Origin of the sequence: Streptomyces xylophagus (genome assembly GCF_000716435.1) — a bacterium.
Taxonomy (GTDB): domain Bacteria; phylum Actinomycetota; class Actinomycetes; order Streptomycetales; family Streptomycetaceae; genus Streptomyces; species Streptomyces xylophagus.
In genome coordinates this window covers 455,653-513,323 of the sequence record NZ_JNWO01000007.1, presented here as the reverse complement: position 1 = coordinate 513,323, position 57,671 = coordinate 455,653, and the positions used below count along the sequence as shown (strand labels likewise).

The following is a 57,671-nucleotide window of genomic DNA, read 5'->3' as shown; positions in this document are numbered from 1 at the left end:
GACGTCCGGGTGCTCCAGGATGCGGTCGACGGCCACCTTGTCGCCCTGTACGACGTTCAGGACACCCTGGGGCAGGCCCGCCTCGGAGGCGAGTTCGGCCAGGCGGAACGACGCCGACGGGTCCTTCTCGCTCGGCTTCAGCACGAACGTGTTGCCGGTCGCGATGGCCAGCGGGAACATCCACATCGGCACCATGGCCGGGAAGTTGAAGGGCGTGATGCCCGCAACCACGCCCAGCGGCTGGCGGATCGAGGCCACGTCCACGCGGTTGGAGACCTGCGTCGACAGCTCGCCCTTCAGCTGCACGCTGATGCCACAGGCCAGTTCGACGATCTCCATGCCGCGCGCGACCTCACCGAGCGCGTCCGAGTGCACCTTGCCGTGCTCGGCGGTGATCAGCTCGGCGATCTCGTCGCGGTGCGCGTCCAGCAGCTCGCGGTACTTGAACAGGATCGCGGTGCGCTTGGCGAGTGAGGCGACGCCCCAGCTCTCGAACGCGGCCTTCGCGGAGGCGACGGCGGCGTCCACCTCGTCGACGGTCGCGAAACCGACCTGCTTCTCCTGCGCGCCGGTCGCCGGGTTGTATACGGGACCGAAACGGCCGGACGTGCTCTCGACGGGCTTGCCGTCGATCCAGTGGGTGATCGTCTTCATGGTGCAAGTGCCTTTCGGGGGAGGGGGGTTCAGAGGTGGCGACGACGGTCGGCGACCTGGCGGTCGTACTCCTCGCGGGCCTGTACGGCCGACTCGCGCGAGGCGGTCTCGGCGACCGGCACGTCCCACCAGGCCTCGGCCGGGGGAGCGGTCGGGGTGGCGGTGTCGGTCTCGACGTAGACGCAGGTCGGCCGGTCGGAGGCGCGGGCCGTGGCCAGTGCCTCCCGCAGTTCGCGGACCGTCTTGGCGCGCAGGACGTCCATGCCGAGGCTGGCCGCGTTGGCGGCGAGGTCGACCGGGAGCGGGGCGCCGGAGAAGGTGCCGTCGGCCGCTCGGTAGCGGTAGGCCGTGCCGAAGCGCTCGCCGCCTACGGACTCGGAGAGGCCGCCGATGGAGGCGTAGCCGTGGTTCTGGATCAGGACCAGGTTGATGGGCAGGCCCTCCTGGACCGCCGTGACGATCTCCGTCGGCATCATCAGGTAGGTGCCGTCGCCGACCAGCGACCACACGGGCGTGTCGGGGGCGGCCTGCTGGACGCCGATGCCGGCCGGGATCTCGTAGCCCATGCAGGAGTAGCCGTATTCGAGGTGGTACTGGCGGGGGCTGCGGGCCCGCCAGAGCTTGTGCAGGTCGCCGGGGAGCGAACCGGCCGCGTTGATCACCACGTCGTCGTCGCCGACGACCGCGTCGAGGGCGCCGAGGAGTTGGGTTTGGGTCGGTACGGCGTTCTCGTCGGGGGCGGTGAACGCGGTGTCAACAACCTGCTCCCACCGCTCCTTGCCCGCGCGGTACTCGGCCTCGTAAACCGAGTTCACACGGTGACCGGCGAGTGCCTCCGTCAACGCGGTGAGCCCCGCCCGCGCGTCGCACACCAGGGTGCGGGCGGCCAGCTTGTGGGCGTCGAACGCGGTGATGTTGAGGTTCACGAAGCGGACGGCCGGGTTCTGGAACAGGGTGTTGGAGGCCGTCGTGAAGTCCGTGTACCGGGTGCCGACGCCGATCACCAGGTCCGTGGTGCGCGCGATGTCGTCGCTGACCGCCGTGCCGGTGTGGCCGATGCCGCCCAGGTCGGCCGGGTGGTCGTAGCGCAGCGAGCCCTTGCCGGCCTGGGTGGAGGCGACAGGGATGCCGGTGGCGTCCACCAGGGCCTTCAGCGCGTCCTCGGCCTGGCTGTGGTGGATACCGCCGCCCGCGACGATCACCGGGCGCTCGGCGGACCGGATCGCCTCGACGGCCTCCGCCAGCTCGAAGACGTCCGGCGCCGGACGCCGTACGTGCCACACGCGGTCGGCGAAGAACTCCTCCGGCCAGTCGTACGCCTCGGCCTGAACGTCCTGCGGCAGAGCGAGAGTTACCGCGCCCGTCTCCACCGGGTCGGCGAGGACCCGCATCGCGTTCAGCGCGGCCGGGATCAGCGCCTCGGGGCGGGAGATCCGGTCGAAGTAGCGGGAGACCGGGCGCAGTGTGTCGTTGACCGAGAGGTCGGCCTCGACCGGGTGCTCCAGCTGCTGGAGCAGCGGGTCGGCGGCGCGGGTCGCGAAGTAGTCGCCGGGGAGGAGAAGGACCGGCAGCCGGTTGATGGTGGCCAGGGCGGCGCCCGTGACGAGGTTGGTGGCGCCCGGCCCGATCGACGTCGTGACCGCCTGCGCGGAGAGCCGGTCGAGCTGGCGGGCGTAGCCAACTGCCGCGTGCACCATGGCCTGTTCGTTGCGGCCCTGGTGGAACGGCATCGTGTCCTCGCCGGCCTCCAGGAGCGCCTGGCCGAGGCCCGCGACATTGCCGTGGCCGAAGATGCCCCAGGTGCCGGCGATCAGCCGGTGCCGTACGCCGTCGCGCTCGGTGTACTGGGCCGACAGGAACTGCACCAGGGCCTGGGCGACGGTCAGGCGGCGGGTGGGGGTGCTCATCAGGACTTCTCCGGTGCCGTGTAGAGGGGGAGGCGGGGGTCGACGGGCTGCTCGGGCCAGGTGCCGCGGACCCAGGCGTGATCGGGGTGGTCGCAGATCAGCCAGGAGCGGTCGTCCTCGGGACCCGCCATGACGTTGAGGTAGTACATGTGGTGACCGGGCACCGCCATCGAGGGCCCGTGCCAGCCGTCGGGGATCAACACGACGTCTCCGCCCCGGACTTCGGCCAGGACGTCGGTGTTACGGCCCTGTCCGGACGGGGAGACGCGCTGGTAGCCGAGTCCGGGGGTGCCCTCGTGGTCGGCGAACTCGAAGTAGTAGACCTCTTCGAGGACGGACTCCTCGCCGGGCCGGTGCTCGTCGTGCTTGTGCGGCGGGAAGGAGGACCAGTTCCCGCCGGGCGTGATCACCTCGACGGCGATGAGCTTGTCGCACTCGAAGACGCCGGCCGCGCCGAAGTTGTTGACCTGGCGGCTGCTGTTGCCGGTGCCGCGCAGCTCCACCGGCACCGAGGAGGCCGGGCCGTAGCGGGCGGGCAGTCGGCGGGTGCAGCGGGCGCCGGTCAGCGCGAAGCGACCGCCGCCGGCCGACGAGATCGTCGTACGGGAATCCCGTGGGACGTATGCGAAGTCGCTCACGGCGGTGAACACGCTCTCGCGGCCCTGGAGTTCGAAGGTGTCGTGGCCGAAGTCGTCGGCGGCGGAGACCGTGCAGGCGCCGGCGAGCGGGACGACGATCCACTCGCTGTCGTCGGTGTCGAAGGTGTGGGCGCCGCCGGGCGGGAGTTCCAGGACCCGCAGGCTGGAGTAGCCCCACGCGGCCGACTCGGGGGTGACGTCCACGACGTAGGGGCCGCCCAGGGCCTTTCCGGCGGGAAGGTGATACGCGCTCGTCATCGTGTGCCTCCGGTTCACAACAGGCCTACAGCGGTGTCCACCGCCGTCTCCACGCCACCATCGGCGGGGTACAGCAGGGAGCGGCCCACGACCAGGCCCTGGACGGTGGGCAGGCTCAGTGCCTTGCGCCACTTCTCGTAGGCGCCCTCCTGGTCGTCCCCGACCTCGCCGCCGAGCAGGACGGCCGGCAGCGTCGAGGTCTCCAGGACCTCGGCCATGTCGTCCGGGTCGTCGGTGACGGGCAGTTTCAGCCAGGTGTAGGCCGAAGTGCCGCCCAGGCCCGAGGAGATGGCGATCGAGCGGGTCACGGCCTCGGCGGACAGGTCGTTGCGGACCTTGCCGTCGACCCGGCGGGAGATGAACGGCTCGACGAACAGGGGGAGTTGGCGCGCCGCCATGTCGTCGATGGCGCGGGCCGTCGACTCCAGAGTGGTCAGCGAGCCGGGGTCGGCGTAGTCGATGCGGAGCAGCAGCTTGCCCGCGTCGAAGCGGAGGCGTTCGATGTCCTCGGCGCGGTGGCCGGTGAAGCGGTCGTCCATCTCGAAGGCGGCGCCGGACAGGCCGCCGCGGTTCATCGAGCCCATCACGACCTTGCCGTCCAGGACCCCGAGCAGGAGCAGGTCCTCGAGTATGTCGGCGGTGGCGAGCACCCCGTCGACACCCGGCCGGGACAGCGCGACGCACAGGCGTTCCAGCAGGTCGGCGCGGTTCGCCATGGCCGTACGGCGGTCGCCGACGCCCAGGGCGCCGCGCGCCGGGTGGTCGGCGGCCACGATCATCAGGCGGCCGCTGTCGCCCAGGAGCGGGCGGCGGACCCGGCGGGCGGCCGCCTCGGCTATGGCCTCCGGATGCCGGGCTCTGACCGTGACCAGGTCGGGGATGCTGATGCTCAAGAGAAGCTCCGTTCGGGGAAGACTCGGGCGGTCACGGGGTCAGCCGCCCACGCGTGCGCCGGCGAGGAGGTCCTCGACCTCGGACTCGGTGGGCATCGCGGTGGAGCAGGCGAGTCGGGAGGCGACGAGGGCGCCGGCCGCGTTGGCGAACCGCATGGACCGTTCCAAGTCCCAGCCGGACAGCAGCCCGTGGCACAGCGAGCCGCCGAAGGCGTCGCCCGCGCCGAGGCCGTTGAGCACCTCGACCGGGACCGGCTCCACCTCGGCGGTCGTGCCGTCGCGGTGCACGGCCAGGACGCCCTTCGGGCCCTGCTTGACCACGGCCAGCTCCACGCCCGCGTCCAGCAGGGCCTGGGCGCAGGCGCGCGGCTCGCGGACGCCGGTGGCGATCTCGCACTCGTCGAGGTTGCCGACCGCGACCGTCGCGTGCCGCAGGGCCTCCGCGTAGTACGGGCGGGCCTCCTCGGGGTCCTTCCAGAACATGGGGCGCCAGTCCAGGTCGAAGACCGTGGTGCCCGCCTTGTCGCGCGCCTTGAGGGCGGCGAGCGTGGCGGAGCGGCTCGGCTCCTCGCTCAGACCGGTGCCGGTGATCCAGAAGACGCGGGCCTGGCGGATCGCGAAGTAGTCCAGCTCGTCGGTGTGGATCTCCAGGTCCGGCGCCTTGGGCTGCCGGTAGAAGTACAGCGGGAAGTCGTCCGGCGGGAAGATCTCGCAGAACGTGACCGGGGTCGGGTAGTCCGCGACGGGCGTCACCCAGCGGTCGTCCACGCCGAAGTCCTTGAGCGCCTCGTGCAAGTAGGTTCCGAAGGGGTCGTCGCCGGTGCGGGTGATCACTGCGGTCGTACGGCCGAGCCGGGCGGCCGCGACGGCCACATTGCTCGCGGAACCCCCGAGGAACTTGCCGAACGTCTCCACACGGGCCAGCGGTACGCCAGACTGCAGCGGGTAGAGATCCACCCCGATACGGCCCATGGTGATCAGATCGAAGGACTGGGCTGACTCGGCCATGCGCGACACTCCTCTGAGCTGCTGGGGGGCGGGCGGGTCCCGAGGGCCTGCCGCCTCCCAGGTGTAGGTCTCGGAGGGGTCGCCTGTCAATAGTTTGTACTTACATTCGGACCTGCTTGTGAAATGATGTCTTAACAAAGTATTGACAGCGGACGCGACCGGGGATTTGATTCCGTCCCAACGCAACAGCCGTGTTTCGCGCCAGACGGCCCGGGGCCCGACAGGCCCCGAGCCCGGATCTCTGCGATCATTGCTCCCTTTCCCCTGAAGCACAGTGAGGTGCAGGAAAGATGGACCGTTCTTCCCACTCCCGTTCGCGCAGAATGGCCCCCTTCGTGGCGGTGGCCGCGGCAGCGGCACTGACCCTCGCCGGCTGCTCCAGCAGCTCGGGCGGCAAGAAGTCCACGGAGGACTCCTCCGGCGCCTCCGCGGGCAAGGCCAGCACTCCGCGCATGACGGTCGCCCTTGTCACGCACCAGGCGCCGGGCGACACGTTCTGGGACATCGTCCGCAAGGGCGCCCAGGCCGCCGCCGACAAGGACAACATCAAGCTCATCTACTCGGCCGACCCGAACGCGGGCAACCAGTCGAACCTGGTGCAGAACGCGATCGACCAGAAGGTCGACGGCATCGCGGTCACCCTCGCCAAGCCCGACGCCCTGAAGGACGTCATCGGCAAGGCGAAGTCCGCGAACATACCGGTCGTGGGCCTCAACTCCGGTCTCAGCGACTGGAAGAAGCTCGGACTGCTGGAGTTCTTCGGCCAGGACGAGACGGTGGCCGGCGAGGCGCTCGGCAACAAGCTGAACTCGATCGGCGCCAAGAAGGCCGTCTGTGTCATCCAGGAGCAGGGCAACATCGGCCTGACCCAGCGCTGCGACGGCGTGAAGAAGACGTTCAGCGGCAGTGTCGAGACACTGAACGTCAACGGCACCGACATGCCGTCCGTGAAGTCGACGATCACCGCCAAGCTCACCCAGGACAAGGCCATCGACTACGTGGTCACCCTCGGCGCCCCGTTCGCGCTGACGGCCGTGCAGTCGGTGTCCGACGCGGGCAGCAAGGCGAAGATCGCCACCTTCGACCTCAACAAGGACCTCACGACCGCGATCAGCAAGGGCACCATTCAGTTCGCCGTCGACCAGCAGCCGTACCTCCAGGGCTACTTGGCGATCGACTCGCTGTGGCTGTACAAGAACAACGGCAACTACAGCGGTGGCGGTGAGCAGCCCGTACTGACCGGCCCGGCCTTCGTCGACAAGACCAACGTCGCAGCCGTCGCCAAGTACGCAGCCAACGGAACCCGGTGATGAGCATGACCCAGCACGCCGAGCCGGCGGTGTCCACACCGCCGGCCTCCGGCCCGAAGGAAACCGACGGCCGGACCTCTGAACGGCCCCTGGCGATACGGCTGTTGGCCCGGCCCGAGGTCGGTGTCTTCCTCGGCGCGGCCGCGGTGTACGTGTTCTTCCTGATCGCCGCTCCGCCGGTGCGGGACGGCGCCTCGATGGCGAACATCCTCTACAGCTCGTCCACGATCGGCATCATGGCGCTGCCGGTCGCCCTGCTGATGATCGGCGGGGAGTTCGACCTCTCCGCCGGCGTCGCCGTCATCACCTCGGCGCTGACCGCGAGCATGCTCAGCTACCAACTGACCATGAACGTGTGGGTCGGTGTGTTCGTCGCGCTGCTCGTGTCGCTGGGGATCGGCTTCCTCAACGGCTGGATGGTCGTCAAGACCGGGCTGCCGAGCTTCCTGGTCACCCTGGGCAGCTTCCTGATCCTGCAGGGCGTCAACCTCGCGGTGACGAAGCTGGTCACCGGCAACGTGGCGACCGACGACATCAGCAACATGGACGGCTTCGGCCAGGCCAAGAAGGTCTTTGCGACGTCCTTCGACGTCGGCGGCGTCAACGTGAAGATCACGATCATCTACTGGCTGGTGTTCGCGGCGATCGCCACCTGGGTGCTCCTGCGGACGAAGTACGGCAACTGGATCTTCGCGGTCGGTGGGAACAAGGACTCCGCGCGGGCCGTCGGCGTGCCCGTCGCGTTCACGAAGATCTCCCTGTTCATGCTGGTCGGTTTCGGTGCCTGGTTCGGCGCGTTCATGTTCGGCATGGTGCAGCAGGGCATCGTCTACGCCGGCTGGAACCCCGACTGGTTCAAGGCGTTCCTCGGCGTGATGCTGCTCGGCGCCGTCCTCATCAATCTGTGGGTCCAGCGCACCGCGACCCGGAGGTGACCTTCATGGCAAGCAACGAATCCGGCACTCACGGCGCCATCCTCACGGACAGCGCGCCCCAGGACGCGGACGCGCCGATCGTCCAACTGCGCAACACCGGCAAGTCCTACGGCAATGTCCGCGCCCTGCACGGCGTCGACCTCGCCGTCCGCCCCGGCCAGGTCACCTGCGTCCTCGGCGACAACGGCGCGGGCAAGTCGACCCTGATCAAAATCATCTCCGGGCTGCACCAGCACACCGAGGGCGAGTTCCTCGTCGACGGCGAGCCCGTGCACTTCACCACCCCGCGCCAGGCACTCGACAAGGGCATCGCGACGGTCTACCAGGACCTGGCTGTTGTGCCGTTGATGCCGGTGTGGCGCAACTTCTTCCTCGGCTCGGAGATGACGAAGGGCCCCTGGCCCGTGCGCCGTCTCGACATCGAGCGGATGAAGAAGACCGCGGACGAGGAACTGCGCAACATGGGCATCGTCCTGGACAACCTGGACCAGCCCATCGGCACCCTCTCCGGCGGCCAGCGCCAGTGCGTGGCCATCGCCCGCGCCGTCTACTTCGGCGCCCGCGTCCTCATCCTGGACGAGCCCACCGCCGCCCTGGGCGTCAAGCAGTCCGGCGTGGTCCTCAAGTACGTGGCCGCGGCCCGCGAACGCGGTCTCGGGGTCATCTTCATCACCCACAACCCCCACCACGCCTACATGGTCGGCGACCACTTCAGCGTCCTGCGCCTGGGCACCATGGAACTGTCGGCCGAGCGCAGCGAGATCACCCTCGAAGAGCTGACCAACCACATGGCCGGCGGCACCGAACTCGCCGCGCTCAAGCACGAGTTGTCCCAGGTCCGAGGCGTCGACGTCGAGGAGCTCCCCGAGGAGAAGGACCTCAAGGCCACAGTGACCGCGTCTCCCGAGAAGGCTCCGGTGTCCACGTCTTCGGAAGGGACGTCCTGACATGCCCGACCGTCCCTTCCTGGACCGGATCCGGGTCGGCTCCGCCCCCGACTCCTGGGGTGTGTGGTTCCCGGACGACCCCCAACAGGTGCCGTGGGAACGGTTCCTGGACGAGGTCGCGCAGGCCGGTTACTCCTGGATCGAGCTGGGCCCGTACGGCTATCTGCCGAGCGATCCGGCCCGGCTCACGGACGAGATCGACCGGCGTGATCTGAAGGTCTCCGCGGGCACGGTCTTCACCGGCCTGCACCGCGGCCCCTCGGTCTGGGACGCCACGTGGGAGCACGTCAGCCAAGTGGCCGCGCTCACCCAGGCGATGGGCGCGCGGCACCTGGTCGTCATCCCCTCCTTCTGGCGGGACGACAAGACCGCCGAGATCCTGGAGCCGCCGGAGCTGACCGGCGAGCAGTGGGCGCACCTCACCAAGGGCATGGAGCGCCTCGGCCACGAGGTCAAGGAGACGTACGGGCTCGACATCGTCGTCCACCCGCACGCCGACACGCACCTCGACACCGAGGACCACGTCGAGCGCTTCCTCGACTCGACCGACTCCGAACTGGTCAACCTCTGCCTGGACACCGGGCATTACGCCTACTGCGGCGGCGACAGCGTCAAGCTGATCGAGACGTACGGCGAACGCATCGGCTATCTGCACCTCAAGCAGGTCGACCCGGAGATCCTCGCCGACGTCGTCAAGAACGAGGTGCCGTTCGGACCGGCCGTGCAGCGCGGAGTGATGTGCGAACCGCCGTCCGGCGTACCGGAGTTGGAGCCGGTGCTGATCGCGGCGCAGCGCCTGGGCGTGGAGCTGTTCGCGATCGTCGAGCAGGACATGTACCCGTGCGAGCCGGACAGGCCCTTCCCCATCGCGGAGCGCACCCGCAAGTTCCTCCGTTCCTGCGGTGCTTGACGAACCTGGCGATCCTGACGACCCGAAAGGACGGCCGATGGCCATGAACCCGCGCGACCCGCTCGGAGTGGCAGTCGTCGGAACCGGAAAGATGGGGGCCGACCACGTCCGCAGGATCGAGGACGTGGTCAACGGGGCCCGGGTGACCGCCGTCGTGGACGTCGACGCCGAGCGCGCCAAACGGATCGCGGCCGGTGTCGACGGCTGCACGGCGTACACCGACCCGGCCGCGGCGATGGCGGCGGCCGACGTCGACGCGGTCCTGATCGCCTCACCGGGCCCCGCCCACGAGGCGGCCCTGCTGACGGCCTTCGAACACGATCTGCCCGTCCTGTGCGAGAAGCCGCTGACTCCGGACGCGGCCTCGGCACTGCGGGTGCTGGAGGCGGAGGTACGCCTCGGCCACCGCAGGGTGCAGGTGGGCTTCATGCGCCGCTACGACGCGGAGTACATGAAGCTCAAGTCCCTACTGAAGACAGGCCAGTTGGGCCGCCCACTCATGCTCCACAACCGGCACCGCAACGCGGCCAGCCCGCCCGGCTTCACCAGCTCCATGCTCATCAGCGACTCCGTGGCCCACGAGACCGACGCGACCCGTTGGCTCCTCGGTCACGAGATCACGGCGGTGACGGTGCTGCGCCCGCGCCCCTCGGCGAGCGCCCCGGACGACCTCCAGGACCCGCAGTTCGTCGTCTTCGAGACCGACGGCGGCGTGATCGTCGACGTCGAGATGTTCGTCAACTGCGGCTTCGGCTACCAGGTCCAGGCCGAGATCGTCTGCGAACGCGGCACCGCTCGCATCGGCGACGGCCACGCCATGGTCACCAACATGGCCGGCCGCTGGGGCGGCACCATCGCCCAGGACTTCATCGAGCGCTTCGCCGACGCCTACGACCGTGAGCTCCAGACCTGGGTGGACGCGACCCGCCGCGGCGAGGTCACCGGCCCGAGCGTCTGGGACGGGTACGCGGCGGCGGCCGTGTGCGAGGCGGGGGTACGGGCGTTGGAAGAGGGGGAGAGGGTGGAGGTGGAGTTGGTGGAGCGGCCCGAGTTCTATCGGTAGCCCGCCACTTGGCGGCATGCGGAACGCCCGGACGAAACCGTCCGGGCGTCGCTGTGTTGACCCGTCGTGCGTTTTTTACTCCGGCACCGACACGCGCGGCCTGGGCGCGAACCCCGCCGCCCGATAGGCCTCGTCGATCAGTGTCATCGTCGCCACCGCGTCGTCCGGACCCAGCGGGAGAGGCGCGCCCTCCCTCAACCTGGCGGCGAACGCTTCCAGTTGATAGGTGTACGACGACCTCCGGCCCAGCCGCTCCGTGCGTTCGCCGTCCGTCGTGCGGATCACGATGCGGTCGTCCAGCTGGGGGAGCACGAAGTTCGGTGCGAACGCCTCGCCCCGGCTGCCGATGATCCGGCAGCTCATCTCCAGCTTGTCGTACGCCATGTGGCAGCGGGCGGAGCCGGTGGCGCCGCTCGGGAAGGCGAGGTCGGCGTCCAGCCACTCGTCGACGCCCGGGGCGCCCGCGCGTTCGCCGCCCTTCGCGGAGACGAGCCGGGGTGCGCCGCCCGCCCAGGGGGCCAGCATGCGCTGGGCGTGCAGGCTGTAGCAGCCCAGGTCCATCACGGCGCCGCCGGCCAGGTCGAGCGACCAGCGCGGGTCGGTGTCCGCCGGGGCCTGGATCGCGACGAGCGTCTCGATGTGCCGCAGTTCGCCGAGTTCACCGGAGGCCAGCAGCTCGTGCAGGCGCCGGGTGACGGGGTGGAAGAGGTAGTGGAAGGCCTCCATGAAGACCGTTCCGGACTTCGCCGCCGCCTCTTTGACCTCGGCCGCTTCCTCGGCGTTGCTCGCCGACGGTTTCTCCGACAGGACGTGCTTGCCCGCCGCGAGCGCGGCGAGGTTCCACGGTCCGTGCAGGCCGTTGGCGAGGGGGTTGTAGACGACCTCCACCTCCGGGTCGGCGAGCAGGTCGGCGTAGGAGTCCGCGACCCGTTCGACGCGGTGCGCGGCGGCGTACGCCTCCGCGCGGGACCGGTCGCGCGCGGCCACCGCGACGATGCGGTGGCCGGTCGTCCGGGCGGGACCGATCAGGGAGTTCTCGGTGATCCGAGCCGCTCCCAGTACTCCGATGCGCAGTGGTTCCCGGCCCGGACCGCTCATGCTTCGCGTACCTCCTGGATGGTGACGGGGCGGTGCTCGTGGAGCGACAGGGTGCAGGCGTCCGCGATCCAGCCCGCCTCCAGGGCGTCCGCGACCGTGCACGGGGAGGTGCGGGTGCCGGCCACGACCTCGGTGAACGCGGTGAGTTCGGCGCGGTAGGCGGCCGTGAAGCGGTCCATGAAGAAGTCGTGCGGGGTGCCCGCCGGGAAGGTCACGCCGGGCTCCACGGAACGCAGCGGCAGCTTGTCCTCCAGGCCGACCGCGATGGAGTCCGTGAAGCCGTGGATCTCCATGCGGACGTCGTAACCCCGGGCGTTGTGGCGGGAGTTGGAGACCACCGCGATGGTGCCGTCGTCCAGGGTGAGGATGGCGCCGGTGGTGTCGGCGTCGCCGGCCTCCTTGATGTACTCGGCGCCCCGGTTGCCGCCGACCGCGTACACCTCGGTGACCTCACGGCCGGTGACCCAGCGGATGATGTCGAAGTCGTGCACGGAACAGTCCCGGAAGATGCCCCCGGACGCGGCGATGTACGCGGCCGGCGGCGGCGCCGGGTCCAGCGTCGTCGAGCGCACGGTGTGCAGCTTGCCCAGTTCGCCGGACTGCACGGCGGCGCGCGCGGCCACGAAGCCGGCGTCGAAGCGACGGTTGTAGCCGATCTGGATCGGCACGTCGCTGCCCTCGACGGCCTTGAGGACCTTGACGCCCTCGGCCATGGTCTTGGCGACGGGCTTCTCGCAGAACACGGGGATGCCCGCCTCGACGGCGGCCAGGATCAGGCTCGGGTGGGCGTCGGTCGCCGCGGCGATCACGACCCCGTCGACCCCGGCGGCCAGCACGGCCTCCGGGGAGTCCGCGACCTCGGCGCCGAACCGCTCGGCGGCCTTCTTCGCGGCCTCCGCGAACGGGTCGGCCACGACGAGCGACTCGACCGAGTCGAGTCCGGAGAGGGTCTCGGCGTGGAAGGCGCCGATACGGCCGAGGCCGAGGATTCCGATGCGCATGGGGGCTCTTGCTTTCTTGAGAGGTGCGGGTTCGTTACGGGTGCGGAAAGTCAGTCGAGGATGCCCAGGACGTTCTGGTCCCAGTCGATCACCGAGCCGGTGACCACCCCGGACCGGTCGGACAGCAGGAACACCACGAAGTCCGCGATCTCGTCCGGCTGGCCGAGCTTGCCCATCGGCAGCCGGGCGGCGGCCTGTGCGACCCAGTCGTCCCCGGCGCCGTGGAAGGCCCGCTGGACGACATCCTCGCCCTCGGTGTCCGTCCAGCCGATGTTGACGGTGTTGATGCGGATCCGGTCGAAGCGGTGGGCGTGGGCGGCGTTGCGGGTCAGGCCCGCGAGGCCGGCCTTGGCCGCGGAGTACGGGGCGAGGAAGGGCGGTCCGCCGTGGGCGCAGTTGGAGCCGATGTTGACGATGGTCCCGGGTGCCTCGCGGGCGGTCATGTCGGCGACCGCCGCCTGCATGGCGAAGAACGGCGCTTTCAGGTTGATCGCCATGTGCTGGTCGAACAGTTCCGGGGTGGTGTCCAGCAGTGAGCCGCGTGATGTCAGTCCCGCGGCGTTGACGAGGCAGTCGACGCGTCCGTGGGTCTCGACGGTGCGTACGACGCTGTCGCGCGCCTGCGCCGGATCGGCGAGGTCGGCCCGGACGAAGTGGGCGCCGGTGTCCGCGGCGAACTTCTCGCCCACCTCCGTACGGCGGCCGGTGATCACCACCACCGCGCCCTCGCGCACCGCCGCCCGCGCGATCGCGGCGCCCACGCCCTGGCTGCCCCCGTTGACGAGGACGACCTTGTCGTCGAGAAGTCGAAGTCCCATGGTGTTTCCCAGTCCTCAGCCCTCAGTGCCCGGTCTCAGCTCTCGCGCCGCTCGGCACCGGCCCGCAGCTCCCCGCGGAGCGCGTCCGGAGCCCAGCCCTCACGCACCGCGCGGCGTACGACGTCGGCCTGCGAGGGCGGGGCCAGCCCCTCGACGGGCGGGTCGTTGTCGAGGTTGGTCGGGAAGGGGTAGCCCTCGGCGCTCGCCGCGACGACCGTGTCCAGCCACTCCTCGCCGACGCCCTCGGCCTTGCGCCTGAGCAGGACCGGGAAGACCGCGTTGGTGACGGCCTCGCGGTCCACCGTCTCCATGGCCCGCCCGAACGCGGACGACACCTGGAGCAGATTGGCCATGCGCCGGACGTCCGCCGTGCGGTTGGTACCGGCCGCGTGGAACAGCGCGGGGTTGAAGAACGCGGCATCGCCCTTGGCGAGCGGGAGTTGGATGTAGTGGGACTCGAAGTAGGCCTGGAATTCCGGCAGTCGCCACGCCAGATAGCCGGGCTCGTACTTCTGCGAGTGCGGCAGGTACATCGTCGGCCCCGACTCGACCGGCATGTCGCAGTGCGCGACCGCCCCTTGGAGCGTGAGCACGGGCGAGAGGCGGTGCACGTGCGCCGGGTAGTCGGCGGCGACCTCGTTGCTGAGGAACCCGAGATGGTAGTCGCGGTGCACGGTCTGCGCCGCGCCGCCCGGGTGGACCACGTTGATCTGCGAGGTGACCTGGTAGCCGGGGCCGAGCCAGGCGACGGACACAAGGGCCAGCATGTCGTTCGCGTAGTAGTCGGCGAACGCCTCCGGGTCGTAGAGCGCGGCCTTCTCCAGGGCGTTCCACACCCGGTCGTTGGCCCCCGGCTTCGCGAAGTGGTCACCGGCGCCCGCGCCCGAGGCACGCTGCTCGGCGATCAGGGCGTCGAAGACCTGGGTCGCACGGTCCACCACCGACAGGTCAGGGAAGGCGCCCTGAAGGACCACGATGCCGGGCCCCTCGGTGAACGCCCGCATCAGTTCGGCCTGCACCTCGCGGCGCTCGCCGGCCGCCACGGACTTGCGGAGCCGGTCACTTTCGTAGACGAGGACGTTCCGCTCGACCGAGGACGCGTACGGGAAGTCGGCCGGGTCGGTCGGCTGCTCGACGAGCGCGCGGAAGGCGTCGAGATCGCAGTCCTGCTCGGTGAGCCGGGCGGGGTGTGCTGCGGAGGTGATGGACATCGTCGTCCCCTCGGGTCACGGAGTGGTGCGGCTCTGCCATTCTTGTCATGACAAACCCTTCGAACAACCGGCAGCGAGCCATCAAAATCCCCTCAAGGAGGCGAGCGGTGGGCCACCCCTTCCCCATCAGGGAAATCGCACGTCAGGCGGGCCTCAGCGAGGCGACCGTGGACCGGGTCCTGAACGGCAGGGGCGGAGTCCGGGAGAGCACCGAGCGTGAGGTGCGGCAGGCCATCGCCGATCTCGACCGGCAGCGCACCCAGGTCCGGCTGGTCGGCCGGACCTTCATGATCGACATAGTGATGCAGACGCCGGAGCGGTTCTCCACCGCCGTCCGGGCCGCGCTCGAGGCCGAGCTGCCCGACCTGCACCCGGCCGTCGTGCGCTCCCGCTTCCACTTCCGGGAGACCGCGCCGGTGAAGGAGCTGGTCGGCACCCTGGACCGGATCGCGCGGCGCGGCTCGCAGGGCGTCATCCTCAAGGCGCCGGACGTCCCCGAGGTCACCGCGGCCGTCGGCCGGCTCGTCACCGCCGGCATCCCCGTCGTCACCCTGGTCACCGACCTGCCCGCGAGCGCCCGCGTCGCCTACGTCGGCATCGACAACCGGGCGGCGGGCGCCACGGCCGCCTATCTGATGGGCCAGTGGCTCGGCGACCGCCCCGGCAACGTCCTCACCAGCCTGAGCAGCGGCTTCTTCCGCAACGAGGAGGAACGCGAGATGGGCTTCCGCAGCACCATGCGCGCCCGCTACCCGGACCGGGCCCTCGTCGAGATCACCGAGGGCCACGGCCTGGACGCCACCCAGTACGACCTCGTCCGCGCCGCCCTCGAGCGCGACCCGGACATCCGCGCGGTCTACTCGATCGGCGGCGGCAACATCGCGACGCTGCGCGCCTTCGCCGACCTCGACCGCGAGTGCGCCGTGTTCGTCGCGCACGACCTCGACCACGACAACACCCGGCTGCTGCACGAGCAGCGGCTGTCGGCCGTCCTCCACCACGACCTGCGCCAGGACGTGCGCGAGGCCTGCCGCATCGTGATGCGCGCGCACGACGCCCTGCCGCCCGCGGGCCCGGTCCTGCCGTCCGCGATCCAGGTCGTCACGCCCTACAACATGCCCATGGCGGGGGCCCGTTGAGGGTCGTCACAGATTGATCGCGTACGCCTTGCGGAGCGTCTCGTGCACCGTCCACGTCGTACGGTCGCCCGCGCGGAGCACGGCCATGTCCCCGGGACCGACCTTCAGGGTCTCCCCGCCCTCGACCTCGATGGTCGCCGAGCCGCTGATCACGACGAACAGCTCGTCCGCCTCGGTGTCGGTGACCACGCCCGGGGTGATCTGCCAGATCCCGCGGATCTGCCGCCCGTCCTCGGACTCCCACACGACCTTCCCGGTGACCTCGGGCCTACCGGAGACGATCTGCGCCGGGTCGAGCGGCTCGGGTTCGAGCGCGGCGTCGGGGATGCGGACAACGAAACTGTGCGTCATGCCGCGACCCTAGCCCGGCGCCGCCCGCCCCGGGCGTGGACACTGTGTGGGGTATCGGCCCAGGTCGGAGGACACTTCGTCGCGGAGTGGCGGCCCCGGCGGGGCCGGGTGATCGTGGAGGGCATGGCGCAGACCACGGCGACCGTCCCCGAGCCGCACCCGCACACCACCCGGGAGAACATCCTCTTCGGGGGCGTCTACGGCGCCGTCCTGGCCTGCTCGATGGTCGCCGCGCTCACCCAGTACGGCCACACCTCCAAGGGCAGCCGCCGCTACGACGCCCTGTGGCTGCTGGTGACCGCAGCCGCCTCGGCACTGGCCCACGGGTACGCCCACTACATCGCCGAGCGCGCTCCGCACCGCCGCTGGGACGCCCTGCGCACCCTGCGCGACGAGTGGCCCCTGGTCGCCGCCGCGCTGCCCACCGTCCTGCTGCTCGCGGGGGCCGGCTGGGGCTGGTGGCCGGCGAACGGGGTCGAGTACGCGGCGTTCGTCCTCAACATCGCGCTGCTGTTCTGCCTTGGCCTGGTCACGGCCCGCTGGTCGGCGCGGAGCTGGATCGCGGCCGTGGTCATCGGGGCGGTGGACGCGCTGCTCGGGGTGGTGGTCGTCGTGGCCAACGCCCTGATCAAATAACGCCGTTGGGCACGATCAACCCCGTTGGGCACGCTCACAGAACGGCAGCCGCCTACGAGATGCCCCGGTACCCGCGCAGCTTGCGATACAGCGTCGCCCGGCCGATCCCCAACGCGGCTGCCGCCCGCGACTTGTTGCCGCCGTGCCGGCGCAACGCCCCCAGGATCGCCGCGCGTTCGGCGTGCTCCATCGGGCTGAGCCGCCGTGCCGCAGGACCCTCCCGGACGGGATCGGGCAGCTCGGCCCGCCGCACCGGGCCGGTGACCCGCCGGTGCTCCGCCAACGCCCTGACGACATGGGCGAGTTCGGTGACGTTCCCGGGCCACGGGTGCTCCTCCAGGGCCCGCAGCGCGTCCAGCGTCCAGGTGAGCGGGGGCTGTCCCGAGGCCGGACGGGGTGCCAGGACCGGCAGCAACTCCCGTACGTCCTCGGGGCGTTCACGCAGCGCGGGCAGGGCGACCGACCGGGGTGCCAGGGTGTCCAGGAGACGCTGGAAGCAGGGGCCCGGGGGAGTGCCGGGGGTGTAGGTGACCAGAAGGAAGACGTCGGGGTGTTCGTCGAGCAGGGAGTTGAGCGCGGCGACGTCCGGCTGGGCCAGCCGTTCGGCGTGCCGCAGGAGCAGGGGGCGGCCGTCGGCCAACTCGCTGTATTTCACGCCGAGTTCGGGCGACTCGGCGGCATCGGCGATCAGGGGCACGGTGTCGCCGAGCAGTTCACGGGCGAGCGCGGTCTTGCCCGCCCCGCGCTCGCCGGTCAGCAGGAGGGGCTCGTGGACCCGGGCAAGTTCGACGGCCCGGGCGACCGCGTGCCGCCAGGGCACCGAACCGCCCGCGAGCGCCAGCGCGGGGCGCGGAGACGGAAACGGTACCTCGGCGGCGCGCGCTTCGAGGACGGCCACGATCCCGAAGACGCGGCCCTCGTGCCGTACCGGAGTGATCTCGGCCGTGCACCCGGCGCCTTCGGGGAGCGCGGCGTCGTAGGGCTCCTCGCTGGTGCTCGCGCGTTCCAGGGCGGTCAGTACCTGGGGTGTGGCGAGGCGTACCGCGGCCTGGCTGACGAGGCGGTTGCGGCCGTCGAGGGCGACGACGGCGCGGTCCGGGCCGTGCGCGGCCCGGGTGTAGGCGTCGAGGAGCACCCGTTCGGCGGTACGGGAGCGGGCCAGCAGTTCCGCCTCCACCGCCATGGCCGCCGCCTCGGCGAGGGCGGCCCCCGGATGCGGGCCGCACCCGGCGCACAGGCCGGACGCGACGGTCACCGTGCCGAGCACCTGCCCGGAATCCGGGGCGAGCAGCGGCACACTGACCGCCGACACGTCCTGCCACACGTCGAGAAAGTGCTCGGGGCCGTGCACCTCGGCCTGCTGCCGGGTGCGCAGGGCGAGGGCAGCGCTGTTGTGACCCACCTCCCGCTCGGACAGATCGCGGCACCGGTCGTCGCCGGGCACGTCGCCCGCGGTCCACAGCACCCGCAGCCGCTCGTCGGTGAGGAGCAGCGCCGAGTGGCCGCCGAGGGCCGGCGCGATGCGCTCCAGCACCGGCCGCGCCGCCTCCAACAGGGCTGATTCGACGGGCGGTTCGGGATCCTGGACCGGTCCATCGAGGTCATGCCGTACGCCGAAGAAGCGGGCGCGGCGCCAAGCGGCGAGGACCTCGTCCGGGATGCCGTCGGGCAGCGGGCGGTCACTGAGGAACCGCTCGCGCGCCTGGCGCAGCGGGGCGAGGGCGGGGGAGTGCTCCACGGTGGTCATGACGCCTCTCACCGTATCGGGCCCGTGGCGGCAGCCGCCGCGGGGCTGTAACTGTCTCGTAATGAGACACCCGCGCGTGTCCCGGCCGCATCATGATCGTGAAGAGTCGGTGCCTTTCTCACTCCCGCCTCACCGCTGTCTCACCCCTGGAGCGTCCCGCCGTGCACGTTGTCGAGACCGACGTACTGATCGTGGGCAGCGGCCCGGCCGGCGCCGCCGCCGCGCTGGCGCTGAGCACCTACGGCGTGCCCCACATCGTCGTCACCCGCTACTCGCGCCTCACCAGGACGCCCCGCGCGCACATCACCAACCAGCGCACCATGGAGGTCCTGCGCGACCTCGGCGTCGAGGACGAAGTGCTGGCCCAGGCGACACCGCAGCACCTGATGGGCAACACCACGTTCTGCACCAGCCTCGCCGGCGAGGAACTCGGCCGGATCCGCTCCTGGGGCAACGATCCGCTCGTGCAGGCCGCACACGAACTGGCCAGCCCGACCCGCATGTGCGACATGCCGCAGCACCTCATGGAGCCCGTGCTCATCGACGCGGCGCTCGCGCGCGGCTCCAACGTCCGCTTCAGCACGGTCTACAAGTCCTTCGAGCAGGACGACGACGGTGTCACGGTCACGGTCGAGGACCGGCTGCGCGGCGACGAGTACCAGATCCGCGCCAAGTACCTGATCGGCGCCGACGGCGGCCGCTCCCAGGTCGCCGAGGACGCGGGGCTGCCGATGGGCGGCCAGATGGGCGTCGCGGGCAGCATCAACATCGTCTTCGACGCGGACCTGAGCAAGTACACCGCGCACCGCCCCTCCACCCTCTACTGGGTGCTCGCGCCGGGCGCTACCGTCGGCGGCATCGGCGCGGGCCTGGTGCGCTGCGTCAAGCCCTGGAACGAGTGGCTGATCGTGTGGGGCTACGACGTGAGCGCCGGCGCCCCCGACCTCACCGAGGAGTACGCGCTGTCCGTCGTACGGCAGTTGGTCGGCGACGACGAGATCCCGGTGACCATCAAGTCGTCCTCGGCGTGGACGGTCAACGAGATGTACGCCGAGACCTACGCCAACGGCCGTGTCCTGTGCGCCGGTGACGCCGTGCACCGCCACCCGCCGTCCAACGGGCTCGGCTCCAACACCTCGATCCAGGACGCCTACAACCTGGCCTGGAAGCTGAAGCTGGTCCTCGACGGCACCGCGACGCCGAAGCTCCTCGACACCTATGACGCCGAACGCGCCCCCGTCGGCAAGCAGATCGTCACCCGCGCCAACAAGTCCATCGGCGAGACCGCCCCGATCTTCGAGGCGCTCGACGGCCTCTCCCCGCAGACCCCCGAGCAGTTGTGGGCCAACATCGCCGCCCGCAAGGACGCCACCGAGGCCGCCGGGAAGCAACGGGCCGCGCTGCGCGAGGCGATCGCCTTCAAGGTGTACGAGTTCAACGCGCACGGCGTCGACCTCAACCAGCGCTATTCCGCGGAGAGTTCGACCGCAGTCGTCCCGGACGGCACGCCCGACCCCGGCTTCGAACGCGACCGCGAGCTGTACCACCAGCCCAGCTCCCGCCCCGGCGCCAAGCTCCCGCACGCCTGGATCACCTCCGGCACCCGCACCGTCTCGACCCTCGACACGGTCGGCAAGGGCCGCTTCACCCTCCTCACCGGAATCGGCGGCGACGCCTGGGTGCGCGCGGCCGAGGCGCAGTCCCTGGACATCGCCACGGTCGTGATCGGCCCCGGCCAGGAGTACGACGACCCGTACGGCGACTGGGCCCGCCTGAGCGAGGTGTCCGACGGGGGCGCCCTGCTCGTCCGCCCCGACGGCTATGTCGCTTTCCGCCACGCCGACGCGGCCGGGAACGCCGGACAGTTGCTCACGGACGCGTTGCGGCGCATCCTCGGGCACGGCTGACATTTCGTATCGGGTAGGGAGCCGTAATGACCACTCACGTCACCGTCACGGACGAGGCCGTCGCGAGTCTGCGGGACACCGCCGATCCGCGCCTGCGTGAGCTGCTGTCGGGCCTGATCCGGCATCTGCACGCGTTCGCGCAGGAGACCCGCCTCACCCAGGCGGAGTGGGAGCGGGCGATCGGCTTCCTGACGGAGACCGGCCAGACCTGTACGGACACCCGGCAGGAGTTCATCCTCCTGTCGGACGTGCTCGGTCTGTCGATGCTGGTGGAGACGATCAACGGCGACCGCGAGGCCGGCGCCACCGAGTCGACGGTGCTCGGCCCCTTCCACATGACCGAGTCGCCGGTCCGTGAACTCGGCGCGAACATCGACCTGGTGGGCGGCGGCGAGCCCTGCGTGGTCAGCGGCCGGATCGTGTCGGGGGACGGCACCCCGCTCCCCGGCGCCCTCCTCGACGTGTGGCAGGCCGACGGCAACGGCTTCTACGACGTGCAGCGCCCGGACGTCCAACCCCCGGGCAACGGACGGGGGTTGTTCACCACGGACGCCGAGGGCCGCTTCTGGTTCCGCACCTGTGTGCCGAGCCCGTACCCCATCCCCACCGACGGCCCGGTCGGCGACCTCCTCAAGGCGACCGGCCGCCACCCCTACCGCCCGGCCCACATCCACTTCATCGCCTCGGCCGACGGCCACACCCCCGTCACCACGCACATCTTCGTCGCGGGCAGCGACTACCTCGACTCCGACGCCGTCTTCGCCGTCAAACAGAGCCTCGTCGAGGACTTCACCGTCACCGACGACCCGTCCCTGGCACGGGAGTTCGGCATCGCCAACCCCTTCCGCCACGCGCGGTTCGACCTCGTACTGGAGCAGCGGTCGTGAAGGACTCCCTCGACTTCGCCTACGACGTCCAGCCCATGCGGGTCGTCTTCCGGCCCGGCGCCGCGCTGACCGCGACCGCCGGTGAGGTCGAACGGCTCGGTCTGCGGCGGGTGTTGGTGCTCTCCGGCGCGCGCGGCGCGGACATCGCGCAGGCGGTCGCCGACTCGCTGGGGCAGGTGTGCGTCGGGGTGCACGCGGAGGCGAAGATGCACGTCCCGGTCGAAGTCGCCGACCGCGCGGTCGAGTTGGCGCGCTCGCTGGGTGCCGACGGCTGCGTCGCGGTCGGCGGCGGCTCGTCGATCGGCCTCGGCAAGGCGATCGCCCTGCGCACCGGCCTCCCGCTGATCGCCGTGCCCTCCACCTACGCAGGCTCGGAGATGACCCCGGTCTGGGGCCTCACCGAGAACGGCGCCAAACGCACCGGCCGCGACCCCGCCGTCCTGCCCCGCAGCGTCGTCTACGATCCCGAACTCACCCTGGAACTCCCCGTCCCGCTCACGGTGACCAGCGGCATCAACGCGATGGCGCACGCCGTCGAGGCCCTGTACGCGCCGGACACCTCACCCCTGATCGCCCTCATGGCGGAGGAGGGCGTAGGGGCGCTGGCGGGTGCGCTGCCCGAACTGGCCGCCGAGCCAAGGTCGTTGGAGGCCCGGGGCCGCGCCCTGTACGGGGCGTGGCTGTGCGGTTCCTGTCTCGGGGCCACGACCATGGGCCTGCACCACAAGCTGTGCCATGTCCTCGGCGGCACCTTCGGGCTGCCCCACGCCGAGACGCACACGGTGGTGCTGCCGTACGCGCTGGCGTACAACGCGCCCGCCGCACCGGTGACGGCCTCCACCGTGGCCCGCGCGCTGGACGCCGAGGACGCCCCACGCGCCCTGTGGGACCTGGCACGGCGGCTCGACGCGCCGCGCTCGCTCGCCGAACTCGGCCTGAAGGAGGGCGACTTGGCGAGGGCGGCCGCGCAGACGGTGAGCCAGGCGTACGCCAACCCCCGGCCGGTCACCGAGGAGGGCGTACTCGCGCTGCTGCGGGCGGCGTACGAGGGAACGCCTCCCACGTAGACGGGCCGTCAGCGGTTCGTGCGGACGCCGTCCAGCGCGATGGCCAGGACGCGGTCGCGCTGGGTGTCGTCCACGAACTTCGTCCCGGTGACCCCGGCCACCAGGCGCAGCAGATCGCTGAAGTCCATGTCGGTGCGGGCCACGCCCGCTTTCTGCGCGCGCTCGAACAGCGGACCGCCCGCCGAGAACATCGACTCGCGGCAGGTCCCGAAGATCTCCGAGTCGTTGTCCAGCGCCTCGCGCACCGCCTGCTTGGTCACCATGTAGCCCGCGAATCGGTTCAGCCACGAGTTCAGGGCCTCCCACGGCTCCTGGTCCGCGACGGACAGGGCGACCTGGCACAGCGCGTTCACCTCGTCCGCGTAGACGCTCTCGAAGAGCGCCCGGCGGGTCGGGAAGTTGCGGTAGAGGGTGCCGATGCCGACGCCCGCGCGGCGCGCGATGTCCTCCAGCGAGGCCTCCGAACCGTGCTCCGCGAAGGCCTCGCGGGCGGCGGCGAGCAGGGCGTCGTAGTTGCGGGCGGCGTCCTTGCGGTGCGGTCTCTGCGCCGCGACGATCTCGCTGACGGGGAACGGCTGGGCCGTCACGGGTGCCTCCCTGGGGCGGGCGCGGTTGAACCGGAGGTGTGCCTCCGTTATGGTGGAGGGGTACCTCCACTTTAGCAGTGTGGGCGCGTTCCGCCGTAAAGCCTGCGCGGGCGCACCCCCGTTCGCTTGTTCCGGAGAGGCTCTCCATGCCCCGCAAGTCCACCCGCCTCACCTTCGCGGTCCTCGCGACCGGTGCGGGCGTGTTCTCCATGCTGCAGTCGCTGATCGCACCGGCCCTGCCGACCGTCCAGCACGCGCTGCACACCTCCCAGTCCACCGCGACCTGGGTGATGACGGCCTATCTGCTGTCCGCCTCGGTCTTCACCCCGATACTCGGCCGCGTCGGTGACCTGGTCGGCAAGAAACGCACGCTCGTCGCCGTCCTCGTGGCCGTGCTGGCCGGCTGTCTGGTCGCCGCCCTCGCGCCCAACATCGGCGTCCTGATCATCGCCCGGGTCGTCCAGGGCATCGGCGGCGCGCTGTTCCCGCTGTCCTTCGGCATCATCCGCGACGAGTTCGACGCGTCCCGGGTCCCCGGCAGCATCAGCAACCTGTCCGCCGTGATCGCCGCGGGCGGTGGCGTCGGCATGGTGGCCGCCGGTCCCATCGTGTCCGCGCTCGACTACCGCTGGCTGTTCTGGTTCCCCGTCGGCATCGTCGCCGTCACCACCCTCATCGCCCTGCGCTACGTCCCCGAGTCGCCCCACCGCGCCGAGGGCAGCGTCAACTGGTCCGGCGCCGTACTCCTGTCCGGCTGGCTGGTCGCGCTGCTGCTCCCGCTCAGCCAGGCGAGCCGGTGGGGCTGGGGCTCCATCCGGGTCGTAGGCCTGTTCGCCGCGGCCGTCATACTCTTCGCGGCCTGGCTGTACGCCGAGGCCGGCTCCCGCAGCCCGCTCATCGACCTCAAGGTGATGCGACTGCCGTCCGTGTGGACCACCAACACCGCCGCGCTGCTCTTCGGCGCGGGCATGTACTCGATCTGGTCCTTCCTGCCCGGCTTCGTCCAGACCCCCGCGTCCGCCGGCTACGGCTTCGGCGCCAGCGTCACCGCGTCCGGACTCCTCATGCTGCCCATGCTGATCGCGATGTTCGTCTCCGGTGTGCTCAGCGGCCGGCTGGAGCCCATCGTCGGCGCCAAGGCACTGCTCACCACCGGCGCCGCACTCGGCGCGGTCGCCTGCGGCATCCTCACCCTCTGGCACGACCAGCAGTGGCAGATCGCCCTCGTCGCGGGCATCTTCGGCCTCGGCATCGGACTCGCCTTCGCCTCCATGGCCAACCTCATCGTCGGCAGCGTCCCGCCCGAGCAGACCGGCGCCGCGACCGGCATGAACGCCAACATCCGCACCATCGGCGGCTCCATCGGCGCCGCGGTGACCAGCGTCCTAGTCACCGGCCATCTTCAGGCATCCGGCCTGCCGTACGACTCCGGGTACACCCACGGGTTCACGGTGCTGACGGTGCTGCTTGTCGGGGCCGCGCTGGCCGCGCTCCTGGTGCCGGCGCGACGGTCCGGCCGTAGCGGAGGAAAGACCGTCGGCGGCTCCGAGTCGGCGCTCCTGAAGGCGGAGGAGGAAGCGTCGGTGATGGCTCCCGGCGCCCTGAACTGACCCGGCCGGTGTGCCAGCATGAGCCGATGATCGAACAGAGCGCGCGCCGCCCGGGCGCCGAACTCCTGGACGTCCATCGGCTCCGGCTCGTCGAATCCGCCGCTCCTCGGCTCTCGCCCGAGGAGCGGCTGGCCATGAACGAGGTGTGGGACGGGTTGGTGCGGGTCAACCCGAGTTTCTTCGACGGACCGGTCCTGGTGTGCGCGGCGGCGGACCGGGAGGGGCCGCACGACCTGACGGTCTCCTGGGCCAGGACGACGTACCGGCACTTCGCCCTGCGACGCGTCCCGTTCTCTACCTCGTGGCTGCCGTCCTTCTTCGTCGCCGTCCTCCAACCCGCCGACGACGGACGCCTGTTGGTCGGCCGGATGGCGAACTCCACGGCGGCACCGGGACGTTGGCAGCTGCCGGGCGGCTCGCTCGAACCCCCCGAATGCGACGAACCGCTCGACATGAGGGCTCTGCACCGGCACGCCGCACGGGAGTTGGTCGAGGAGACCGGCATCGACGCCTCGCCCGACGACCTCACCTTCTGGAACGTCACCCGCGCCGGAAACGGCGGCATCGGCGTCCTGTTCCGCGCCCCGTCCCTCCCGGCAAAGCGGCTGCGCGAGTGCTACGAGGCCATGGCGGCGGCGGAGACGGCGCAGGGCCGCGACCCGGAACTGGACCGCATCGCCCTGATCCACTCGACGGCCCAACTCCCGGACCTGATGGGCCCGCACGCGGACTATCTGGAGCCGATCGTCCGCCGGTACACGGAGGCCAATGGAACAGATGTCTCGATTTGAGACACCCGTAGCGTCGCCGGAGCCTTCAAGATCGGCAGAGTACGACTGCTGTGAAGAAAGGTGATCATCATGGCCCTCGCACTGCTCAGGCGCTGGCTGCCCCAAGGCGGTCCCGCCACGGCGTCGGGCCTCTCGCTCCCCTTCCCGCCCGGCGCGGGCGGATTCGCCCGCGAGATCGTCGACCCGATGGGCGTGCCCATGGCAGCCGCCGAGGTCACGGTGACGGCCCTGGACTCCCACCGCGTCACCGCCTCCGGCACGACCGACCCGTACGGCTTCTTCCTCGCGGCCCTGCCGCCCGGCCGCTACAGCCTCCTCGTCTCGGCCCAGGGACTCCAACCGCACCAGGAGACGGTGGAGATCGTCGCCGGAATCGCCGAGCCCACGGAACGCGTCTGGCTCCAGCCCGGCCGCGCCCAGGAACTCCCGCCGCCCGGCACCTGGCTCTTCGACCCGCCGCACACCGCGATCCGCTTCATCGCCAAGCACGTCGGCATGGCCCACGTCCACGGCCGGTTCGAGCGTTTCCAGGGCGGCATCCAGATCGCCCAGGAGATGACCGACTCCCGCGTCCACGTCCGCATCGACGCGTCCAGCATCACCACCGGCAACACCACGCGCGACAACCACCTGCGCTCCGGCGACTTCCTCGACGTCGAGCGCTACCCGTACATCGACTTCGCCAGCACCCGGTTCGCCTACCGGGGCGGCAGCAAGTGGACGTTGCAGGGTTCGCTGACGATGCACGGCGTGAGCCGCTCGGTGAACCTCGACACCACCTACCTCGGCACGGTCAACGGCGGCTACGCCGAGGAACTCCGCTGCGCGGCCCTCGCCACGGCCGAACTGCACCGCGAGGACTACACGTTGAACTGGCGCAGCATGCTCGCCCGCGGCATCGCCGTCGTCGGCCCCACCGTCCAACTGGAGCTGGACATCCAGGCGATGTACCGCACCCACGACACCCCGACCCCGCCGAAGTGACCCGGCACATGGGGTAGGGTTAACCTGCGCGTTCACCCGGACAAACGGGTGCGGCGCGACCGGGACGTGGCGCAGCTTGGTAGCGCACTTGACTGGGGGTCAAGGGGTCGCAGGTTCAAATCCTGTCGTCCCGACTTTACGAAGTCGCAGGTCAGGGGCCGTTTCAGAGGAGATCTGAAGCGGCCCTTTGATCATTCCTGGGGACCACTTGGGGACCAGGGCCCTTGACGGGCGCTGTGGCGCACTTTGACCCGGTCAAGGTATGCCACGGGGTGGTCGGTAAGGCGCAGGGCGGGCGGTTCGTGGAGTCGTCTATGTGTTTCCGATGACCCGCTATATGGGGTGTGTCGCGACCCTTGAACGGACCGCGAAGGGTTTCTGGCCTGCGGTTTTGTGAGTGCGCAGTGTGGGCGTTGCTGGCAGTGTCTTGACGTTCGTTTTGATGGGGTGTCAGGTGCATTGTCGGGCTGGTCAGGTTATTTGATGAGCGGCGGCGGTGGGCGAGGAGCTGATTTCGCGCTACGGGTGCTGCACGCAGTTCATGCTCGACGGGCAAACCGAGTTTGTATGCCGCATGCAATATGAGGCCCGCCACGGATTTTGGCAGGCGGCGAACAGGGGCTGCCCGTGGCCGGCCGTCCCGGCTGGCCACGCCGCCGCCCCGATCCGCTGCTCGGCGACAAGGGCTACGACTCCAACCCCCACCGCGAGGAGCTGCGCAAGCGCCGGATCCTGCCGGTCATCTCCCGCAAGGGCGCCCCGAACATCAAGGCTAGGCGTTTCACAGGCAGTCCGGCAGCACCTCGTTGAGCCGCTTGAAGCCTTGCTCCCAGATGCGGTCCAACTCGGCGAAGTCCTCCTGGGGCAAGGGGCTGTCCCTGCTGGACACGAGCGGGCTGCCCGTGCTGGATCTGAGCGGATTCCGGCTGAGGATCACCTTAGTGACGATGTTCGTGGCATCCCAGGTCCGCACGACACCGAGCCCGAAGTACTCGGAGAGCTCACCGTCGAACTGCGGGTAGATCTCCTCGAAGACATTGGCCTCCTCCCCGGCCTTGCGGCTCACTATGGTCAGCCGCTCATGCCGTACGAAAGCCTCCACCAGGTATTTCTGCGTGTGGCCGCTGTCCGTCTCGACGTCGACCTCCACCGCCAGGGACCCGACATGGGCGCTGAGGTGGAACGGATACTGCTCGTAGTGCCAGACGTACTGGCCGCGCAGTTTGGTCAGGAAGTAGTGGTGCCACAACTGCCGGGCCGAGGCCAGCCGGGCGTTCTCCGAACGCAGCGTGCTGGTCAGGGAGCCCTCCAGCACGTCCGTCAAGTGCCGGAGGGTCGCCCGGTCCGAGGCCCGGGCGACCATGATGCTGATGACGGCACCGACGATCCCTCCACCGATCGCGATGAGCACACCGGAGATCTCCTGATTGGGCAGCGAGATCTTGCCGTGGTCGTCGACTGCGGCGGCGGCGAAGGCCACGCCGAATCCCGTGGTCACGACCCCCAGGGCCAGGATGAGCCAGGACCGCGCCTGACCGTCCGCCCAAGACCCGCCCTCTGCCGTGCCGTTTCTTCCGGACATCGCCTCGTCTCCCGAACCGGAACCGTCAGCCAAACACCAAAGTCATTAGGACCCGATCGCGTCCAGGCCCGTAATAGTCCTTGACGAATCCGACGTCATGGAATCCGTATCTGCCGTAGAGGCGTCGCGCTGCTTCGTTGTCCGGCCGCACCACGAGATTCATCCGGCAGGCGCCGGTGGCCTTGGAATGTCGTACGGCGGCATCCAGGAGGGCCCGGCCGTGGCCCTTTCTCTGCCATTCGGGAAAGATGCCGAGCGCCAGCAGGGAAGCATGGTCATCACCGAAAACGTGAATAGGCAGCGCATATCCCCTCAACGCACCATCGTGCTCCAGCAGAAGGAAATCATGCCGATGGATGTCGAAGAGCTGCCTGAGAAACAGGTAGCTGTAGCCCTCGTCCTCCCCAAGCACTTCATGGTCGAGACGGTACAACTCGGGAAGATCCTTTTCCTCGGGGGCCTGGAGCCGGTCTTGCCCGCTGGGTGACGTACCTGAGGACAAAGGCTTGATCCTTCTCGCGAGAGTGCCGTAAAGATCCCCATAAAGTAGCACCAGGCTAAGGGATTTGGTAGTACCCTCGACCTTCCAGGCGGGGCCGACCCGGGGAGACGTATGGCAGGGAACGCTGCGTACGACTGGGATTCTTTCGACTCAGAAGACTACCTGGAGCACAATTACGCGGCCTTGCACGACGAGGACCGAAAAATTCTGAACATCGTGCGCGACTTCCTGTGCGGCCACTCCTTCGATACGGACACTCGGGGCGTCGACGTCGGCACCGGAACCAACCTCTACCCGGCCCTCGCGATGCTCCCGTTCTGCCGGGAGATAAGCCTGCTGGACTTCTCCGGGGCCAACCGGATATGGCTCACCCGTCAGCTGAGGGAGTATTCGGCGAACTGGGACAGCTACTGGAAAGTCTTGACCGAGCAAGAGGTTTACCGGTCGGTCGAACGGCCTCGGGAGAGGCTGCGTCGGCACACCACCGTCCAGAAGTGGGACATCCTCGGCTCCGTTCCGGAAGCCAGGTGGGACGTTGGCACCATGTTCTTCGTCGCCGAGTCGATCACCACGTTCCGCGAGGAATTCACCATGGCTCTCGGAAAGTTCTGTGCCCTGCTGAAACCTGGGGCGCCGTTCGCCATGACGTTCATGGAGAACTCCAAGGGCTACGAGGTGGGCGGCAAGTCCTTCCCCGCCCTCGGAATCGGGCTGGTCGATGTGCGGGACGAGATGTGGGAGCTGGGCAACGGTCTGGAGTTCCATCACGTGAATGTCGACTTCCAGCCGCTCAGGGACGGCTGCAGCGGCGTGATCCTGGTGCACGGGCACGTCAAGTAGCAGCGATGAAGGGCGGTGCGCCGTGTTGATCCAGCCTCGCCGTGCTCTGCTCAAGATCTGGCAGTCCATCCTGAGTTGTTCCCTCATCGAGCAGTCCTGGGGCAACCCCGGCCGCGACGGCGGCAATTCGATCAGCGACGCCGAGCAGCTCGTCTGTCTCCTCTACCCCGCCCTCAAGATCCCCGTCCTGGACTTCTCCGTGCCGGACGCCACGGAGCCGGACGTGCTGAAGGCGCTCTCCCCGCTCGGTGACTTCGCCATCGCGCCCAAGGCCCTCGCCGGGATTGTCAAGGACTACCTGGCCGCGTACTCCGACGAAGGCCGACCGGTGTTCCCGCCCGGCAGCCGTGTGCGCCCCCTCGATCCGGCGGCTGAACCGTCGCCCGGACAAGAGGAGTTGGAGACGGTGGAGGCGTATTCCATGTCGGTGACCTTCTCCCTGTCCGCACTGGCCTTCATCAAGAGCTTCGCCAAGCAGGTCAGGGGCGAGGAACTCACCGCAGAGCTCCGCACCACCGAGGCCGCCCTCGACCGCCGGCTGACCCATGCGATACGCGGGCTCCTGGACAGTTTCGCCGTGGACGTGTTCCGAAAGGACTCCCCGAAGGGGGCCACGCTACTGCGCACCCTCAGCCAGCGGCACCAGTCCGAAGACGTACTCGTCGACCGGCTCCGCAGCGAACTGCAGCCGATCCGGGCCGGGTTGCGAGGCCTGTCACTGCAGGCGTCCGTCGGGCCGCTGCTTGCCGACGAAGAGCTGCTGTTCCAGTGCGGCTGGTCCTGGGGGCCGGTGCGATCCGGCGACGACGATCGGCTGCGGGTCGCGGAGCCGGTGCCCGCGCTGTACTTCACCGTGACGGCGATGGACGGCATCGTCGACTTCTTCTCCCGCCAGACCCTCCTGCTGGGACTGCTGAGTGACGAACAGCAGGCCCTGGCCCACGCGTTGCGGCTGCGCTGGGAACTGACGCAGAGTTACTGGACGGCGCTCGCCAGATTCGGCGGTGCCCACTGGCCGCTGGCCGATCCGCCATGGCGGCCGACGTACAACGAGGGCGAGGACTCGGACTACGCGACCCTCCAGGTCGCCTCCGTCGTCGTACACAACCTGATGCACCGGCACGGCGCCGACGACGTCACTCCGGTCGACGACCTGACGCCGCTGGCTGAAGTACTGGAGGAGCTGGCGGCTCGCGGCGGCATCACCCGGCGGCCGTTGGCGGACGCCCGCACGGTCGAACTCCACGATCCCGGCGAGCTGGTGCCGCTGCCGGGCAGCGAACGTTGCGGCCCCGCCCTGGGGCTGCGGGTATCGGACTACGCGCCCATGCTCCTCAAACGTATGCTCCAACTCGCCGGTCTCACGCCGGACCTGCGCCAGCGCGACCGACTCCTGTCAGTGGCCGACGACTTGGTGGACCATCTGTGGCATCGGCGCCTGGCCCGGGGTCCTGCGGCCGGCCTGTGGGACGCGCCGGAGGCGGTTTACGCACACCGGGTGGCGGCCTCCACTGCCCCGTCCTGGGATGTGACGGAACGGGTCGTCGAGGTTCTGGTCGTCGCGGCGACGGCGGTGAACACACCGCTCGCACGCAGCACCCTTCTCGCCGAGATCGTCGAAGAGATACTGCGCGACGCGGAACAGCTCTACGCGCAGGAAGTGATGAGACGCCCTGTCGGCCACTCGGCCAACAACCCTCTGGATGGGGTGGAGTCGGCCCTGCGTCGGGCTCGGGACATCGCGTCCGCCCGACCCGGCGTCGCGGTGGCGCTCGCGATCGAAGCGCTGCGGGAACTCGACTATCTCGCGCTGGCGCGGGACCGGGCCGTGAGAGGAGACTGACACCGGTGATCGTCTTCGCAACCTCCGACAAGGGCGGCACCGGCCGCTCCGTGACCTGCGCCAACCTCGCCTACCGGCGCGCCCTGGCCGGCGACCGGGTCGCCTACCTCGACTTCGACTTCGGTTCACCGACCGCCGCGACGGTGTTCGAACTCGGCTCCGCGGTAGGCCGGTTGGCGAAGGACACCGGGGTGCACGCCTATCTGCGGGGGCTGATCGCGGAGCCGGCGCGGCTGGACGTGCAGTCGCAGGCCGAGCGCGAGGTGTTGCACCGTACGCTCGTCGACACCGGCCGGCTGTGCCTGGTGCCCGGTGATCCGGGCTGCGGCGAATTCCCCGTCGACAAGGGGGTGATCCAGCGCTGCCGCAGCCTGTTCCGCAAGCTGGACGGAGAGTTCGACCTGACGCTTGTCGACCTCAGCGCCGGCCGGTCGTACGCCATCGGCATCGCGCTGCGGGCCACCGCGCCGCCGAACCCGACGACGACGCCCAGGTCACCACACCGTCGAAGGGCCGCGACGCCGCCCCGCGCCCGCTTCACACCCGCTGGCTGGTCTTCCACCGCTGGACGCGGCAGCATCTGGAGGCGACGGCGGCTCTGGTGCGGCACGAGCACGGGATCCTGCGGGTCGGCGCCCAATGGGGGCACGACGCGGAGGAGTTGGCCCGGCGGATCAGATACGTGCGAGCGGCCGTGCCCGACGCGTCCGGGCCCGGGCTGCGGAACGAGCAGGCGGAGTGGCTGAGGTCGTTCGACACCGAACTCACCCGCCGGTCGGGCCGGTTGGGCCTGGGACGAACGGCCACGCTGGGCACCGTACCCCTGGACCCCGTACTTCAGTGGAGCGAACAGCTCATCACCGACGAGGACGTGCTGATGCCGTCGATCGCCAACCCGGAGACGGTCCACGCCTTCACGGACCTCGCGGACGCGCTGACCGACGACCTCAACCGAGCCGTCTCCTACTTCCAACTCTCCGTGGAACTGGGCCACTTGTACATCGACGGCTTCGCGGCTAGTACGGAGCTGGCTGCGGCGGCGCGATTTGGGACCACCGACACGCCAGCTGTAGTTCTGGTTATGGCTGGTCCTGCAGGGTGTGTCGGTGCTGGTGGCAAGCTTGGTGGTGGCGCGAGGCCATCCAGTGCGGGATGTGGTCAGCGTCCCGGACTGGTGGTCTGGGACGGATGCGCGTAGGAGCCGGACGAATTTCGGGGCAGGTCAACGGGACGAGACGGGCCGGTTGCGCAGGGCGGGCCGTGGTCGTGGCGGAGGTGGCCAGGACGAGGACGGCGAATGCGGCAAGGGAGACCACGACCAGCGCGTCCAGGAGTTCCAGCAGGTGCCTATGGTCCAGGCCGGTGAAGGTTTCGCCGAGTTGGAGGGTCTCCTCTGCATCGGCTATCTGGATTGGGGCTGGAAGGGCGGGGCCGACGGCCTGACGAGCGGCGCCGGTTCTGATCCGACCTCCGAGGTCCCCTTCCCGGATTCATTTCTGGGGTCAGAGCGGCGGATCCGGGGACCAGTTGGGGACCATACGGTGTGCGCGATGGCGAACGGCAGTGCCTCCACCGCACGGTTTGCGCCCAGCTTTGGTTCCATATGTGTCGGAAATATCTCTAGCTCTTACTCCTGGGGTCAAGGGGTCGCAGGTTCAAATCCTGTCGTCCCGACTTTTGAAGTCGCAGGTCAGAGGCCGTTTCAGAGAGGATCTGAAGCGGCCCCTTGATCATTCTTGGGGACCACTTGGGGACCAGGGTGTTTGAAGGGGGCTGTGGCGCACCTTGACCCGGTCAAGGTGCGCCACGGGGCGGACGGTAAGGCACAGAGCCGCCGGTTCGTGGAGTCGTCCGTGTGTTTCCGACGACCCGCCACATGGAGCGTGTCGCCATCCTTGAACCGGCCGCGAAGGGATCTTGACCTGCGGTTTTGTCCGTGTGAGGTGTAGGCGTTACGGGCGATATCTTGACGCTGAGATGACGCTCGTCTTGATGGGGCGTCAGGAGCGTTGGAGGGCTGGTCAGGCCGCCTGTAGCGGCGGGGGAATGGGTAACTCTTCAGCGGAAAGAAGCCCCGGTGCTGGCTGGTGATTGGCGTTGGAGCGAAGGTTGGCCAGATCGGCCCCGAGGCGACAGGTCGTGATCGGATTTACCGAGACATGGGCGTGACCTTCGGCAGGGCCTCTTTTAGATTCGTTGGTCTGCGCGAGAGCGTGCCTGAACTGCTTCTGTCGGAGCATTGGCGCGAGTGAAGGCGTCGGCGGCTTGGAGGTAGGCGGTGCGGGCTTCGGCGGAGCGGTTGGCGGCCTCATAGGTGTGGGCCAGATTTTCCAGGATCCGGCCTGTCCTGTACCAGTCCTCGAACTCTGTGTAGGTCTCCAGGGCCCTGCCGTATGCCTCGGTTGCTTCGTCTGTCCGGCCTGCTTGTAGTAGGGCGTTGCCTAGGTTGCTCCACGTCGCGGCTTCGCCGTGACGGTCTCCTGCGGCCTGGTGCAGGTTGCGGGCGCGGGTGCTGGAGTTAATTGCTTCGTCTGTCCGGCCTGCTTGTAGTAGGGCGTTGCCTAGGTTGGTCCACGCTGTGGCTTCGCGGTGGCGGTCTCCTGCGGCCCGGAAGAGGTCGCGGGCTCGGGTGTGGGCCTGGATCGCTTCAGCCGTGCGGCCTGTCTCCCGCAGGGCGTTGCCCAGGTTGTCCCATGCGATTGATTCGCCGCGTCGGTCTCCAGCAGTCCTGTGAAGGTCGCGGGCTCGGGTGTGGGCCTGGGTCGCTTCAGCCGTGCGGCCTGCCTCCCGCAAGGCTCTGCCTAGGCTGTCCCACGCCATCGCCTCGCCCAGCCGGTTCCCAGCCCTGCGGGCGGCCTCTCGTGCGGCCTGTGCGACAGTGATCCAGTCGTCGATGTATCGGCGCCAAGCGAGGTATTCCGCCAGACATTCGGCTAGGCGTACTGCCATGTCCGCGAAGCGTTCACTCTCGTCACGGGCCCACAGCACGGATGCCACTAGCTCCGCCCGCTCGCTGTCCAGCCACTCCAGAGCCTGCCCCCGATCCGCAAACAGTTCTGGCTCTTCCATCCCTGGCAGCCACCGCAACCGGTTATCCGCCGCCTCCGCCCATCGGCAGTAGAGCCCCAGCATCCGCTCCCGTGCTGCCTCCCCCTCCTCCCGTAGTCCTGCGTCGCTGGCCGCCACACCCGCTCCGAACGCCCGCACCAGGTCGTGTACGCGCCACCGAACTGTGGAAGCTGCACTGTTGATGCTCTGTACGGGCGTGACGAGATGTGTGGCGGCCAGGTCCTCCAACAGGGAGAGCACGGCCTCTGTGTCAAGGTCGGCGAGGGCGGCGATTGCCTCCGTGCCGGTGTCGGTACCCGGCGCAAGGCAAAGAAGACGCAACAGGCGTGCATGGTTGGGCGGGAGCCGACGATATGAGGTCTCCAACACGGGGCGCAGGACCAATGACCGGCCGTACAGGTCCGTGCCAGCGTGGCCGTGGTCGAGAACGGTGGTCGGGTCCCCGGTATCTCGGATCTCGGTCACGAGGGAGGCGATATCCCGATGGCGTCGCCGACGCAACATGCCCGCGGCGATCTGGAGTGCTAGCGGCAAGTGGCCGCATAGGTCGGTCAGTTCGCGCAACGCGTCGGGTTCCTGCGCCGCGCGTTCGTCGCGTTCGTCGGTGTCGAGCAGGGCGCGCGTCACCAGGGCCACGGAATCGTCCGGATCGAGGGTCTCCAGATCGATGAGGCGGATCGGCAGCGCGTCAGGACGGTCCCGGGACGTGATGAGCACTCTGTGGTGGTCCGTGCCGGGCAGCAACGGCAGGTACTGCGACGGATCCGACGCGTTGTCCAGGATCAGCAGCATCCGGTCCCGACGCTCGCCCAGCAGCGTGCGGTACGCGTCGTACTGGCGCTCGGTCGTCGGCGGCAGATCTCGGTCCCGCACGCCGAGCGCGTCCAGCAGGGCCAGTAGCGCCTGATCGGCCGTGACCGGGTCGTCGTCGTAGCCGCGCAGGTCCACGAACAGCGTTCCGCCCGGGAACCAACCCTTCGCGCGGGCCTGGTGCGCCGCCTCCACGGCCAGGGCGGTCTTGCCGATGCCCCCCATGCCGGTGACGGCGAAGATGAGTAGTGGGAGGGCGGTCGTGCCGTCGTCGGTCGGTGCGAGGTGGGGGAGTAGGCGTTCTAGCTCCGCCGACCGGCCAGTGAAGCCGAGGGGGCGAGGCGGCAGCGAGGCGGTCGTGCGGGGGACCGGACCGTGAGTGACGCTCCTGCTGCCTTTACCGCCGCCTGTCGCTCTTGTGGGCGGTATGGCCGTGGAAGTTGTCGCCAGGAAGTCGATGTGGGTTCCGCCGTACGCCGATCCGCCATCCTGGAGTTGATGGGGACCCTCATCGAGGGCCGCGGAACTCATGCGGAGCTGGTGCTTGCGCAGTACCGCCACCGCCACCGACGCGGCCTGTTCGGCGGCCTGTTGTTGTGATCCCGAGGCGTCAGCCTTCCGCTTGCCAGCGTTGGCGCGGTCGCTGATCCCTCGGATCACCAACGTGTCCACCTGCCCGTTCAGGTGGGCCGCGTGAGCCGCGCCGGAGCCCTCAATATCGATCGCCACCGCGTCGTTGTAGTTCTCGCGCAGGTGCCGTGCGATGTCGGACCTCGCGTCGGCCAGGACGACGTCCCCTGCAGCGATCGGCTTGAAGTGCGCTCGTACGTCCGGCATGTCACGGACCGTCGAACGTGCCGCCTGGACAAGGGCGTTCGAGCCGGCCCAGACTTCCGGGCGGACGAGGAAGCCCGTCGGGGTCTGCTTGCCCCCGTGGATGGCGTATACCTTTGTCCCTACCACAATGTCCCCGATCCCGACGTCCTCCTTAAGGCTGCCGGCAATTCCGACAAACAGCACGGCCTGCGGGCGCAGCCAGGAGATGAGACGTGTGGTGAGCGCGACGGTGTTCAGAGCTCCCTCGCCCAACTCGGCGAGCGCGACCGTCCAGTTCATACCTTCGAAGTGGCCTCGCTCGACGTGGGTTCCGTCCTCGTGGGTGAGCTGCTCCCGGCCGGTGAGGTGAGCCCGGACTGCCTGATATTCGAGACCGAGTGAAGTGATGATGAGTGCTGTAGTGGCGGGAGGGGGCGTGGCCTTGCGCTCCGGCCTCTGGTTGGGCGCATCGTCGTCAACGAGATCCGCTTTGTCGTCAAGCCCGAGCCGGGTCAGGAGCGATCTCCCGACGCGGGCGAACGGCTCGGGGCGGCCTTCCCGTTGTTCTGCTGAGGGGGCGAGCCACGCCGGGAAGTCCGGTGACCGGCCCACCAATTGCTCGATCCGTTCGCCCACACGACGGCTGGAAGCGACGAGCTCTGCGAGGGGGACGGCGTCGAGCAGCAGGTTCTTCGCCTCCATGGTGAAATCGAACAACCGGTGCTTCATCGGCCCTTGGGGCGTTTCCTGGCCCGGCCATGCCACCTGCTGCAATAGGTTGCTCAGGAAGATCTCCGCCAGCATTGTCGAGCTGGTACGTTCCGGCAGACAGGACTGGACGAGCTGCATGACCGGAACCGTTACAGGAGCCATGGCCGCGAGGTGAGCGGCTAGCCGTACTGCCGAGGGCGATGCCGAGCGGGTGAAGGCGCGGGCTGTGGCTCCGGGGTTGGTGGCGGAGGACGCAAGAGTTGGGGGCTGCGGCTCCCATAGGCGTAGCTTGACGGGTCTTCCGACCGTGGTGATGGCGGTTGCCCAGTCCTTCAGTCCGGATGACGAGAGCTCGACGACGGGCACTGGGACGTGGCGGAAGGATGACAGATCTGGCGGCAACACGGGATCAGTGATCAGCCAGGCGGTGTTGGGGGCTCCAGGGCGTGGCGCAGTGATGTTCCATGTGTCTGCGGTGATGCCGGTGCCGGCCCAGAGGTAACGGGGCAGCACGTGGAGTATGACTGTTGGGCCGGCCGTGGCCCATTGCTTCAGTTCGGCGTGCATCTGTCCGTCGCGCCAGGAGGGAGAGGCGCCGTCTGTGATCACTATGACGAGCGTGCGCCCAGAAGGGTCGGTCAGCGTTCTCGTGGGCCTGGTGCCAGTCCTGCTGCCGCTCCACGGACGTACGAGCGACACGCCGTGTCGCTCGTGCTCGTCACCCTGTTGTCCTGCGGTGTAGCACAGCTGATGGACCTCGATCTGTCTGAATGCACCGTTGCGTTCCAGCACAGCCTGAAGCTCACGGCAGTGGCGTTCCCACAGCACCATGGATACGTCACTGTCGATGACTACCGCGAGGCGGAGCCAGCGTTCAGGCAGGGCACGCAGGACTAGATTTGGGATTCCGCTATCGGCTTGCGCGGCGGCTGTGGCGTCCTCGTCGAGTTCGGTGCGGAAGGCGCTGGGGACGCGGCGCTTGAGAGGGCGCAGGGCGCGACCGAGGGCAAGGTCGTTACCCAGGACCTTCGCTCCTGGCAGGAGCGTCACCCTCGCGGATGAGGCCGTAGATATCGGAGAGCCGGTGACCGGTGTGAGGGCGTGCGGGTTGGCGACACCGTGTTCTGGATGGCCCAGTGAGCTGTCGGGGGTTTGTGATGCGGCGTCGTTCTGTACGTCAGGAACTGGTGCGGAAACTGACGGGAGTGGCGTGGCACCGTCATTCTCCGTGCCCGACGCTGCCCTCAGATGACGAGCCAGGGGTGCGTCCACTCCCTGCGGCAGGCGTGTGGTCAGCCACAGGGCGTCGAGTAGTTCTTCGTCACCGAGCTCGATCCCGGCAGCCTCCAGGACTCGCCTCAGCTCTGTGAACACGGGCTAGCTGCCAGGGTTGAGTTGATGGAGAACGGTCCGCAGTAAACCCTCTGGATCCAGCCGGGCCCCGCCCTGGCGCAGAAAGACGGCGTTGAGAAGTTGGTCTGTGGCGAGTTCTTTGAGATCGCGTTCCTTGAGGAAGGCGTCGATCAGGTCATCCGCATTCGTGAGAGCCTCAGCCCCGAGGTGGGTGGTGATGATTTCCCGGAGGCGCTCCATGCGCGGATCTTCGAGATGCAGGGGTAGGCAGCGTCGCCGGAACGCCGGCGGGAAGTCGCGCTCGCCGTTGCTTGTGATCACGACGACAGGAAACTGGGTGCAGCGCACGAATCCTCGCCGTACCTTCGCCTGCTGGCCCTGGTCCGACGTGAAAACGTGGACCTCCGATTGTGATTCGGGTAGTCGGGACAGCTCCGGAATCTCGAAGCAGCCTTCCTCAAACACAGTGAGCAGGTCGTTTGGCAGATCGATGTCGCCCTTGTCGAGTTCGTCGACAAGGAGGACGCGGGGCCGGTTGGCTGCTACGAGTGCTGTGCCCAGTGCGCCGAGACGGACGTACCGCCCGATGCCTGGTGCCATCTCACCCTCGGGCGTCGGCGGGCCGTTTTCCTGGAGGCGGCCGATGGCGTCGTAGCGGTAGAGGGCGTCCTGGAGGGTGGACCGGCTGTTGACTGGCCAGCGCAGTACCTCGCCGAGGTCCAGTTCGTGGGCGATGGCGTCGGCCAGTGAGGTCTTCCCTACACCAGGATGGCCCGTGACCAGCAGCGGCCGGCGCAGATGTAGGGCCGCATTGATCACGTCGACTGCGTCGTCACTGATTACATAGGGGGGCTTCGGCGCGGTGGGCGTTGCGCTGTTTTCCGCTGCTTCGTCGTAGCTCCTGAAACGCCGCCACGGCGGGGCATCGGGAATCTCCGTGCTGCGCTTTTCGCCGTCACCCCGGAAGATCCTCCATTCGGGATTCTCGGCGGCGGCACCGGTCTGGCCAGACATCAGCGACTCGCTTCTTCTTCGGGGATGGACGATCGGGTCAGTGACAGCACTGGAGGAAGCTGCTGGTCGTGATCTTCCAGGAGGAGGGCGGGGCGCAGAGGGTGGCGGGCGCCATCCGCTTGGGCCCGCGCCCAATAGCTCTGCACACGTTCGGGCAGCTCGTGGAGGGCGCCGTCCGGCTGGAGCGGTGCGAAGTCGGCGGTAGCGAGAGCGTGCGAATCCGCGCTGTCCCACAAGACGACGGGATATCCAGCGAAAAGCGCCGCCCGGACGAGCGCGGCGCAGTTTCGTCGACCGGAGCGCACTACCACGCGAGATGCGTTGCGGTCGCAGCTGAGTGTCCCGTATGCCTGTCGATCGTCGACAGCATTCGATTCGTCAAGATAGACGACCTGGCTGAGGGAACGACTAGCCCACCGTCGCCTAAGGGAGTCGCGGCGACGCTCTTCCCTATCGGCCGAGGCCATTGGAGCGCAGCGCAGCGCGATCTGCTGTTCCACACCCAGCAGGATGGGTGGTGGCTCGCCAGGGGCGCCGTCCCAAGCGTGCACAGGGATATTCAGGAGGTCGTCGTGCTGCAGCACGATCTCCACCACAGGAGTAGTGCCCTCGTCCGTGGTGAGTGACCGCGCAGCTCGGTCGATGAGGCGCATGGCGCGTTCGGAGGTGACCGGGACTCCGTTGTCCGTGTGGCCATATCGGGAGAGTTCACCCGTCCCTGGGGCGGTCCAGACGATGCATGTGTAGCTGTCCTGCGTGCCCTCGGGGTAGATCTCAACAACGATGCGGGGCGATGTGTGCGACGCCTGTAGGGCGGTGTCCCACGCCTCGGCCTTCCCACGGACGCGGTTCAGTTCGCTGGCATCCACGAGCAGTCGCTCGGCGACCCGATCACCCCACTTCGCAAGCTTGATCCGCAGAGCAGGCGGAACCTGCTCGGGCCCAGTGTGGACGGCAAGGAACTGGACGAACTCCACGACTGCCGGAACCTTGAACCCCTTCACCGCTGGACTGTAGCCTCCGGGGAATTTCTCGAGTCCCTCGACATGTTCCATGAGTTCGTCCGGGCTCAGAGCGCCGTTCGCTGTTACCTGAACACCGACGGCCGAAGTCGCAGCCCCTGTCAGCGCGTTCACCGTGGCTGGCGACAACCTCGGCCAGCACGCGAGCAGGTGATACAGGTCGGCGTGCTCATGCACAGAAAGCAGACCGGGCACTCCGTGGACAAGTGTGAGTTTGATGAATGCATGGGCGGTCTCGATGTCTCCGTCGGAAGTCAGGGCTTCGATGAAGGTGGCCATCGTCCGGGGTGTGCGCAGCAGAGCTCTGGCGAACCACTCGACGGGGTCCATGCCGCCGGTGGGTGCGAGGCCGCACACCTTGGCGATCCGACCGGCGTACTTCTGACAGGAACCTTCGTCCGCTCCGAATGCCGTGCGAAGCGTCCCAGCGACGTCTAGGAGAGCCGCATGGTCCACGCGCGCGAAAGTCGCGCCGAACTCCTGGGTGCCGTCGAGGGCGCGATAGCGGTAGGCCATCGGTGTCTGCAGCGTGCCCGTGGACGTGTATCGCTCCTCGAACCAGGTCCGTACGCCCAGTTCGAGTTCAGGCAGGTCCGGGCGCAGGTCGGCTGCATGTTCTTCCAGCCAGTCGAGGACCGCGCGGGAAAAGAGCCCCGTGCCCTGCGCCATGTCCTGCTCGGCCTCCTGCCCGTCCCGTGCCGCGTAGAGCAAGAACTGGTCGACCTCGCGGCGAGAGGGCTGGGGGAACGGAACAAGCACCGTTCCGTGTGTTAGCTGGTACTGCTCCTCGAATGCCGCGCAGGCATCGACGAACAGAACCTGCTGCGTGAAACCAGACAGGTCGTCACGGGTCAAGAACTCACGTAGCTCCTCGACACCGAAACACCGCAGGTCGACACTGCACGCGTCAGGAGTGAAGAGCACCGGGCCCGCGCCGTTCCTGCCCAAGACTCCGTGTCCGCCCCAGTAGACGTAGAGCATCTCGCCGGAAACGGTCGCCAGTTCATGGACGAAGACTTCGCGAATGTCCTCGGCTGCGGTGACGCTGCGCCAGGTGAGGTCGGCGCTCTCGGCCTCGGCGGTGATGCTCGGCACGCTTTCGTCCAGGGAGGAGAGAAGCAGAGTGATGTTCTGCTTCGGGACACCTCCTTCGCGTAGCCAGCGTGCGAAGCGCAGCGCGTTAGCAGCAGCTCCCCGCAGGCTCATTTCAGTAGCCTTCGGGTAGTTTTCCAGCCCGACGACGACGGCATGAATATCGCCGGGATGTATCCGGTTCAGCTCAGCCATTCGCGGACGGCGCTCCATACTTCGGCGTTGGACCAGTACGCACTATGCGCGAAGGGGAAGGGTTGCCCGTTGGACACCTCTACCTCATACACGCGGTCCTTGAATACCTCGGCCGCGGTGTAGGAAAGCAGATCCCATGGGTCGTGGACGTTCAGCCATGCTGCCGGGAAGTGCGCCGGCAGCGTGGCTGGGTGTTCCAGCCCGGTCAAGGCCCCACATGCGTACAGAAGCGCGGCCTGAGAGCCGACGGTGATCAGTTGGTCGACCCGGTCGAGCCGCTCCATGGCTAGCAGGTCCACGCAGGCGACCCCACCGAGGCTGTGGGCAAGCAACGTGATCTTGTCCCCGGGGGCGTGTTCCACGGTCCGCTGAATCAATTGCCGGATACCGTCCCCGCGGGCCTGGTATCGGAGGATGTCGCCCACCATGGGGAGCGTGCCGTCGCTCAACGCCCCACGTCGGTCCACGGTCCATCGGGTCGCCGCACGGAGTGCGGAGGTCTTCACGGCCTTCCCCACCTTGCCAGTCAGAGCGCGGCTCCCTCCGGACAACTCGGTGCTGAGGGTGGCTAGCAGGGCATCCCGGGCCGGACCGGCTAGGGCATCCGCGCCGCGTACCTGCGCCGCAGCGAGCGTGGCGGCCACGACGGACTTTGCCACCGCGTGCCGGTGCTCGTAGCCGTTTTGGTCGACACTGCTGGCGGCATCGCGCAGCTCGGGCGAATTGGCCACCGTGCTGAGCGCTGTGACGAAGTCGGCGCGTAGCCCGTGCCGATCGAGGCGATCCAGGAGCTCGGATGAGGGCCGGTATTCCTGAACCGCGGTGAGGAAGCTCTTGATGGGGGGCACACCCCTGACTACTCCCGTCTTCGGTGCAGGACGCAGGCTGAGCAGCCGGAGCTCGTAGCCAGGATCGTGGTAGAGCACGCCCCACTCGGCAATGGAAGAATCTCGCTCCACCCTCTGCTTGCCGCCGCCGGACTCGGCATAGCCAGGGATCGGAGTCTCACCGGGGATGAACCTCGCGCCTTGACTTGGCCCCCAGAGACAGCCCCTTACCTCCCAGTCGGGCTGGATCTCGTGAAACTTGGTCCGCACAGTGGCGAAGGTGGTGTTGTACGACTCCTCGCGCACGCCCGTGCCGTGCACGAATACGATCGATCGCTTCATAAGTCCCCCGGTACGCGGACCCCGATACCCCGCACAGAGAGTGCCCTTTTGCGGTCCGGTCCAATGCTAGCCAGGCGGGGACTCGTGAACATGGCTTATGAGAAATGCCGTTGGCCGGCGAGGGCAGGGCTTGATCAAGTTCCGTGAGGGCCCAGGTTGTTGAAGATACCCAGGATCGGGGGTGCTCGAGAACGCACGCCGTGACTAGCTCTGGCGAACCGACCCCCTGACCCGGCGGCGGCCCTTGGGCGAGCGCCACGGTTGCCTCGGCGACGCTGACGCAATCCTCTCCAACGAGCAAGGGGGCTCGCGACGCTGGCTTGGGGACCAGCTCCGGGGACCAGTGTTCGGTGCATGGATCTGCCTCGCAGTGTTGGCTGTGGTGAAAGTCAGGGAAGGAGGCGATGCGGCCCGGGGGCGAAATCAGAGGGGGCAGTCAGTGCAAGGCGCTGCGCGAGACGGACCCGGACCTCGCGGTGCGCGACGGGACCCACGCCGAGGCCTCCGGGTCGGCCACGGCAGCGCCGACTGCTCGGCTAAGCCGTCGCCTCAGAGTGACCGTCCAGGTCGTCACGGACGGGTCGGCACACTCCTGTGGATCTCACCTAGGGCGCCTAAACAAGGTGCTGGCCAGCCTCGGGGCGCCGACGGCTTCCAACGAGCTACCCGACGACAACTCGCTCCGCCTCGGCGCATCAACCGGCTACGAGGGACTTCGCCAGAGTCTTGCGAAGTGTCGGGCAGCCTGCTGAGAGCGGGCTTTTCTGTGCCATGACGCGGTGGGTAATCATGCGGGGCGTTCCCGCCTCGAAGGACAGGCCGCTTGCGGAGCCGTAGCTGACGAGTGTGTCCCAGAGCGAAGATGTTGCTCTCGGGGCAACGGGTACCTGTGCGGCAGTGTCCCTGGCTGTCCAACGGTTGGATCCTGGCCATGGTGTCGGCACGTCTCACGGAGCCTCCGGCGGCACAGCTATGACCGCGAGTGGGGACCAGTTGGGGACCACACGGCGTGCGCGATGGTGCACGAGGGAGCCTTCTACACACATCCTGCGTCCCGGTTAAGTCTGCTATATCCAGAAAATGCCTTCGACCCACACTCCTGGGGGTCAAGGGGTCGCAGGTTCAAATCCTGTCGTCCCGACGGTGCGAAGGGTCTTCGCGGGCGAGAGCCTGCGGGGGCCCTTTTCGTGTGGGACGTTTCCCGTCCTGGACAACGCACGCGCTCGGGCACGGCCGGCGCACTGGGCCGATACCTGGTCGCCGCCCTCGACCGGATCGCCGACGCGGCACGGTGGAAGGCCGAGGTCGTCACGGCTCAGGGGCGTACCGTGCCGGCGAGCGTCATCCACTGGCTGCGCTGTCGCGAGCTGTGGATCCACGCCTGCGATCTTCCGTCGTACGGTGAACTCCCTTCGTCCTGCGATCTCCGGGTGCGGGCGACCGACCGCGCGGAGACGAACGTAGAGGAGGCATACGTTCAGGGTCCCGCCGCCGATCTCGCGCGGTGGTTCACCGGCCGTGGCGCGGCACCGCGACTTCGTACGGCCAGCGGTGAACTGCCTTTGCTGCCGCCCTGGTTGTGACCGGGACGAACCCCGGCCCCACGCACAGGCGCGCCTCCGTCACTCCTTTTCCTCCAGCAGCCGCCGCGCCGTACTCGTGTCCGTCACGAGCGCCGTGATCCACCGCCCCCGCAACGCCCCCCGCACGGCGGCGTACTTGCGCGTGCCGCCCGCCACGGCGATGCGGCGCGGGACCGTGCGGAGCTGGTCCGCCGAGATGCCGATCGTCCGCTCGCCGAGACCCGCGTCGACGTATATGCCGTTCTCGTCGAAGAAGCGCTGGCAGATGTCGCCGACCGCCCCCAGCGACCGCAGCCGCGCCAACTCGTCCTCCGCGACCGCGTTCCCGCTGAGCCGCAGCAGCGGCGAGGGCTCGACGCTGCCGACGCCCACGAGGACGACGGTCAGCTGCTGCCATGCCTGGCTGACCTCCGCCACGGTCGGGTCGTGGAGCAGAGAGAGCCGGGCCTCGGCGGAGCCGACCAGACCCGGGGCCCGGACGAAGAGCGGGGTGCCGCCGGTCAGGTCGGCGAGGCGCGCGGTGAGGCGGGTGGCCTGGACCTGGCCCTGCGGGTCGCCCATACCACCCATGAGCTGGACGACCTTGTCGGCCACCTGCTGCTTGGCCGGCTGCATCACGTTGGCGGCGGCCAGCAGGGTCTCGCTCCAGGTGGAGACCCCGATCAGGTCCCCGGGGCGGAAGGCGGTCTCCAGGTAGCTGGCCGCACCCGAGCCGAGGGCGCGGAGCAGGCTGCGCGGGTGGTCGAGCAGGTCGTCGCCGTCGATGATCACCACGTCGGCCAGCTGGTAGCGCTCGGCGACCGCGTCCTCCAGGTCGCTGTGGATCCCTTCGGGGGAGACCACGATGGTGCGCACCACGCCCAACTCGGCCGCGCTGCGCAGCAGTCGGGACACGCCGGCCTGGGAGAGGTTCAGCGCTTCGGCGATCCGGGCCTGGCGCAGGCCGCGCTCGTGGTACAACCGGGCGACACGGACGATCAGCCGGAGTTTGTCGACCGGCTCGTGGCCGGTGAGGTCTGGATGTTGGGACACCCGCTGAACATTACTGAGGTTCTGGCCGGTCGGGCCCCCTGTTGCCGGGCTCATGAGCTGGGCACCTTCCTCGCGTTGCGGCTGCGCGCCACCGCGTCGTGCCAGGCCGCCCGCCGCCGCAGCCGTTCCGGCTCGGGGAGCGTCGGCCGGTAGACCTCCGCGTCCCGGGCGAGGGCGGCGAGACGCTCCCGGCCGATGAGTCCCAGGGTACGGGCGGCCAACTGGGCGGCGCCCACGGCGGAGAGCCCGCCGACCCGGGGGCAGGCGACCGTACGGCCGGACAGGTCCGCCTGGAGCCGCATCAGCGCGGCGTTGCCGCTGGGCCCTCCGTCGGCCAGCACCACGGCGACCGGGTCGCCGGCCCGGTCCACGGCGGCCACCACGTCCTCGACCTGGAACGCGATCGACTCCAGCGCGGCCCGCGCCAGTTCGGGCGCGCCGGTGCCGAGGGTGAGGCCGCTGATCAGGGCGGTCGCGTCGTTGTCCCACCAGGGAGCGGCCAGTCCGCCGAAGGCGGGCACCAGGTGGACGCCTCCCGAGTCCGGTGCGGCGGAGGCCGCCAGTTCGGCCTCGGTGCGGCCGAGCAGGCCGGCCAGCCAGCGCAGGGTGGCGCCGGAGGAGCGGATGTTGCCCTCCAGGGCGTAGGCGGGGGCGCCGCCGTCGGTTCCGCTGTCGTCCCAGGCGACGGTCAGGCACAGGGCGTCTCCTGCGCCGGCCGCGTCGGGGGAGGCGACGAGGCCCATCACGGAGGAGCCGGTGCCGTAGGTGGCCTTGACCCGGCCGGGGGCGAAGACCCCGTGCCCGAGGAGTGCCGCGTGCGAGTCCCCGAGCACCGCTCCCACGGGGGTGCCGTCCACCAGCGGCGCCACGCCCCGCACCGCGGGGAACGGCCCGGTGGAGGCGACCACTCGGGGCAGCGCGGCGCGCGGCACGCCGAAGAGACCGAGCAGATCCTCGTCCCAGTCGCGGCGCCGGATGTCCAGCAACTGGGTGCGCGCCGCGTTGCCGACCTCGATGACATGGTCGGCGCCGCCGCCGAGCCGCCACAGCAGCCAGGAGTCGACGGTGCCCAGACACAGCTCGCCGCGCCGGGCCCGGGTGCGGGCGGGGTCGTAGGTGTCGAGCAGCCACTTCGCCTTCAGCGCGCTGAACATCGGGTCCAGCGGCAGACCGGTGGCGGCCCGTACTCCGGGGCCGGCGCCGTCGGCGAGCAGCCGGGCGCAGTCGTCGGCGGTACGGCGGTCCTGCCAGCCGAGGAGCGGGCCGACGGGTTCGCCGGTGGCGCGGTCCCACAGCAGCACCGACTCGCGTTGGGTGCTGAGGCCCACCGCGGCGACGGCCGCCGGGTCGTGTCCGGCGAGACAGCCACGTACCGCCTCGGTCACGCTCCGCCAGACCTCCTCGGCGGACTGCTCGACCCAGCCGGGCCGGGGGTAGGCGGCGGCCAGCGGGGCGGCGCCGGAGGCCAGCACGGTGCCCTCGGGGTCGGTGAGGACGGCCTTGGTGGCGGAGGTGCCCTGGTCGACGGCGAGGATCAGCGGGCCCCGGAGCCCGCCCGCCGGGCCCGGACCCGCGCCTGCGCTCGGGCCTGTGCCACCCGGGCCCGGACCTGGACCCGCGCCCGCGCCCGCGCTCGGACCTGTGTCCGCCGGACCCGGACCCGCGCCCGGAGCCGTACCCGCCCCCGCCCCCGCATCGGCTCCCATATCCGTCATACCGCCGAGGATGACATGGCCAGTACCTCGTGCACCGCCTGTCTGATCCCGTCGGCGGTGAGCCCGAAGTGCTCCAGCAGATAGCTCGCGTCGCCGGTGGGCGCGAAGCCCGTGACGCCGAGCAGCCGCAGCGGTACCGGGCGGTGCTGGCCGACGAGTGAGGCGACGGCCGCGCCGAGGCCGCCGCTGAGGGTGGCTTCCTCGGCGACCACGAGAGCGCCGGTCTCCGCCGCCGCGGACAGAACCGCAGCCTCGTCCAGCGGGTCGACGAAGGGCGTGTTGAGCACCCGTACGGAGATGCCTTCCGCGGCCAGCGCCCCGGCGGCGGCCAGGGCGCGGGACACCAACGTGCCGATGGCGATGACGGTGGCGTCGGTGCCCTCCCGCAGGGTGACGGACCGCCCCGGGCCGAAGGGCGCGTCGGGCGGGATGACATCGGGCACCTTGAAGCGGGGGACGCGCAGATAGCAGGGGCCTTCGAAGGCGTACGCCCAGCGGATCGCGGCGCGGGTCTGCTCGCGGTCGGTGGGGACCAGGACCGGCAGGTCGGCGACGGCCCGCAGCCACGACAGGTCCTCGACGGAGTGGTGGGTGGGGCCGAGTTCGCCGTAGGCCATGCCGGGGCTCTGGCCGCAGAGGACCACTTTGTGGCCGCTGTAGGCGCAGTCGGCCTTGATCTGTTCGAGGGCTCGGCCGGTGAGGAAGGGGCCGGCGGCCGACACGAAGGGGATCATGCCGCCGTTGGCCAGGCCGGCGCCGACGCCGACCAGGTCCTGCTCGGCGATGCCGACATTGATCAGCCGGTCGGGGAACTCGGCGCGGAAGCCGGTGAGGTTGCTGGAGCCGACCGAGTCGTTGCAGACGGCCACCACGCGGGGGTCCTCGCGGGCCAGCGTGATCAGTTCCTCGGCGAACACCTGGCGGCAGTCGTAGGTGGCATCGGCATCGGTGCGGACAGTGGTGTTCGTCAACGGGAGAGCTCCTCGATCGCGGCCTGCACCTGCTGCTTGTCGGGCACCTTGTGGTGCCACTCGACGCGGTCCTCCATGAAGGAGACGCCCTTGCCTTTGATCGTGTCGGCGATCACCGCGACAGGGCGGCCGTCCGTGGACGGGCCGAACGCGGCGAGCAGGGCGGTGTGGTCGTGTCCGTCCACGACCCGTGTCTCCCAGCCGAAGGCGGTCCACTTGTCGGCAAGGGGTTCCAGGGTCTTGGTGTCCTCGGTGCGGGCGCCCTGCTGGAGCCGGTTGCGGTCGACGACGGCGGTGAGCGAGGAGAGGCCGTGGTGGCCGGCGGTCATCGCGGCCTCCCAGTTGCTGCCCTCCTGCATCTCGCCGTCGCCCAGTACTACGACGGTTCGCCAGTTCCCGCCGGTCAGCCGGGCGGCCAGGGCGCTGCCGACGGCGACCGGGAAACCGTGGCCGAGCGGCCCGGTGTTGGTCTCCACGCCGGGCACCTTGCGGCGGTTGGGGTGGCCGTTGAGCGCGGAGAGCGGCGCCATGAAGGTGTCCAGCTCCTTGTCGGCGAAGTATCCGCAGTGCGCCAGCGTGGAGTAGAGGGCGGCGGCGCAGTGGCCCTTGCTGAGGACGAAGCGGTCCCGGCCGGGGGAGCGCGGGTGCTCGGGATCGACGTCGAGGACCGCGCCGAAGAGGGTCACCAGGATGTCGGTGACGGACAGATCGCCGCCGATGTGGCCCAGTTGGGCGGCGTCGATCATCCGCACGATCCGCACCCGGACCTCGGCGGACATGTTCCGGAGCAACTCCTCGGCTGCTTCCGGCCGGCCGTCACGGGTGGCCTGCCGCAGCTCGCGGTAGCGCGCCGCGACGGCGTGGTCAGCGGTCAGCATGTGAATATCCATTCACGAAGTGATTTATATGTTTCGGGATAGTGCGCCACCCCTCGGCGTCACGTCAAGACGTCGGCGCAGAGTGATCGGGTGGTGGCCGGACGAGGGTTTGCCGGGGCCCTATAGGTCGTTTGCGGCGATTGGGAAACGTGGCGGCAATACTCTTGACATGCCCAACAGGCCCGGCTTACGTTCCCGGCCATCACCAATTAACCGGTGGCTGAATATTAATTCAGGAGGATTTCGTGTCGACCACGCCGCGCAGTTACGCCGGAGGGATGTGGAGCTTCGGCCGCATCATCGACCGGTACGCCACCGACGGCTACGGCCCGCCGGTCGGGACCCTCGACACCATCGAACTCGCCGCCAAGACCGGCGAACTCGCCGCCCTCGACCTCAACTACCCCTTCGACGCCGGAGTTTCGGTCGCCGACGTCAAGACCACCCTGGCCGGCCACTCGCTGGCCGTCACCAACATCACCCCGGTGATCTACGACCGGGGCTTCCGCAGCGGCTCCTTCACCGGCGCCGACCCCGCCACCCGCCGCGCCGCCGCCGACCTGGCCCACGAGTCCGTCGACGTGGCCCGCCAACTGGACGCCCGATACGTGAAGTTCTGGCCCGGCCAGGACGGCTACGACTACCCCTTCCAGGTCGACTACCCCACCCTGCGCCGCCACGCCGTCGAAGGCATCAGGGACGTGGCCCGCAACTTCCCCGACGTCACCTTCGCCATCGAGTACAAGCTCAAGGAGCCCCGCAACCGGCTCTTCTGGAGCACCGCCGCCGCCAGCCTGCTCGCCATCGAGCAGATGGGCGTCGACAACGTCGGCCTGGTCGTCGACTTCGGCCACTCGCTGTTCGCCAAGGAGAACCCCGCCGAGGCCCTCAGCCTCGCGCACAGCATGGGCCGACTGGTCGACATCGAACTCGACGACAACTACCGCGAGTGGGACGACGACCTGACCGCCGGCGCCCTCCACCTGGTGGAGACCCTGGAATTCCTGCACGTCGTACGCGAGATCGGCTGGCAGGAACCCCTCAAGCTCGACCTCTTCCCCTACCGCGAGGACCCGGGCGACGCGGTCCGCGAGTCGATCGCCACCCTGCGCGCCCTCGAAGAACGCGCCGCCCGCCTGGACCTCGACGCCCTGCGCGAGGCCCAGTCCCGGCACGACGCGATGGCCGCCCAGCGGATCGTGCGCACCGCGCTCCTGGGCTGACCCGCTACCGGGCCCGCCGTCCCCGCTTCACGTACGTACCGCACCCACTCTCGTCACCCACTGTCGTCCACGGGGAAACAAGGATCTGGAGAAACCAGCAATGCGAAGAGCTCTTATCGGCGCCGGTGTCGTCGCCGTACTGGTCGGCACAGCCGCCTGCTCCGGCGGGTCGGGAACGAGCGGCGCCGGCGGAGGTGGCAGCAAGACCCTGACCCTTTCCCCGCTCGTACCCGCCCAGCCCTGGGACCTGAAGGACGCCGGACTCGGCAACAACACCCAGTACTACCAGCCGGTCTACGACTCGCTGCTGCGGCTGGACACCAAGGCCGAGCCCATCCCCAACGTCGCCACCAAGTGGGCGTACGACAGCACCAACACCGTGCTCACCCTCACCCTGCGCACCGGAATCACCTTCACCGACGGCACCGCGCTCGACGCCGCCGCCGTCAAGGAGAACCTGGAGCACACCAAGACAGGCAGCAACGAGGCCGCCGGGCAGCTCAAGAACATCAAGACCGTCGAAGCGGTCGGGGCCGACACCGTCAAGGTGACGCTCAGCGCCCCCGATCCGTCCTTCGTCGCCAACCTCGGCTCGGTCGCGGGCATGCTCGCCAGCCCCAAGGCCATCGCCGCGGGCACCCTCAAGAACGCACCGGTCGGCTCCGGCCCGTACACCCTGGACAAGGGCGCCACCACCAACGGCAGCGTCTACACCTTCGTACGCAACAAGGGTTACTGGAACACCAAGGCGTTCCCGTTCGACAAGATCGTCTTCAAGCCGCTGACCGACCCCACCGCCGTCCTCAACGCGCTGCGCTCCGGCCAGATCGACGGCGCGCTCATCACCACCCCCAAGAACGTCGCCGTCGCCAAGTCCGGTGGTCTGAACATCCTGCAGTACCTGCCGGGCGACGTCGCGGGCGTCTACATCTGGGACCGCGCGGGCAAGATCGTCCCGGCCCTCGGCAAGCTCAAGGTGCGCCAGGCCATCAACTACGCCTTCGACCGCACCGCGTTCATCAAGTCCGTCTACGGCGGCGTCGGCAAGCCGACCGTGCAGGTCTTCAACCCGACCAGCACCGCCTACGACGCCACGCTCAACGACACCTACTCGTACGACCCCGCCAAGGCCAAGTCGCTGCTCGCCGAGGCCGGTTACCCCAACGGCTTCAGCGTCTCCATCCCCGACCTGAGCGCGATCTTCCCCGAGGCCCAGGCCGCGATGGTGCAGCAGCTCGCCGACGTCGGCATCAAGTGCAAGCTGGTGACCGTCCCGCCGGGCCAGACCATCAACCAGCTGCTGGCCGGCAAGTTCGCGCTCTCCTACTTCTCGCTCGCCTCCTTCCGGTCCTGGGACACCGTCCGGATCCAGGTCGCGCCCGACGCCCTGTGGAACATCTTCAAGGACAAGGACCCGGCGCTCACCAAGCTGATCGACAGCGCGCAGAAGAGCACCGGCGCCACCCAGGACGCGGACTTCAAGAAGATCGACGACTACCTCGTCCAGCAGGCCTGGAACGCCCCCTGGGCCAACGTGGAGAACTCCTACGCGACCTCCAAGCACGTCAAGGTGACCGCGCAGGCCTTCACTCCCGTCCCCGGCATCTACAACTTCACGCCCGCCGGCTGACACCGCCCCGTCGTCCATGGCGTACACCCGGGAGAAGCAGCCATGATGAAATTCCTGGCCCGCCGACTGTTGTCGGGCGTGGTCCTGGTGTTCGTGATCTCGTCCATGACCTTCGTCCTGATGCGGATGACCGGCACGGACGTCGCCCGCAACATCGCGGGCGCCACGGCCACCACCCAGCAGGTCGCCGCGAAGAAGGCCGAACTGGGCCTGGACCGGCCCGTGGTGGTCCAGTACTGGGACTGGCTGACGGCGGCGGTGCGCGGTGACTTCGGGCGCTCCTGGTTCAGCGGCGACACCGTCATCTCCTCGCTCACCGACAAACTGCCGGTCACCCTCTCCATCGTGCTGGGCGGCCTGCTGCTGTCGGCCGTCGCCAGCGTCCTGCTGGGGGTGGCGGCAGCCGTACGGGGCGGCCTGCTCGACCGGGGCGTCCAACTGCTCGCCGTCATCGGCTTCGCGCTGCCCAGCTTCCTGGTCGCGCTGATCCTGGCCCTCTTCGTCGCGGTGAAGTGGGGCTGGCTGCCCGCCACCGGCTACACCCCCTTCGCCGTCTCCCCCTCCTCATGGTTCGAGTCGATCATCCTGCCGTCCGTCTCGCTGGCCGTCGGCGCCATCGCGGCCACCGCCCAGCAGGTACGCGGCGCCATGGTCGACGTGCTGCGCAAGGACTACATCCGCACCCTCCGCAGCCGGGGCCTGAGCCGCCGCAGCGTGCTGTTCAAGCACGCGCTCCGCAACGCCGCGCCGGCCGCCCTCACCGTGCTGGGCCTTCAGTTCATCGGCCTGGTCGGCGGGGCCGTGGTGGTGGAGAAGGTCTTCGGCCTCACCGGGATCGGCAGCGCCGCCAACACCGCCGCCTCCAATGGCGACTCGCCGCTGCTGATGGGCGTGGTGGTGGTCATGGTGACGCTGGTCGTGGTGGTCAACCTCCTGCTGGACGTCGCCCAAGGGTGGCTCAACCCCAAGGTGCGTGTCGGATGACGCTCCCCATGCCCGACCCGGCCGCCGCCACGGCGGGGGAGCCGGGCACCGCCCTGGTCCCGCGCCGGGACCGCATCCTCCGGCGGCTCCTCAAGGACCCAACCGCCGTGGTGTGTCTGTCGATCCTCGCCCTGATCGCGCTGGCCTGCGCGGCGGCACCGCTGCTCACCTCGCACGACCCGCACACCTCCAACCTGGCGGACGCACTCGCCCCGCCGAGCGGCAGTCACCCCCTCGGCGGCGACGGCGTGGGCCGCGACGTGCTGTCCCGCCTGCTCTACGGCGGCCGGACCAGCCTCCTCGGCACCGCGCTGGCCACGGCCATCGCGGTCGTCATCGGCGTGCCGACCGGCCTGGTCGCGGGCTACTTCCGGGGCTGGTTCGACGGACTGGCCGGCTGGGTCGCCAACCTGGTCATGTCCATCCCCGCGATCATCCTGCTGCTGGTGGTGCTGGGCACCGTGGGCCAGAGCACCTACCTGGCGATGGCCGTGTTCGGTGTGCTGATGGCGCCGGGCGTCTTCCGGCTGGTGCGCGGCTCGGTCAACGCGGTCCGCGAGGAGCTGTACGTGGACGCGGCACGGGTGTCCGGACTCTCGGACGCGCGGATCATCCGCCGCCACGTACTGCCCGTGGTGCAGGCACCGGTGATCATCCAGGCCGCGCAGCTGTTCGGCATCGGCATCCTGATCCAGTCCGGGCTTGAATTCCTGGGCCTGGGCTCGACCGCCGAGGCCAGCTGGGGCTCGATGCTCAACGACGCCTTCGGGAACATCTACACCAAGGAACAGCTGCTGCTCTGGCCAGGCCTCGCCATCGCCCTGACCGTGGCGGCGTCCGGCCTGCTGGCCAACGCGCTGACGGATGTCCTGGTGGGCGGTAGTGCGGCGAGGCCGAAGCGGCGGCGCGGGGTGGCGACGGCGACGGCCGTGGGCTCCGGGGTTGCCGGGACCACCGGGGGCGCGGGGGCTGCTGGGGGCGCAGGGGCTGCTGGGGTCGCCAAGACTGCCGGGTCCAGCGGGTCCAGCGGGTCCAGCGGGTCCAGCGGGTCCAGTAGGTCCACCGAGGGCGCTGAGGGCGCCGGCGGCGCGGGGGCTGCTAGGGCCGCCAGGACGGTGGAGGCTGCCGTGTCCACTGGGGCCGAAGGGACTGCCAGGACTGTCGGGGCCGTCGGGACTACCAGGGCCACAGGGTCTGCCGGGGTCGCCGGGACTGCGGGGACTGCCGGGTCCGAGGGCCCGGCTACCGGCGCCGACGCTCCGGCCGGCGACACCGGCGAGACCGCGGACACCGGCGAGGCCGCGGACACCGGCGAGGCCGCGGACACCGGTGAGGACGAATCCGCCCGGCCCCGGTTCCGGGAAGACGCGGCGCAGGGAGAAGGCCAGCCGCAGCCGCCCCTCACTCCGGCCGCCGACGCCCCCGCGCTCCCACCCGCCCTTGCACCCGCACCCGCCGACGCCCCCGCACCCGCCCCCCACTCCGGCGCCCCCGTAGGCGACGAACTCCTCGTAGTCCGTGACCTCCGTGTCTCCTACGGCTCCACCGCCGTCGTCGACGGCGTCTCCCTCGCCGTGCGCCGGGGCGAAGTCCTGGGCCTGGTCGGCGAGTCCGGCTCCGGCAAGAGCCAGACCGCCTTCGCGGTTCTCGGACTGCTGCCGCCGGAGGCCCAAGTCACCGTCGGCGCCCTGTCCTTCGGCGGTACGGAGCTCAGCGCGTCCGGCGCGGAAGCCGGCCACGGCATCCTGGGCCGCCGGATCGCGTACGTCCCGCAGGAGCCGATGTCCAACCTGGACCCCTCCTTCCGGATCGGCACCCAGTTGGTCGAACCGATGCGCAGGCACCTCGGGTTGAGCCGCGCGGAGGCCAGGAAGAAGGCCCTCGCCCTGCTCGACCGGGTGGGCATCGCCGACCCGGCCCGGGTCTACGCCGCCTACCCCCACCAGGTGTCCGGCGGCATGGCCCAACGCGTACTGATCGCCGTCGCCGTCTCCTGCGACCCGGACCTGCTCATCGCGGACGAGCCGACCACCGCCCTGGATGTCACCGTCCAGGCCGAGGTCCTCGACCTGATGCGCTCGCTCCAGAAGGAACGCGACATGGGCATGGTCCTGGTGACCCACGACTTCGGTGTGGTCGCCGACATCTGCGACCGGGTCGCCGTGATGCAGACCGGCCGGATCGTGGAGTCCGCGCCGGCCGCCGACCTCTTCGCCGACCCCCGGCACCCGTACACCCGGATGCTCCTCGCTTCCACGCTGGAGGACAGCGAGCCGCGCGGCCCGCTGACAGCACCCGCCGTTTCAGAGGGAGTTGACGCATGAGCACGGTGGCACCGGCCGAGCGGGCCCCGGCGCGGGAGACCGGACCCCTGCTGTCCGTGGACCAACTGGTCGTCACATACCCAGGCAAGGGCCGGGGCAGGCCGCCCGTCCAGGTGCTGAAGCGCGTCAGCATCGACGTCCACCCCGGCGAGACCCTGGGCCTGGTCGGCGAGTCCGGCTCCGGCAAGACCACCCTGGGCCGCGCCATCCTGGGCCTGGCCCCGGTGACCGGCGGTTCCATCGGTTTCGGCGGCCGGGACATCTCGGCGATCGGCAGGAAGGAACGCCGGGCGCTCAGCGACGACATCCAGGTGGTCTTCCAGGACCCGTACACCTCGCTCAATCCGGCACTCACCGTGGGCGACATCCTCACCGAGCCGCTGCTGGTCACCGGCACCTCCGGCGCCGACGCCAACCGCCGGGTCCGCGACCTGCTGGACCAGGTGCGGCTCCCGGCGGACGCCGGCGGGCGCCTGCCGCGCGAGTTCTCCGGCGGGCAGCGCCAGCGCATCGCCATCGCCCGCGCGCTCACCCGGTCCCCGAAGATCATCGTCTGCGACGAGCCGGTCAGCGCCCTCGACCTGTCCAACCAGGCCCGGATCCTGGACCTGTTCATCGAGATCCAGGAGCGCACCAGGGTCGCGTACCTCTTCATCACCCACGACCTGTCGGTGGTACGGCACATCAGCCACCGGGTCGCGGTGATGTACCGGGGCGAGATCGTCGAGACCGGCGACGCGGCCACCGTCACCTCGACGCCCGAACACCCCTACACCCGGCGGCTGCTGCTCGCCGCCCCGGTGCCGGATCCCGCCCGGCAGGCCGAACGACGGGCGGCCCGGCAGGAGTTCGCGTCCCGGCAGCAGGCCGCCATGCTCTCAGGCGCCCTGACCGACGACACCAACTCCTGAGGAATGCCATGAACTCCCTTGCCGTGCCGGGCAATCCGCTGATCCCCGGCTTCCACCCCGACCCCAGCATCTGCCGGGTCGGGGACGACTACTTCATCGCCGTCTCCAGCTTCGAGTACCTGCCCGGCATTCCGATCTTCCACAGCCGCGACCTCGCCGACTGGACCCTGATCGGCCATGTCGCCGACCGCCCGGGGCAGTTGGACGTCGGTCAGGTGGCCACCCTGGGCGGTGCCTGGGCGCCGACGCTGCGCCACCACGACGGCAGGTTCTGGTGCGTGGTCACCGACGCGAAGGGGCGCGGCAGCCTGATCTTCACGGCGGAGCGGCCGGAGGGTCCTTGGTCGGACGGCACCGTGATGCGGGGCGTCGACGGCATCGACCCGGACATCGCCTGGGACGACGACGGTACCTGCTACATCACCTACTCCGGCCTGCTGCTGGGCGGCGCAGCCCCCACTCATCTCGGCATCCAGCAGGTACGGATGGACCCGGAGACCGGGCAGGCCCTGGAGGAGCCCCGCTCACTGTGGTCCGGCACCGGCCTGATGTTCCCGGAGGCCCCGCACCTCTACGCCATCGACGGCACCTGGTACCTGCTGATCGCCGAGGGCGGCACCGAGCGCGGCCACAGCGTCAGCATCGCCCGCTCCGACCGGCCCGACGGCCCCTTCGAGGGCTGCCCCGCCAACCCGGTGCTCTCCGCCCGCAGCACCGACCGCCCGATCCAGAACACCGGCCACGGCGACCTCGTACAAGCCCCGGACGGATCCTGGCTGATGGTGCTGCTGGGCATGCGGCCCCGGGGACTGACCCGGGCCTTCTCGCCGATGGGCCGGGAGACCTTCGTGACCTCCGTGTGTTGGGCGGCGGACGGCTGGCCGGTGGTCGAGCCGGTCCACCTCACCGAGCCCCGCCCGCCGGTCAGTTGGCACCATGACTTCGACGGCTGCCCGCTGGGCCCCGAGTGGGTGGCGATCCGCCGCGCACCCTCCGACGTGGCCTCGACGTCCGAAGTCCCGGGCGTACTGCGCCTGCACGCGGACGGCAGCGACATGAACAGCAAGCGGCCGGTCTTCGTCGGCGTCCGCCAGGAGCACGAAGAAGCCTCCTTCACCGCCGAGTTGGACGTCAGCGCCGGCGCGGGCGGTCTCACCGTGCGGATGGACGAGCACCACCACTACGACATCGAGGCCGACGCCGAGACCGTGCGGGCCCGCGCCCGGGTGGGCGGGATCAGCCAGACCTGGGAACTCCCGCTCCCCGGCGACCCCTCCGCCGTGACCCTGCGGATCACCACCGGCCCGATCGTCGGCGACCTCGACGGCATAGGCCTGGAACGCCGCTCGCCCGACCTGGTCCGCCTCTCGGTACGCACCACAGGCGACGACTGGGAGGAGCTGACCGGCCTGGACGGCCGTTACGTCTCGGCCGAGGTCGCCGCCTCCTTCAACGGCCGCGTGGCCGGCCTCTACGCGTCCGCCGGCGTCGTCGACGCCCACTGGTTCCGCTACGACGGCAACGACACCAAGCGCTGACCCCGCCGCCCCCGATCTCCCCGGAGTTCCCCGATGCCGTACACCCCCGATTCCCTCCTCGGCGAGGTCCTGCGCAACCGGCAGGCCAAGGCCGTCGTCCGCAAACACCTCTCCGGCATCGTCAACGCACCCCTGGGCGTGCAGTTGCGCCACGTCAGCCTCGCGCAGGTGGTCGGCTTCCTCGACAACACCCGAGCCAACCCCGAGGCCCGGGAAGCCTTCTTCGCCGAACTCGCCACCATCGACGAGAACCTCTCCGAACCACCGCGCCCCGCCGAGGAGTTGACCGTCCCCTCCGACAGTTACGAGGGACCCGAGGTCCCGCTCGGCAGCGCCGAGGCCAACTGGCCTTCCTCGGCCACCCGTTGGCACCCCTTCGAACTCGAACTCCGCGGTCCCTCCCACGGAAACCCCTTCACCGACGTCGAGTTGAGCGCCGAGTTCACCCACCGGGACACCGGCCGCACCCTCACCGCGCACGGCTTCTACGACGGCGACGGTGTCTAC

General features: G+C 69.5%; 48 protein-coding genes, 1 tRNA gene and 1 pseudogene (2 of these 50 only partly in view). 27 read left to right on the top strand and 23 right to left on the bottom strand.

Going from position 1 to position 57,671, the window contains the following annotated elements:
• The 5 genes in view from OO70_RS17275 to iolC are tightly spaced (at most 39 nt apart) and all read right to left on the bottom strand, a layout consistent with a single transcriptional unit that may run on beyond the window.
• A protein-coding gene (locus OO70_RS17275; RefSeq protein ID WP_043671182.1) for a CoA-acylating methylmalonate-semialdehyde dehydrogenase crosses the window boundary here: on the bottom strand, positions 1-654 show its start. Its footprint begins 840 nt before the window's first position; the window shows 654 of its 1,494 coding nt (coding positions 1-654); the start codon lies at positions 652-654; its stop codon lies off the left edge, out of view.
• A gap of 29 nt (positions 655-683) precedes the next feature.
• The gene (gene iolD / locus OO70_RS17270) at positions 684-2,561 is read right to left on the bottom strand and encodes a 3D-(3,5/4)-trihydroxycyclohexane-1,2-dione acylhydrolase (decyclizing) (protein WP_043671179.1); all 1,878 of its coding nucleotides are present in this window, start codon (positions 2,559-2,561) and stop codon (positions 684-686) included.
• Positions 2,561-3,457, bottom strand: coding sequence for a 5-deoxy-glucuronate isomerase (gene iolB / locus OO70_RS17265; protein ID WP_043671176.1), 897 nt, complete (start codon positions 3,455-3,457; stop codon positions 2,561-2,563). The genes iolD and iolB overlap by 1 nt, the downstream gene beginning before the upstream one ends.
• A gap of 14 nt (positions 3,458-3,471) precedes the next feature.
• Positions 3,472-4,350 (bottom strand): Cgl0159 family (beta/alpha)8-fold protein, encoded by an 879-nt coding sequence (locus OO70_RS17260; protein WP_043671173.1) that lies wholly within the window; start codon positions 4,348-4,350, stop codon positions 3,472-3,474.
• A 39-nt stretch (positions 4,351-4,389) separates the two neighbouring features.
• Entirely contained in the window at positions 4,390-5,358 is a 969-nt protein-coding gene (gene iolC, locus OO70_RS17255; protein WP_043671170.1) for a 5-dehydro-2-deoxygluconokinase, read from the bottom strand.
• A 290-nt stretch (positions 5,359-5,648) separates the two neighbouring features.
• Between iolC and OO70_RS17250 the strand changes: the two genes are divergently transcribed.
• The 5 genes from OO70_RS17250 to OO70_RS17230 are packed head-to-tail and all read left to right on the top strand — an operon-like array spanning position 5,649 to position 10,523.
• Positions 5,649-6,668, top strand: coding sequence for a substrate-binding domain-containing protein (locus OO70_RS17250; RefSeq protein ID WP_043671167.1), 1,020 nt, complete (start codon positions 5,649-5,651; stop codon positions 6,666-6,668).
• The gene (locus OO70_RS17245) at positions 6,668-7,603 is read left to right on the top strand and encodes an ABC transporter permease (protein ID WP_043671165.1); all 936 of its coding nucleotides are present in this window, start codon (positions 6,668-6,670) and stop codon (positions 7,601-7,603) included. The genes OO70_RS17250 and OO70_RS17245 overlap by 1 nt, the downstream gene beginning before the upstream one ends.
• A gap of 5 nt (positions 7,604-7,608) precedes the next feature.
• On the top strand, positions 7,609-8,550 hold the full coding sequence (locus OO70_RS17240) for an ATP-binding cassette domain-containing protein (protein ID WP_043672645.1): 942 nt from the start codon (positions 7,609-7,611) through the stop codon (positions 8,548-8,550).
• Position 8,551: 1 nt separating this feature from the next.
• The gene (locus tag OO70_RS17235; RefSeq protein ID WP_043671162.1) at positions 8,552-9,460 is read left to right on the top strand and encodes a sugar phosphate isomerase/epimerase family protein; all 909 of its coding nucleotides are present in this window, start codon (positions 8,552-8,554) and stop codon (positions 9,458-9,460) included.
• Between the two features lie 43 nt (positions 9,461-9,503).
• A complete protein-coding gene (locus OO70_RS17230) occupies positions 9,504-10,523 on the top strand; it encodes a Gfo/Idh/MocA family protein (RefSeq protein ID WP_043672642.1) in 1,020 nt (339 codons plus the stop codon).
• A 75-nt stretch (positions 10,524-10,598) separates the two neighbouring features.
• Here the strand turns inward: OO70_RS17230 and OO70_RS17225 are convergent, their stop codons facing one another.
• The 4 genes from OO70_RS17225 to OO70_RS17210 are packed head-to-tail and all read right to left on the bottom strand — an operon-like array spanning position 10,599 to position 14,651.
• Positions 10,599-11,621 (bottom strand): Gfo/Idh/MocA family protein, encoded by a 1,023-nt coding sequence (locus tag OO70_RS17225; RefSeq protein WP_043671159.1) that lies wholly within the window; start codon positions 11,619-11,621, stop codon positions 10,599-10,601.
• On the bottom strand, positions 11,618-12,622 hold the full coding sequence (locus OO70_RS17220) for a Gfo/Idh/MocA family protein (protein ID WP_043671156.1): 1,005 nt from the start codon (positions 12,620-12,622) through the stop codon (positions 11,618-11,620). Before OO70_RS17220 ends, OO70_RS17225 begins: the two co-directional genes overlap by 4 nt.
• A 50-nt stretch (positions 12,623-12,672) precedes the next feature.
• Positions 12,673-13,440, bottom strand: coding sequence for an SDR family oxidoreductase (locus tag OO70_RS17215; RefSeq protein WP_043671153.1), 768 nt, complete (start codon positions 13,438-13,440; stop codon positions 12,673-12,675).
• 35 nt (positions 13,441-13,475) lie between these two features.
• Positions 13,476-14,651 carry a phytanoyl-CoA dioxygenase family protein gene (locus OO70_RS17210; RefSeq protein ID WP_043671150.1) on the bottom strand — a complete coding sequence of 392 codons (1,176 nt, stop codon included), beginning with the start codon at positions 14,649-14,651 and terminating at the stop codon, positions 13,476-13,478.
• A gap of 107 nt (positions 14,652-14,758) precedes the next feature.
• Between OO70_RS17210 and OO70_RS17205 the strand changes: the two genes are divergently transcribed.
• Positions 14,759-15,790 carry a LacI family DNA-binding transcriptional regulator gene (locus OO70_RS17205; RefSeq protein WP_043671147.1) on the top strand — a complete coding sequence of 344 codons (1,032 nt, stop codon included), beginning with the start codon at positions 14,759-14,761 and terminating at the stop codon, positions 15,788-15,790.
• Between the two features lie 6 nt (positions 15,791-15,796).
• Here OO70_RS17205 and OO70_RS17200 read toward each other — a convergent pair whose 3' ends face one another.
• The gene (locus tag OO70_RS17200) at positions 15,797-16,141 is read right to left on the bottom strand and encodes a cupin domain-containing protein (RefSeq protein WP_043671144.1); all 345 of its coding nucleotides are present in this window, start codon (positions 16,139-16,141) and stop codon (positions 15,797-15,799) included.
• Between the two features lie 123 nt (positions 16,142-16,264).
• Between OO70_RS17200 and OO70_RS17195 the strand changes: the two genes are divergently transcribed.
• A complete protein-coding gene (locus OO70_RS17195) occupies positions 16,265-16,777 on the top strand; it encodes a hypothetical protein (RefSeq protein WP_043672638.1) in 513 nt (170 codons plus the stop codon).
• A 52-nt stretch (positions 16,778-16,829) separates the two neighbouring features.
• Here OO70_RS17195 and OO70_RS17190 read toward each other — a convergent pair whose 3' ends face one another.
• Complete coding sequence (locus OO70_RS17190) at positions 16,830-18,524, bottom strand: sigma-54-dependent Fis family transcriptional regulator (RefSeq protein ID WP_051741313.1); 1,695 nt, start codon at positions 18,522-18,524, stop codon at positions 16,830-16,832.
• A 161-nt stretch (positions 18,525-18,685) separates the two neighbouring features.
• Here OO70_RS17190 and OO70_RS17185 point away from each other — a divergent pair, with 161 nt between their 5' ends.
• The 3 genes from OO70_RS17185 to OO70_RS17175 are packed head-to-tail and all read left to right on the top strand — an operon-like array spanning position 18,686 to position 22,385.
• Positions 18,686-20,431 (top strand): FAD-dependent oxidoreductase, encoded by a 1,746-nt coding sequence (locus tag OO70_RS17185; RefSeq protein ID WP_043671139.1) that lies wholly within the window; start codon positions 18,686-18,688, stop codon positions 20,429-20,431.
• Between the two features lie 26 nt (positions 20,432-20,457).
• A complete protein-coding gene (locus OO70_RS17180; protein WP_043671136.1) occupies positions 20,458-21,318 on the top strand; it encodes an intradiol ring-cleavage dioxygenase in 861 nt (286 codons plus the stop codon).
• Positions 21,315-22,385 carry a maleylacetate reductase gene (locus OO70_RS17175; protein ID WP_043671133.1) on the top strand — a complete coding sequence of 357 codons (1,071 nt, stop codon included), beginning with the start codon at positions 21,315-21,317 and terminating at the stop codon, positions 22,383-22,385. The genes OO70_RS17180 and OO70_RS17175 overlap by 4 nt, the downstream gene beginning before the upstream one ends.
• 8 nt (positions 22,386-22,393) lie before the next feature.
• Here OO70_RS17175 and OO70_RS17170 read toward each other — a convergent pair whose 3' ends face one another.
• A complete protein-coding gene (locus tag OO70_RS17170; protein ID WP_043671129.1) occupies positions 22,394-22,972 on the bottom strand; it encodes a TetR/AcrR family transcriptional regulator in 579 nt (192 codons plus the stop codon).
• A 146-nt stretch (positions 22,973-23,118) separates the two neighbouring features.
• Between OO70_RS17170 and OO70_RS17165 the strand changes: the two genes are divergently transcribed.
• The 5 genes from OO70_RS17165 to OO70_RS54625 all read left to right on the top strand — a co-directional run bounded on the left by OO70_RS17165 (position 23,119) and on the right by OO70_RS54625 (position 27,167).
• Positions 23,119-24,582, top strand: coding sequence for an MFS transporter (locus OO70_RS17165; protein WP_043671126.1), 1,464 nt, complete (start codon positions 23,119-23,121; stop codon positions 24,580-24,582).
• A 26-nt stretch (positions 24,583-24,608) separates the two neighbouring features.
• Positions 24,609-25,373 carry an NUDIX domain-containing protein gene (locus OO70_RS17160; RefSeq protein ID WP_043671122.1) on the top strand — a complete coding sequence of 255 codons (765 nt, stop codon included), beginning with the start codon at positions 24,609-24,611 and terminating at the stop codon, positions 25,371-25,373.
• A 69-nt stretch (positions 25,374-25,442) separates the two neighbouring features.
• Entirely contained in the window at positions 25,443-26,357 is a 915-nt protein-coding gene (locus tag OO70_RS17155) for a YceI family protein (protein WP_043672635.1), read from the top strand.
• 60 nt (positions 26,358-26,417) lie between these two features.
• Positions 26,418-26,491, top strand: a tRNA-Pro gene (locus OO70_RS17150).
• A gap of 493 nt (positions 26,492-26,984) precedes the next feature.
• Positions 26,985-27,167 carry a hypothetical protein gene (locus OO70_RS54625; RefSeq protein ID WP_158711485.1) on the top strand — a complete coding sequence of 61 codons (183 nt, stop codon included), beginning with the start codon at positions 26,985-26,987 and terminating at the stop codon, positions 27,165-27,167.
• On the opposite strand, the gene OO70_RS17145 is transcribed toward OO70_RS54625, so the two are convergent.
• Both OO70_RS17145 and OO70_RS52470 read right to left on the bottom strand, forming a co-directional pair.
• Positions 27,139-27,939, bottom strand: coding sequence for a hypothetical protein (locus tag OO70_RS17145; protein ID WP_043671119.1), 801 nt, complete (start codon positions 27,937-27,939; stop codon positions 27,139-27,141). The genes OO70_RS54625 and OO70_RS17145 overlap by 29 nt on opposite strands.
• Positions 27,940-27,964: 25 nt before the next feature.
• Positions 27,965-28,372 carry a GNAT family N-acetyltransferase gene (locus OO70_RS52470; protein ID WP_158711484.1) on the bottom strand — a complete coding sequence of 136 codons (408 nt, stop codon included), beginning with the start codon at positions 28,370-28,372 and terminating at the stop codon, positions 27,965-27,967.
• 180 nt (positions 28,373-28,552) lie between these two features.
• Here OO70_RS52470 and OO70_RS17135 point away from each other — a divergent pair, with 180 nt between their 5' ends.
• Genes OO70_RS17135 through OO70_RS56860 form a run of 4 tightly spaced genes read left to right on the top strand, consistent with a single transcriptional unit; the run spans position 28,553 to position 32,322 of the window.
• Positions 28,553-29,281: an SCO2525 family SAM-dependent methyltransferase gene (locus tag OO70_RS17135; RefSeq protein WP_043671116.1), complete on the top strand. Its 729-nt coding sequence runs from the start codon at positions 28,553-28,555 to the stop codon at positions 29,279-29,281.
• Positions 29,282-29,303: 22 nt separating this feature from the next.
• The gene (locus OO70_RS17130; RefSeq protein ID WP_043671113.1) at positions 29,304-31,124 is read left to right on the top strand and encodes an SCO2524 family protein; all 1,821 of its coding nucleotides are present in this window, start codon (positions 29,304-29,306) and stop codon (positions 31,122-31,124) included.
• A 5-nt stretch (positions 31,125-31,129) separates the two neighbouring features.
• A complete protein-coding gene (locus OO70_RS17125; RefSeq protein WP_063749722.1) occupies positions 31,130-31,870 on the top strand; it encodes an SCO2523 family variant P-loop protein in 741 nt (246 codons plus the stop codon).
• Positions 31,819-32,322, top strand: a complete 504-nt coding sequence (locus tag OO70_RS56860) for a hypothetical protein (protein WP_063749721.1) — start codon at positions 31,819-31,821, stop codon at positions 32,320-32,322. Before OO70_RS17125 ends, OO70_RS56860 begins: the two co-directional genes overlap by 52 nt.
• A 989-nt stretch (positions 32,323-33,311) precedes the next feature.
• On the opposite strand, the gene OO70_RS17120 is transcribed toward OO70_RS56860, so the two are convergent.
• The 5 genes and pseudogenes from OO70_RS17120 to OO70_RS51255 form a co-directional block, all read right to left on the bottom strand.
• Entirely contained in the window at positions 33,312-35,534 is a 2,223-nt protein-coding gene (locus OO70_RS17120) for a tetratricopeptide repeat protein (protein WP_407702814.1), read from the bottom strand.
• A gap of 75 nt (positions 35,535-35,609) precedes the next feature.
• Positions 35,610-37,802 (bottom strand): annotated as a pseudogene (locus OO70_RS56855) (SAV_2336 N-terminal domain-related protein); the annotation flags it as partial.
• Between the two features lie 105 nt (positions 37,803-37,907).
• Positions 37,908-38,897 carry an AAA family ATPase gene (locus OO70_RS17110; protein WP_043671107.1) on the bottom strand — a complete coding sequence of 330 codons (990 nt, stop codon included), beginning with the start codon at positions 38,895-38,897 and terminating at the stop codon, positions 37,908-37,910.
• Positions 38,897-41,206, bottom strand: a complete 2,310-nt coding sequence (locus OO70_RS17105) for a VMAP-C domain-containing protein (protein WP_043671103.1) — start codon at positions 41,204-41,206, stop codon at positions 38,897-38,899. Before OO70_RS17105 ends, OO70_RS17110 begins: the two co-directional genes overlap by 1 nt.
• Complete coding sequence (locus tag OO70_RS51255) at positions 41,194-42,375, bottom strand: hypothetical protein (RefSeq protein ID WP_051741308.1); 1,182 nt, start codon at positions 42,373-42,375, stop codon at positions 41,194-41,196. Before OO70_RS51255 ends, OO70_RS17105 begins: the two co-directional genes overlap by 13 nt.
• Positions 42,376-43,562: 1,187 nt before the next feature.
• Here OO70_RS51255 and OO70_RS17095 point away from each other — a divergent pair.
• The gene (locus OO70_RS17095) at positions 43,563-43,958 is read left to right on the top strand and encodes a DinB family protein (RefSeq protein ID WP_051741307.1); all 396 of its coding nucleotides are present in this window, start codon (positions 43,563-43,565) and stop codon (positions 43,956-43,958) included.
• A gap of 39 nt (positions 43,959-43,997) precedes the next feature.
• Here OO70_RS17095 and OO70_RS17090 read toward each other — a convergent pair whose 3' ends face one another.
• Genes OO70_RS17090 through OO70_RS17075 form a run of 4 tightly spaced genes read right to left on the bottom strand, consistent with a single transcriptional unit; the run spans position 43,998 to position 48,554 of the window.
• The gene (locus OO70_RS17090) at positions 43,998-44,990 is read right to left on the bottom strand and encodes a sugar-binding transcriptional regulator (RefSeq protein WP_051741305.1); all 993 of its coding nucleotides are present in this window, start codon (positions 44,988-44,990) and stop codon (positions 43,998-44,000) included.
• A 50-nt stretch (positions 44,991-45,040) separates the two neighbouring features.
• Positions 45,041-46,705, bottom strand: coding sequence for an FGGY family carbohydrate kinase (locus OO70_RS17085; RefSeq protein ID WP_234336855.1), 1,665 nt, complete (start codon positions 46,703-46,705; stop codon positions 45,041-45,043).
• The gene (locus tag OO70_RS17080; protein ID WP_043671100.1) at positions 46,702-47,676 is read right to left on the bottom strand and encodes a transketolase family protein; all 975 of its coding nucleotides are present in this window, start codon (positions 47,674-47,676) and stop codon (positions 46,702-46,704) included. The genes OO70_RS17085 and OO70_RS17080 overlap by 4 nt, the downstream gene beginning before the upstream one ends.
• Positions 47,673-48,554, bottom strand: coding sequence for a transketolase (locus tag OO70_RS17075; protein WP_043671095.1), 882 nt, complete (start codon positions 48,552-48,554; stop codon positions 47,673-47,675). The genes OO70_RS17080 and OO70_RS17075 overlap by 4 nt, the downstream gene beginning before the upstream one ends.
• 245 nt (positions 48,555-48,799) lie before the next feature.
• Between OO70_RS17075 and OO70_RS17070 the strand changes: the two genes are divergently transcribed.
• The 7 genes from OO70_RS17070 to OO70_RS17035 form a co-directional block, all read left to right on the top strand.
• Positions 48,800-49,777, top strand: coding sequence for a sugar phosphate isomerase/epimerase family protein (locus tag OO70_RS17070; protein ID WP_043671093.1), 978 nt, complete (start codon positions 48,800-48,802; stop codon positions 49,775-49,777).
• Positions 49,778-49,877: 100 nt separating this feature from the next.
• The gene (locus OO70_RS17065) at positions 49,878-51,407 is read left to right on the top strand and encodes an ABC transporter substrate-binding protein (protein WP_043671090.1); all 1,530 of its coding nucleotides are present in this window, start codon (positions 49,878-49,880) and stop codon (positions 51,405-51,407) included.
• 42 nt (positions 51,408-51,449) lie between these two features.
• Positions 51,450-52,391: an ABC transporter permease gene (locus OO70_RS17060; protein WP_043671087.1), complete on the top strand. Its 942-nt coding sequence runs from the start codon at positions 51,450-51,452 to the stop codon at positions 52,389-52,391.
• The gene (locus OO70_RS56025) at positions 52,388-54,715 is read left to right on the top strand and encodes a dipeptide/oligopeptide/nickel ABC transporter permease/ATP-binding protein (protein WP_234336854.1); all 2,328 of its coding nucleotides are present in this window, start codon (positions 52,388-52,390) and stop codon (positions 54,713-54,715) included. The genes OO70_RS17060 and OO70_RS56025 overlap by 4 nt, the downstream gene beginning before the upstream one ends.
• Positions 54,712-55,626 carry an ATP-binding cassette domain-containing protein gene (locus tag OO70_RS17045; RefSeq protein WP_051741303.1) on the top strand — a complete coding sequence of 305 codons (915 nt, stop codon included), beginning with the start codon at positions 54,712-54,714 and terminating at the stop codon, positions 55,624-55,626. The genes OO70_RS56025 and OO70_RS17045 overlap by 4 nt, the downstream gene beginning before the upstream one ends.
• Before the next feature lie 8 nt (positions 55,627-55,634).
• The gene (locus OO70_RS17040; RefSeq protein ID WP_043671084.1) at positions 55,635-57,164 is read left to right on the top strand and encodes a glycoside hydrolase family 43 protein; all 1,530 of its coding nucleotides are present in this window, start codon (positions 55,635-55,637) and stop codon (positions 57,162-57,164) included.
• 33 nt (positions 57,165-57,197) lie between these two features.
• A protein-coding gene (locus OO70_RS17035) for a DUF5605 domain-containing protein (RefSeq protein ID WP_043671081.1) crosses the window boundary here: on the top strand, positions 57,198-57,671 show its 5' portion. The gene runs 1,293 nt beyond the window's last position; 474 of the gene's 1,767 nt are visible here — the first part of the coding sequence; its start codon is at positions 57,198-57,200; its stop codon lies beyond the right edge, outside the window.

Coding starts and splice junctions, on each gene's coding strand:
- iolD (WP_043671179.1), bottom strand. CDS start 2,561: ATGAGCACCCCCACCCGCCGCCTGACCGTCGCCCAGGCCCTGGTGCAG.
- iolB (WP_043671176.1), bottom strand. CDS start 3,457: ATGACGAGCGCGTATCACCTTCCCGCCGGAAAGGCCCTGGGCGGCCCC.
- iolC (WP_043671170.1), bottom strand. CDS start 5,358: ATGGCCGAGTCAGCCCAGTCCTTCGATCTGATCACCATGGGCCGTATC.
- OO70_RS17250 (WP_043671167.1), top strand. CDS start 5,649: ATGGACCGTTCTTCCCACTCCCGTTCGCGCAGAATGGCCCCCTTCGTG.
- OO70_RS17245 (WP_043671165.1), top strand. CDS start 6,668: ATGAGCATGACCCAGCACGCCGAGCCGGCGGTGTCCACACCGCCGGCC.
- OO70_RS17240 (WP_043672645.1), top strand. CDS start 7,609: ATGGCAAGCAACGAATCCGGCACTCACGGCGCCATCCTCACGGACAGC.
- OO70_RS17235 (WP_043671162.1), top strand. CDS start 8,552: ATGCCCGACCGTCCCTTCCTGGACCGGATCCGGGTCGGCTCCGCCCCC.
- OO70_RS17230 (WP_043672642.1), top strand. CDS start 9,504: ATGAACCCGCGCGACCCGCTCGGAGTGGCAGTCGTCGGAACCGGAAAG.
- OO70_RS17225 (WP_043671159.1), bottom strand. CDS start 11,621: ATGAGCGGTCCGGGCCGGGAACCACTGCGCATCGGAGTACTGGGAGCG.
- OO70_RS17220 (WP_043671156.1), bottom strand. CDS start 12,622: ATGCGCATCGGAATCCTCGGCCTCGGCCGTATCGGCGCCTTCCACGCC.
- OO70_RS17215 (WP_043671153.1), bottom strand. CDS start 13,440: ATGGGACTTCGACTTCTCGACGACAAGGTCGTCCTCGTCAACGGGGGC.
- OO70_RS17210 (WP_043671150.1), bottom strand. CDS start 14,651: ATGTCCATCACCTCCGCAGCACACCCCGCCCGGCTCACCGAGCAGGAC.
- OO70_RS17200 (WP_043671144.1), bottom strand. CDS start 16,141: ATGACGCACAGTTTCGTTGTCCGCATCCCCGACGCCGCGCTCGAACCC.
- OO70_RS17195 (WP_043672638.1), top strand. CDS start 16,265: ATGGCGCAGACCACGGCGACCGTCCCCGAGCCGCACCCGCACACCACC.
- OO70_RS17190 (WP_051741313.1), bottom strand. CDS start 18,524: ATGACCACCGTGGAGCACTCCCCCGCCCTCGCCCCGCTGCGCCAGGCG.
- OO70_RS17180 (WP_043671136.1), top strand. CDS start 20,458: ATGACCACTCACGTCACCGTCACGGACGAGGCCGTCGCGAGTCTGCGG.
- OO70_RS17165 (WP_043671126.1), top strand. CDS start 23,119: ATGCCCCGCAAGTCCACCCGCCTCACCTTCGCGGTCCTCGCGACCGGT.
- OO70_RS17160 (WP_043671122.1), top strand. CDS start 24,609: ATGATCGAACAGAGCGCGCGCCGCCCGGGCGCCGAACTCCTGGACGTC.
- OO70_RS17155 (WP_043672635.1), top strand. CDS start 25,443: ATGGCCCTCGCACTGCTCAGGCGCTGGCTGCCCCAAGGCGGTCCCGCC.
- OO70_RS17145 (WP_043671119.1), bottom strand. CDS start 27,939: ATGTCCGGAAGAAACGGCACGGCAGAGGGCGGGTCTTGGGCGGACGGT.
- OO70_RS17135 (WP_043671116.1), top strand. CDS start 28,553: ATGGCAGGGAACGCTGCGTACGACTGGGATTCTTTCGACTCAGAAGAC.
- OO70_RS17120 (WP_407702814.1), bottom strand. CDS start 35,534: ATGAGTTCCGCGGCCCTCGATGAGGGTCCCCATCAACTCCAGGATGGC.
- OO70_RS17110 (WP_043671107.1), bottom strand. CDS start 38,897: ATGTCTGGCCAGACCGGTGCCGCCGCCGAGAATCCCGAATGGAGGATC.
- OO70_RS17105 (WP_043671103.1), bottom strand. CDS start 41,206: ATGGCTGAGCTGAACCGGATACATCCCGGCGATATTCATGCCGTCGTC.
- OO70_RS51255 (WP_051741308.1), bottom strand. CDS start 42,375: ATGAAGCGATCGATCGTATTCGTGCACGGCACGGGCGTGCGCGAGGAG.
- OO70_RS17085 (WP_234336855.1), bottom strand. CDS start 46,705: ATGACGGATATGGGAGCCGATGCGGGGGCGGGGGCGGGTACGGCTCCG.
- OO70_RS17075 (WP_043671095.1), bottom strand. CDS start 48,554: ATGCTGACCGCTGACCACGCCGTCGCGGCGCGCTACCGCGAGCTGCGG.
- OO70_RS17065 (WP_043671090.1), top strand. CDS start 49,878: ATGCGAAGAGCTCTTATCGGCGCCGGTGTCGTCGCCGTACTGGTCGGC.
- OO70_RS17060 (WP_043671087.1), top strand. CDS start 51,450: ATGATGAAATTCCTGGCCCGCCGACTGTTGTCGGGCGTGGTCCTGGTG.
- OO70_RS56025 (WP_234336854.1), top strand. CDS start 52,388: ATGACGCTCCCCATGCCCGACCCGGCCGCCGCCACGGCGGGGGAGCCG.
- OO70_RS17045 (WP_051741303.1), top strand. CDS start 54,712: ATGAGCACGGTGGCACCGGCCGAGCGGGCCCCGGCGCGGGAGACCGGA.
- OO70_RS17040 (WP_043671084.1), top strand. CDS start 55,635: ATGAACTCCCTTGCCGTGCCGGGCAATCCGCTGATCCCCGGCTTCCAC.